The organism is Phocaeicola sp. GP0067, assembly GCF_031119655.1.
GTDB lineage: Bacteria > Bacteroidota > Bacteroidia > Bacteroidales > Bacteroidaceae > Phocaeicola > Phocaeicola vulgatus.
Genome location: NZ_JAVHZY010000002.1, coordinates 1 through 57,671 on the forward strand (window position 1 = coordinate 1; position 57,671 = coordinate 57,671).

Sequence of the window (57,671 nt, forward strand, 5' to 3'; positions counted from 1 at the left end):
CTGGCTGATTAGACTGTTTTATGAGCTTACAACTGCTGTTTTTAGATGCTGGGAACACATAAATCAAAGAAATCTTCGAATTATCGCAGCTTGAAGAAAATAAACCGATTTGTATAGTGATGAACAAAAAAGAGGTGCATCGTGCATTACGACACACCTTCAATTTTATAGATTTACTGAATGTCCCTTTTTAGATAAATGATCAAATATGACACTAATCTATTTTTAGATTTTCAATCGGATTCCCAATAGCTAAAATAATATTAGTTGAATCTAATAAGAAGACAACATCTTTTCCTAATATCGGGTTTAGATTGTGAGTTTTATAGAAATTCATTGAAGAATCTACTACTGAAACATTATCAAATCCATATATTTTAAAAAGAAATTTAGCGTCTTCTATATTTTTTGTTTCAGTAAGAAAATATAATCCTACTTTATCACCAAACATCTTCTTCATCTTTTTGTAATATACTTTCCATTCTCCCAACTTTAGTTGATATGATGTACATGGGGGATTATCAATATAGCGAAGTATTGTGAATTGTGTTGGATCTTGTTTATGTATATCCATTTCTATCTTTTGCCCTATAGTATCATATATTGCATCATTGAATTTTTTCTTTTTACATCCCGTAAGCATTAGTATAAAAGCTACGCAGATAAAAGCAGGTATAACTTTGTTCATATTGATTTAATGAATATTATATATTACCAACAATCTGTTTCCCTCGTCTAGAGCCTTGACTAAGCTGTCTGGCATCATATCAAAATCATAACATTTTTCTGCAAGCTCCCGGTCCAAATAACTAATAACTTGATTATTTCTACTTAAAGCACAAGGCACTATTACATCATATATTGACATGTGGTCTGCAAATTTTTCTGCTCTGTGCAGCTTTTTGCCAGGATTTAATGTTACTACATATGCTCCTTTATTTGAGTAATCAGTAACTTCCATAACACATATTCCGTTAGGTAGTTCAAAAGGATTATTAAGCAGATGCATCCCATTTGTAAGCTTTCCTTGTTGTTCTGCACCAACGAAATTTAACTTTGCAGATTCATCAATTGTACCATTTGCGAAACTTAGCAGCCGTTTTCCAACTAAATTTCCATCATAATCCAAACGATATATTGTATCAGCAGGAGAATTATAATAAGATATACCATTATTGTTTCTCAGAAAAACATCGTTAGTTACCCAACCACCAACATATTTATCAGGATAACACAACATATACTTTAACGGCTTTAAAGTAGAATCTGTTATACAGAGTTGATAATTGTTTGTATCTTCCGATGGTTCTAGGTTGAATAAAATCTTATTATTGTTTAAAAGAATAAATCCCCTGCTTTCAAATGGAATTTTTTTGCTGTCAATATAATCGCCTATATGATTATATCTTAGTAGCTTCCGTTGAGATACATCTAATATATATATATTCAACACTGACATCAACATCCCACGGATAAATATATTCATCTGGAGCATTCCCATGTTTGCCATAAGAAGCTAAAGGCTTGCCATTGTGATCAAATGAAACAACAGTCCGACTTCCATATGTATCGATAATGAAATATTTTCCAAATGCATCAATCACTTGATTGATGTCTGCAAACATAGTGTTATCATCTTCTTGTAATATTACAAAATCAGTTGTAGCTGTGTTATTGCTGATTTGCTTAAAATTACCATAGTCACTTGAAATCAATAGAGTATCTACAACAGGCACATCAAAAGTACAAAAACTATTTTGATGCACCTGTTTTGTATTATTAGTACATGCTATCGCTAAAATTAAATTTGCGATTATAAGAAAGTATACAATGCTTTTGTCGCGTAAAAACATAAAATTGAAACTTTAATAACACTTTGTTTCAGTACATGCAGGATAGCCTAGTTTACATAAACAAATTTTTTTGTGTAGCCCACCTGCACATTTTACTTGGTCAGCAGGACCATAGTTTGAACTCTCTTCACCAGTGGCTAATGCTTCCGCATTAGATAAAGCTAAATCTGAAACTGTTACTTCCTGTTATGAGGAATATACATTATAACTAACTAATGTAATAAAAGCTAAAACTAACATAGGTTTAAATACTTTTTTCATAGAAATATAAATTTAAAAATTACAAAGCAAAGGTAGCAATAATCGGTGAGATATGGAAAAGTAGAGCAAAGTTATTGAAAAATAGGCTTTTTGAGAAAATAGCTTCTGCTGGAAAAGCCACTCAACTTTGACCCTTTTGGCCACGCAAGATTTGCCCACCTTTTTGTACTATATGATTGACCCTTTAAAGTCCTGGTGTTGGGGGGCAATATTATTTTACCCTTTTAAAAATTCTCGTTTTTCTTAGATTTTAATTTTCGCATACTTTCACCATATAATTCTATAGTATGGGCCGTATGTATGATGCGGTCAAGGATTGCATCGGCTATTGTTGGATCACCTACCATGTCATACCAGTTGGAGGATGGATACTGCGATGTGATGATGACAGATTTCCGTTCATGCCTATCCTCAATAATTTCAAGCAGTATGGGACGCTCTTTGGCGTCAAGTGGTACAATAAACAAGTCGTCAAGAATGAGTAGCTGGCAACGCTCAATCTTCTTGAGTTCCGCTTCAAGTGTACCTTTTACTTTGGCGACTTTCAGCGCACCGAGCAGTTTCGGAGCATTGGCATAGAAGGTACGGAATCCCCTTTTGCATGCTTCGTGTCCAAGGGCACAGGCCAAATAGCTTTTTCCCGTTCCGGAAGAACCAGTAATGAAAAGGTTCTGTGCCTTATGCACAAAATCAAGGGTGGCGAGACGTTCCATCTGATTGCGGTCCAGTCCCCGGTTCGTGGCATAGTCAATCTGCTCAATATAAGCCTTGTAGCGGAATGCCGCATTTTTGGTGAGCCGTGCAATGGCAGCCTGGGAGCGATAGTCCCATTCGCGTGCAAGGAGCATGGAAAGGAACGTGTCCGCAGTCATGGATTGCGGAGTGGTGCCGGCAAGACTTTCCCTGAAAGCCTCTGCCATACCATGCAATTTCATACGGTTCATTAAATCCAGTGATATGGTATTCTGGTCTTGTTGTCCCGTAACGGGAACTGTTTTATTGTTTACTTCCATAAATAATAGTTTTATTGTTTGTCTTTTTTGTAATATTCACGTCCACGTATATTTTTGTGGGTCAATGGAATCTGGGAAGTCACGTTGGACTGTACTTTTCCGTCCTCATCAGGAAGGAAATCCACATCTTCTCCCAGTTCAAGCACCTCGCGCAAGGCTTGGTATCCGTATTGCAATTTCTGATCCGCACATGCGCAAGCCGCAACTAGACGGTCACGGCCGTATTTCTTCTCCAGTGTCATGATGCCACGGCATGACCTGAACGCTTTGGGTGGATATTGCATGACACGCTCCACTTCCCGAAGATAGTTCAATACGATGTTGTCTATTTCCGAGGCACGTTGAAAGAGTTCCTCCAAGTCCTTGTCATAGGGACCATAATGACCAGGCAGGTTGTGCTCCTTTTTCCAGGAATAAGTGTAAGGAATGTCACAGCGGTCGTGGGTGGCGACAAGGTTCATTCCACAATAGATTTACACCGTGTCGGCATCATAGAGAATCGTCATGCGCCTGCCTACATACTCTTTTGGAACACTGTAATGGTGCTTGAACAAGGAAACGTAAGAGTTCTTTCCCACGGTCATCAGTTTCCTTTCTTTCATTACGTAGCGTTTCACGGGAAGCGGACGAAGATAATCCTTCTCTCCATGAAGGAATATTTCCTTGCGTGACATCTCCCGTCCGGCCATCACCTTTTCATTGAAATCAAGCAAGGAAATATGGATAGCGGTATTGAGTTCCTCCAAACTGGAAAATGTCATTCCCTCTATATCAAGGTAAATGGAACGGTAGAGGAGCTTTACGGCATTTTCTACCAAAGCCTTGTCCTTGGGGTGACGCACACGAGCAGGATAGACCACACAGCCGTAATATTCGGCAAAAGCGGCGAAATCATCATTGATGACAGGTTCGTTGCGGTCGCTTCGTGTGACGGCAGCCTTCAGATTGTCGGGGACGATAGCCGCAGGAACACCTTCAAAATATTGAATGGCATTCTCGCATGCCTTTATCAGGTCTTCCTTGCGTTGCGACCATACGGCTTCGCAGTAGGTATAATGGCTGAACGGAAGGATGGCAACAAATACCTCGGATTTCTTCGTCTCGCCCGTCATTTCATCAACAACTTCAAGTCTGTCACCGGCAAAGTCAATATACATCTGCTCTGCAGCATAGTGCTCTACATGACCGACAACCTTAATGTGAAACCTGTATTCGCTGACAATCCGTTTGAAGGAAGACAACTGATAGCCGTCCGGATATTCGGTATGGTACTCCTTGAACAGTTTTCGGACACTCATACCTTTGCGTGACAGACGAGATACATATCCGGGAAGCAAGACCTCCAATTCAATCCTTTTGGATGAAGGCTCCCGATGCCGGGTATCCGTGCAGCCGAACAGTTCATCCAACTGTCCATTGGGCAGGGAAAGAAGCTGTTCAATACTCTTGCCGCTTGAAAGGAATAAGCGGACATATTTGCGGACTGTATTACGGGAAATATGAAACGTAGATGCCGTTTCCTTGATTCCTATGCCAGCCGCATAACATCTTAAAATGTTTTTGATTCGTTTATTCATTTGTATAGATTTTATTTTCTCCCCCGTTACACCAGGACAAGGGTACTCAAATCTACACAAAAAAACTATAATTATAGGTGAAGCAAGTGGGCAACACTATTTTAGCCAAAAGGGTCAATCATATTTTAGCCAAAAGGGATAATTCTGCGTGGCCAAAAGGGTCAAAGTTGAGTGGTTTTTCCACAATATTCGACAAATGAGCGACTTACCTATAAATTCGTTACGGTTTTTATCGTAACGGAAAACCGTAACGAATTAGTAACGATTAATCTTCACAGGGTGGCTTTTTGAGGTCTTTTTTCTGTCTTAGTTTGTCGGAGTATTTTCATTTCTCCTAAGTGATCCGCCTGGGGCTCGAACCCAGGACCCCAACATTAAAAGTGTTGTGCTCTACCTGCTGAGCTAGCGAATCAATCCTTTATTATTGCTATTCTTCCGAATTGCGAGTGCAAAGGTACAGTTTATTTTTGTATCTGCAAACATTTCTAGAACTTTTTTCTAAAAAAAATGCATTTTATCCATTATTCATTCATTGCAATTAAAACTTCCATGTACTTCCGCCAACAGTTTCCAAGCCCTTGCACTATTTCACAATAATCTCTTCTACAGGCTGTTTCAACTCCTTATCCAATGGATACGACTGATACTTCACTTTATCAAAATCAATCTTCTTCATACTAATACAACGAATATTGTTATTGTATGCTGTTTTATAATACACTTTCCTGTTTGTCAAATCAATAGCCGAAGTCCATTGTGTGGCACTAGGAATATCAGGTGCTTTCCCTAATGCATATTCTATACCGATAGGAATATCAAAATTATTCAGGATATGAAAGCTTTGTAATATAGCGTCATACGCTGTAGGACACACCGGAGCTGTTGCCTTATAAAACGCTACACGAACAAAACGGGATGGAGGAGTTACATCCCCCGGAATGCCATGAAATCCGGCACCTGCGCCAAAAGGGAAAATAGTCACCCCACCCCATTGCTGTGGAGTGACAGCTCCCGGATATAGATTTACATAATTATTCAAGTTAGTCACCTGCCATGGAAAATCGGGAGAATTGGTGAGTACTCCTACTTTATTTTCATAAAAATAAGGAACACCACCTACAAATTCCAACACCATTTGATTTCCTTTAGCATCGCCAATGCGCCAATGTACCGTAGAACTTTTACCAGGTTTATCAAGAGACACCACCTTCACCCCTTCTATAGCTTCTCTCACTTCGTCTATAGTAGCAAATTGGGAAAGCATCCAGTTCACCACCTGCAAATCCGACAAAGTAATTGCATTTTGAGCCTCATCATATTCTTCATACTTCCCATAATGGGGAAAATAAAACAATCCAGCCGAAAGCCCTACTTCATTCAGTCCTTCAGCCACAAACTCTTTCTGAATGATAGCCAGTCCTACCAGACCATATTTAGCCCGAAATCTCAAGCCATTTACACCCGTTGGAGTATAAGATACCAAATCCTGTCCTCTGGGAACAATAACATATTCACTCGGAAGATAACTGTCCCCCCACTCTATAGTACGTGCCTGCACATATCCGCCATCTTCAGCGAGGAATGAAATACCGGTACATGCCGATCCGCTTGCAATGCCTGTCAGCAATAAGGCCAAAGCTATCAAAATCTTTTTCATAACCATTTTAAATCTATTTATGATAGTAAGAACAAAGCATCGGACATTTTAGTTCTTGTTTACTCAACAAAGATAACCAAAGCCATCAAACAATGTTCCGGCACTGATTGCCATACAAATAGATAAGAATAGAAAAACAAAAGGAGTGACAAGTTCCCAATCGAGTATGTACAAAGAAGTAGGAGGTGAATTTACAAAACACACCTCCTTACCCTTAAATTATTTATTCAGCAAACAATTTACTACATCTTTCTCCCGTTCTTTAGGTAATACGGTCAAGCCAACCACCGTCCCCCCTTTTAGAACAGCCTCTACAGTAGTCTGTCCTGTAGCATGCAATTTGAAATGCACATCCCAATCTTTGGGCCAAGCAGGAAACAATAAAATCTTTCCATCGGCTTCCTGCAACAGCATTTCCTGCATACCTATCATGCCGCTGCCTCCCCAGTTATGATCAGGCGTCCAGTCATAGCCCGGTCCCCAAAAAGCAGGGAAACGATGAGGTCCGTTTGCCATTTTCTGTAAGGTAAGTTGTGCAGCCTCCTCAGTCATACCCAGACAGGCAGCCCAGATATTATCTTGTTTCCATCCGGTATGTGAACGGAATTTCTGTGCATCGGGATCATATAGATAGGTATTACGGGCTATTTCCAGACCTTCCTTCCCCACTCCATACATACGCCAGGGAAATACAGCATAAAGCTGGGGAGTTTCTATATTGTTCACCCGTTCCCAAGCCTGTGCCGGAGCAATCATTTCCTTCCCATCCACTATGCGCAAAGGGATCTCAGGAATACGTGCCAGCATGTCCGGTTTACGTCCGTAGGTTTGTAAAACAGAGCGCAGCGCGGCAATGGTTGAGGATGGATTATAAGCCATCTTATAAGTTTCACAAGCCGATCCCGGATAAATCACCAGTTTGCCGTTACCATCTAAATCCTTACGTCCACGCTGTAATGCCAGTTGACGATAATGCTCATCAAAGAAATTAAGTGAGCTTTCTATCAAAGGGATATAACGGCTGATATCAGCCTCATTATAACGTGCCGTTTCCAGTATCATCTGACAAAATTCAAGAACCGTATCCCATTCGTATTCCAGCCATGCATTATATTCCAACCCCCTGTCATAGCTTTCAGGACGTTTAAAGCCATACTCGGCAGGATTGGGCAGACCGAAGTTCTCCATTTGTTCGGTGAAACAGGCACCGGCATGTCCCCAATAGGTACGGGTACGTGCTTCGGCTGTCGGCAACAAACGCAGATAAAAGTCAAATTGTGATTTCATCAAGTCAAAGTCACCGCTTTTCAGCATGGGCCAATAAACCAGACGCTGATTCTGTGCAGTCATGGTTCCTCCTCCCCATTTCCGGAAATCAGGGGTAAATTCCATTTTCTGATCTACATACATAGGATCAAAAGTAAACAGTCCCCCGTTAAACTTGGTAGGCCACTGACTATAGGCGTTACATCCCAACATATAGCGGAACAGTGTATAGTTACGGATAGCATCTCCCGCTTCACCTTCCCCCTCAATAAAGCTACGTTTCCAAAAATCATTCCACCAACGGCGGGTAGCCTGTTTGTCTTTGGATACATTTATTTCCTTCTCAGTGCGGGCCAAGGATGCTTCCCATGCAGGAACCGTACTTTGTTCCGTATTCAGAACAATCCGTGCAGACTGCTTATAAGTAGGTTTCTTGCTTTTGTACATCCATGCCAGATACTCAGTACCTGCATAATGTCCACGGCGTGTACCGTTATAAACCAGATTATCACCTGATAAACGCCCCCCAAAAATCAAATTCTTCAAAGGATTATACAGTTGTTCCTTCACTTCATTCATTCCCTGCTGGTCCACTACCACATCAAAAATAGTACGTTCAGGATTGCGATGAAAAAAAGTAAAATTATCTTCTTCCACACAGACAGAGTCACGCCTAGTCATCAATCCATCAGGAATGGCCCATTTGTAAGAGCATTGCTGCCCTTCCCCTTTACGCACCGGACGATCTTCATAACGCCAGCTTTCAAAATTCACACGCATGGAAGTCAGTTCCTTCGTTTTCACCTCAACATGTACCACAGGATGAAACACATCCACCCAAATAATTAGAGTGGCATTATCACTACTTACGCTGACATAGCCATCATTAAGATGCAGAGTCTGCCGAAAAGAAGCCGTTCCGGCAAAAGGGTTCGGAGTGAGCCTCACACGAAACCGACCCTGCTTCAGCAGACAGTTATTCTCGTCAAAAGAACCACTACGACTAAGGTAGAACAGAACATCGTCATTCTCTACCCATACATTCATGCCAATATCACCACCCCCGCAGGGCATAGACTCCGAAGCATTCCGGCTTTGAGTATTCCAAACCAAATTGGCAGGCTGTCCCCACAGAAACTGCCCGCCAATAAACACTAATAATAAAAACGTAAAGATATTCTTCATTTTTTTCTGTTTTTACCAGTCATCGGAACGGAAAGACGATACAGGTAAATCTTCACCAAACAAATCTCCCTCCACATAATTCTCGAAGCCATAACGAACTGCCACCGGATGAGGTACTCTCTCGCTCTTTACAAGCATTTTACTTCTCTGTATCCACGCTTTAGCAGGATAAAAAACCCGATCTTTACCTGCAACCTGAAAGTTATATGATTCAAAACGGTCTTTACAATTTATCCACATCGGTGCCCGATCAAAACTGACTATTACCGTATCATTCTTTACTTCCATTCCTGTATAGTAAGGACTTTCGGCCGTAACACCTTTCATTCCGTAAGTTTTTACCAATGCCAAACGCGCCAGACGTTCTCCTGCCACCTTCTTTTTACCCGGATGAATCCCCGTTTTCATTCCTGCGTCCAACAATACAGTCATACCACTATTGCCCACCCGGTGTTCTACCATAGCTTGTTGTTCGCGAAGATAAGCAGAATTTATCACATTCTTGCCAGGCTCAGTAATAATTCCATAATCATAAGGTGCAATTTGACAATAATAGAAGGGAAATTCCCCTTGCTGCCATTCTTCGCGCCACCCGCGTATCAGTGCACTGAACATATCGGCATAAGTAGAAGCCCGGTTATAGTTATCTTCCCCCTGATACCAGATAACTCCACGCATGGCTAATCCGATGAGCGGATGAAGCATACCGTTATAGAGTACAGTCGGAGTACGGTTCTTTGACTTGATATCGGCTTCCGATTGGGGAATCTTTGCTTCGGGAAATGCCTTCAACCAATCCGGATGCATCCAGGCTTCACAGGCAGAACCTCCCCAAGAAGCCACAATCAAACCCACAGGGATATTCAACTGCTGTTGTATCATCCGACCGAAGTAATAAGCAGTAGCACTAAACTCACGCACAGTTGCCGGAACAGCTTCCTGCCAGGTTCCCACCACATCTGTTTTCGGAGTAAAAGAGGAAGAGCGCTTTACGGTGAACAGGCGGAGTTGCGGATTACGGCTGTTCATCACATCTGTATTGCTATTCTCCACCGGCTGGTTTTTAAAACCTTTCATGGGCATTTCCATATTACTCTGACCGGAGCATAACCATAATTCCCCCATCAGGATATCACGTATTTCGGTCAGCTTTCCATCATCAAAAGTGATCGTGTAAGGGCCTCCGGCAGAGGGGGTGGATAAAGCAAGTTTCCACGCGCCTTTTGCATCGGCAGTCGTTTTATAGGTTTGTTTATCCCAACTTGTTGTAATTTTCACCGGTGCATTGGGAGTAGCAGTTCCCCATAAATTGGCACGAGTCTGCTGTTGCATCACCATGCCGTCTGAAAAGAAAGCGGGCAATTTCACTTCCGCATTTGCCGACAGGCAAGTCAACCATGCCCAAGCAATGCCCAGTAGTAGTTTCTTATTTTTCATGTTATGTGTGATTAGCATTATTCTTTAGTTTTAAAAAACTCGCAAGGTCCCATCCATCCGGCAGGTAACAAACCATCTCCAGGCAGACGGAATTTTGCATTCGTCCATATCCCCTCAAAAGGCGCTTTATCCTGATCTGCTCCACGGAGCGCATTCGCCCAGGTATTCACCACCTCCACTTCCAAGACATTGGTTCCGTTACGAAGCGCATCGGTAATGTCCACTTCGTATGGAGCTGTCCAAGCCGTACCGCATGCAATGCTGTTGACACGTACAGTCGCTACATTGGCTACTTTACCCAACCGAAGAATAATTCTTCCGTCCTGTTCATTCTTCCATCTGAATAGCCCTCTGTAAGTGGCATGTCCGGAATAATATTTTATTTTTTCATCCTCTTCCTTACTCCAGTCAAATAATACCGGACGAGTGACAGTTTTGCGCACGGAAGGGAATGTTACTGTCCATTCCTTGATCGATATGGATACAGGTTCCCTTTCGATCCGTTCCGGAGAAACTTCTGAAGATTCTTTGGGGAATACGACAAATACAGAGCCATTGGCTGGCAAAGACAAAGCGACTTCGGTACGGCCGTCCGCTTCTTTCCATTGTGCCGGACGGGTAATGGTTCCTGTTACCGCATTCCACAATTCAGGCGTGCGCCCTGCAATGCGGAAAGAAGCGTTGAATGTACGCAAACTGTCCACCTGATTAGCCACAAAATAAATCTCATACTCTTCCCCGCTCCGATGAGTATATGCCACATCAGCAGGAAGAAGTACATCCCGTTCCACACCGAAAGAAGAAAAATCATCTTCCCGATAAGGCAATTGCGGAATAATGACACCTGCCGCGCGGAGTTCCTCTACTTTTGCCTGTGCCTCAGGAGACAACGGCAGGTTATCAGGATTCATAGGACGGGCTGTAGGAAGCACCAATACTTTATAAGAAGCTCCTCCCGGAAGTACCATTCTTCCATTCTCCGCTTTTGCCAAACGTAACAGAGCGTCTTTGTTAAAAGAATCGTAGGCATAACCACGCATCGGGTTCACCCAGTCTTCGGGATCGGCCATGTTTGCCGAATGGGTAACACCGACAGGACGCACACGGGTGGGTTGACCTTCATTAGCCAGCCGAATCCGTTCGCTTTCCACCCGTTCGGCTCCATAGATACCGGGAAGCATCGAAACTAACCGTTCGGGCAAAATGGAACGTCGCGGCATCTCTTCACCGGTAAAGACGGCGATATCAACCACCGGATGACCGTATTGCAACAAAGTCTGGCAACGGGTGATGTAATCTACAAAAGATTTCCCTTCCTCCCACCAGGTCTGGTCGCGCTGGAAGAAGAGTCCGATGCCGTCCAAGGTCATACCGGGACGGCGGTTCATCCAAGGATTATGGGTATAGACATGAAAGAAGAGTTTATTGATACCCAGTGCATAGTTACGGTCCAGCAAAGGTTTCAGCATGGCAGGGTCTTCATCCCATACGCCACGAATTTCAGTAAAGCCTTCGGCCTGGATAATATTCTTTCCATAAATATGCGCGCCACTGATGGCATCCAGCATATCATTGGGTTTATCGTGCGTAGGACTGTTCAGCCAAAATTCCCCCATAGGCAGATCCACTTTCTGATAATGCATCAATCCGTCACTGACCATAGTAGGAGCTACGCACTCGGCAGAGAACCGGCAATCGTATTGACGGGCACAGTCTGCCAATACAGTGTAGAACACATCAGTCACCAGTTCTCCGATGGTGGTACGGACATCCCGCAATATCTGCTCACTGCGGGCGGCACTTTCCATCGGAATACCTGCCAGCAAAGGAAGATAAGGCATCAAATCATATCCACGGCGTTTCTTAAATTCCGCCGCAAAGTTATCACTCCAGTTCTGACTGCCACACTCCCAACTGTCTACGTGCATATATTTCAATACACGGCGTGCCACGGCTTCATCCGTCTTTTTGAACATTTCCGCAAACCAGTTCGAGAACTGTTTCTGAACAGCCTTGGTGCTGAACTTGTCGCATTCCAATCCTTTACCTCCTCCGGCAGTAGCATTCACATGTCCGGTTGCCGTATGTCCCATGCGGAGAATACGCCATTTACCTTCGGGTAAACGGGCGGTCAGCCTGCCCTGATACAAAGGGAGATTGATCAATTCATCCGGTTGCACACAAGCCGCATCGGGTATTTCCGTCGAAGTAGTAGCAGTAGCCACACGCCACACCAGTCCTGCTTTTCCCTCCCACTGATGAATACGCGGAGCCGTATGAAGGACTATATCATTGATTTTCAAATTCGGTTTCCATTTAGCTGCATCCAGATCCTCACTACCCGGTTCGCTTCCCACGGGAGTCCACTCAAAACGGAAGTAACGGGCGGTAACAGGGGGGATGGCATGAGTGGACTGGAAATCCGTATTCTGCCATCCCTGCCGGGCAGGGACCAGTTGCTTCACTGTTTTGAACGTCCGTCCGTCCTCACTGGCCAATACTTTCAGGCGATGTGCCTGGTAGTTATTTCCTCCCAAAATAATTTCCACGTTGCTGCAAGTCACAGGTTCTGCATATTCATACTGAATCCAACAAGGATAAGAGGAACGGAAGACTCCTTTCTCATCCCTGTTCACAGCCTTGGATTCATCTTTGATAACGGCCTGTTTCAAATTGCCGAAAGTTACCTTCGGCTTCAATGAAGTATCCTCAGGCTGACGCTCCAATGGAATGGCGTAGGTAACGATATCTTCATAATAGCCATCCAGTGCTTCGGGCATGGGCAAAGTGAGATTCCGGATATTTCCACCGTTCACAATGGTGTCACTCCATACCACTTTTTGCATGGATTCTTCGGGAGTCATCCAAGGACCTCCCGCCAAGGCAAAGCCGTCACAGATGTGCATGCCCAGTTGCATTCCCAGCCTGTCGGCCTCTTTCATACTATGAGTGACCATACGCCACCATTCGGGGGTAAGCTGCTGGGCTTTCCCTTCGTATTGAGGTCCCTGCTCCACTCCCTTGATGGGCATCAGATAGGCTCCACCCAAACCTACACGGTGCATGGCTTCCAGATCGGCGGTAATGCCTTCGGGAGTTACAGCGCCAAACATCCAATACCAGAAAGTCCAGGGACGAGCTTCCTGTACGGATGAATTTACAAACTGTTGCCGTAAAGCGGATTGTGCTATCATCGGTTGGAATCCGGTTGCCAGCAATATGGATACAAACAGATGTTTTATCTTCATAAGCTATTTATTCTATATTTAATGATAAACGAATAAAGTTGTAATTTGTACTCAATTTTTCAAATATAGAGAGTTCAAGCCAAATAAAAAAAGAAAAGGGAAGAATAAACAAAGTTCCTCTTCCCTTTACAATCTATTTTTTCACTGTTATTCAAATTTTAACGTGATACTTCCCCCATATGCTCCATCAGCCCAAAATGCTTGTGAAGACGGACCTATCAAATCTGTCGTATTCACTTTATTACGAACCGGAGGAATTACTTTCATCAGACTGATGCCGGTAGCCGGGAAAGTATAAAGCAAGCCGTCACGACCGTCGCGAGGCTGATAAACCCCTACATAATTCTGAGGAGTACGGTTACAGATACTTATCGTTCCTTCCTGCGTTTTCAAAGTCATCCATTGCACATTAGCAAAGTACCCTTTAAATTCGGGATAAGTAAAGCTTTCGGCAGGAATGGGATCATTATACTCATTTTCCCATACGCCCAACTGCGGACCATGCAGACGGTTCTGCCATACACGGTAAGGACCGTCACCTACCCAACGCTTGCTCAACACTTTATCTTCCGGATAATCAAACATCACCCCCATCAAATCCACTACACCGCTGAAGTTGTATGTAAAGTCTATAGCAGCGGTACCGTCAGGAGCGATAGTCCATACAGCCTGATCAAAACATCCCAGTTTGTAGTTAGCGGTAACCACTACGTTATTGCCTTCTTCACGCACGGTAAAACCTGTAAAACGACCGGCATCATCAAATGTAGTGTATTGGGTTTTCTTCTTTTCAGCCTCTTTGTCATCATGGTTATAAAACTGGTCCATAGAACGGTCCGAACGCTTGGCGGCAATAAAACGAGGACCATTTGCCAGACTGATGATACGGCTTCCAACCTTTACCCCCTTCAGTTGTCCGTCTTTCTGAGAAAAAGTAAATGTACGTCCTCCGGCATCCACCGTCAATGCATCGGCAGTTTCTTTATAAGAAGGCTTGTTTCCGGCAGAAGCCTGCTGCAATCCGGCAACGTCGTCCAGTTTATAACTCCACGTAAAGAGATCATTCCCCTGCTTATCCGTTACTGTCAGCATCAAAGCATGGGCCCCCTTGACAGCCGCAGGAATAGTCAGTGTACCCGCACCGTGAGCAGGAATGTCGGGACAGTTCACCTCTCCCTGTTTCATCACTTTCATTCCCCCCTTATCGGTTACAGAAGGCAATTGCACATATTTATAAGTGAAACGGCATGTATTCGCATTCAGGAAATCGTAACGGTTCTCTATTTTCAGTTTGCCGTCAAACTGACTGTCAAGGCTATCGGTCATGATTTGAATAGGACACCACACCTGCTTGATGGTAAAGTAACTGCCCTCTTTTTCGTGATGCGGACCTACAATGCCATCGGCTCCATAATTGCCGCAGTTGTCAATGAATCCATTCATATCCACACGCTTCACGCCCTCATCGGCCAGTACCCAAAGGAAACCTCCGGCACAACGGGGATGCTTACGCATCATTTCCCAATAATCATACAGTCCGGCTCCGTGTCCTCCATCGTACAATCCATGCAGAAACTCGGTCGGCATAAATATTTCCGGCAGACGCATATAGTTCTGGCTTTCTCCGTAAGAACGATAGTGCATGGTTTCATATCCACTGAAGTTGCCTTGCGGATGAAGCACCGGACGTTTCTGAGGATCATATTTATGGAATTCACCATCCAGTTCAGTATTCCAGCCTTTTTCATTACCATTGCTCCACCAGATAATACACGGATGGTTTACATCACGGGTAATCATTTCTTTTACCAGCTTCTGCCCGTTGATGGTTTCGTGCTTGCCATGCCAGCCGCTTAACTCATCCATTACATAAAGCCCCAGCGAGTCACAAGCTTCAAAAAATTCGGGATCGGCAGGATAATGACTCAGGCGGACGGCATTCATGTTCATGCTCTTGATCAGCAATACATCTTCAATGTTCTTTGCCTTGCTCAGTGTACGTCCGCTTTCAGGACGGAAACTATGACGATTCACCCCTTTAATCATCACACGCCGACCGTTGATATACAATCCGTCACTTTCACGTGTTTCAATGGTACGGAAACCAAATTTCTGATTTTCAACATGCAATGTTTTGCCTGCTTTATCAAGCAGTGTAAAGGTAGCCTGATACATGGCCGGAGTTTCAGCCGTCCATAATTCAGGAGATTTTACTGCGAAATTAATCGAAGCATGGTCGCTGCCCGTACGGACATCCGAAGTATTTTCGGCCACTTTTTTCTCTTTAGCATCTGTTATGACAGTATGTACCCTAGCACCTTCTACTGCCATATTCAGAAAACAATCGGCATAGAAATTCCCATCCGCCTTCGCATCTATTACCAGACGATCTATATTTTGAGCCGGTTTCGCCACGATAAACACAGGACGGAAAATACCTCCGAAATTCCAATAATCAGCACGACGTTCTGCCAAATTAACCCCAGCATTCGCACTTTCCTTGCTTACAGTTACTTCAAGTACATTCTTTTTTTTCGATCCGAAAAATACCCGGTCACTCACATTATAAATAAAGCGGTAAAAAGCTCCCTGATGCATGGAGCCGGCTTTACGACCGTTTATCTTTACCTGCGTATCAGTCATAGAGCCTTCAAATACCAGCTCTATCTGTTTACCATTCCATTCGGCAGGCAACTCAAATTCATATTTATACAAACCTTGTTCGTCAGCTACTCCTTCAGGAAAAGCCTTACCATAGAATTTCATGCCATATTGATAAGTACCGAATCCTTGCAGTTCCCAACAAGAAGGTACTCCGATTTTCGTCCATTTTCCGGAATTATTACCACCGGTACACATGAAATCCCATTGTACCATATCATCACAGCCACGTCCTGACAAGTATTGGCGTTCTGTTTTTACGGAAGATTGCGCCAACAAACCTGCCGATAAAGCAAGGAGTGATAAAAAAGTTGTTGCTCTTTTCATTTTGATATTTGATTTTTAATTTAATTCTATATTTCTGTCTGCCACCGGAAAGATATGTCGCCGTCGCCTATTCAAACCTTTTGCCATACATCATTTTATAAGACTGAAGCGTACCCGCAAAGTATGAGATTTCTGCTTATCAATGGCGTATTTCTTCAGCACTCCCGGACCACAACTACTGTTTCCTAAACCTAAAACCGCAGCATCCAGGCTGAGAACAACCTCCTTTCGTGGTTTCAAGTCACAATCATGAGTTGTTTTATAAATATCATCCACGGTATAATGTAAGGCCGAAAATGAAAATGGCCGGTCTATGGCGGTCACACGGACGCCTTTACCCTGTTTATTGGTTAGAATCACCTCGGTAACATCCTCGTGATTGCCACTGTCCTGCGGACGCGGGTAATGTGTGTACTGTTCACTCACCTTGCTGTTCCATCTACCTATCAGACAGGACGTCTTACGGTCGGGATAGTTTTCCCACGGGCCACGACCGTACCAGGAAAGGTTCTCATATTCTTCTCCCAATACAAATGCACTGCCCAGACGAGGCAATTCCGGCAATTCTCCTTGTGGCAGATAAGTCTGTTCCAGATCCACCGTTCCATCCACATATATTTTATAATGGGAAGAAACACGGATGCTACCTTTGGCATAACGATATTCCACAACCGATTTCTTCGATACGGTTCCATCTGTTTCCTGAGTTTTCGTTTCGGGAGTAATTACCTCTACTTGAGGAGCATCCAATCCCTGATTCTTCCAATCCTTGGCCAACCAGTTACCGAAACTTTTATCATTATCCGTCGGAGCACGGAAAGCTTGAAAATAACTATCTTCCCATAAATCCAAAACAGAAAACTTACTTTTACGTTTACCCGGTTGTACACCGTCAGCCACCGCCATCAAATGATCATTCAAGGCAAACTGTTCCTTTAAAATCTCATGCCCGGCCTTCGCCCATAAAGCATCTTCTTTCAATACTATACTTACATTCAATCGAACATCAGCCTGTTTATTAATCTTAACATCGGGCAAAGCCATCGTTCCTGTTTCACCGGGTGCCACCGATGGAAGCGCCAGTTCCCCTTGTTTCATCTTCTTCCCGTTCTCTATCAAAGTCCACAGACAGCGATATCCTTCCAGACCAATGTGATGATTACGGTTCGTAACTCTTAATCCTTTGGGCAAAACATCTTGTTCTTTTGGAAAAACCTGAAGATCTTTTTCCATTTCCAATTTAACCGGAGCATATACTTTCTTCACCTCCCAATATTTAGGCGTAGTTTCGCGGTCACTCATCACCACACCATTAAAACAGAAAGCCTTTAAATTAGGCCGATCACCAAAGTCACCGCCATACGCCACCATCCGGCGGCCATCCGGCAATATCTTATAAATACCTTGATCCACCCAGTCCCATATAAAGCCGCCCAGCATACGTGGGTTACTATAAATCTCATCCCAATATTCCTTGAAATTACCTAAAGCATTCCCCATACAATGTGCATATTCGCTGGTCATCACAGGACGGTTATCATTCGTGCGTTCCGCTATTTCCAACAAGCGTTCCCAACGTGCGTTCTCCGCCCGTTCCTTGTCCTCCCCTTCGGGAATGCCGGGATTCAGATACTCCTGTTTCACACGGGTATAGAAACGGCTGATTACATCCACTGTTTTCGGGTCGGGTTCTCCGTTTACTCCCTGAGCTCCTTCATAGTGTACGGGACGTGTAGGATCAAAATCATGTAGCCAAGCCGAAATAGCAGCAAAATTAGGTCCGTAACCACTTTCATTTCCCATGCTCCACATCACTACCGAAGGATGATTTTTATCGCGTTCCGCCATACGTACCGCACGATCCAGAAAAGCGGCGTGCCAATCGGGTGTACTAGCCAATGTTCCACGTAATCCGTGCTCTTCTATATCCGCCTCATCCATCACATACAGTCCCAAGCTGTCGCACAGTTCATACCAACGGCTCACATTGGGATAGTGACTGGTACGGACTGCATTCACATTGGCTTGTTTCATCAGCAATATATCCTGCAACATCCTCTCCTCACTCATCACGCGTGCCGTATACGGATCGTGTTCATGACGGTTTACCCCACGAAAACGGACCGAATTACCGTTAACCAACATTTGTCCGTCCTTTATTTCAATACAACGAAAACCTACCGGCTGTTCCACTTGCTCTATGGTCTGTCCGTTTGCATTCTGTAAACGAAGTTCCAACTTATATAAATAAGGAGTTTCGGCTGTCCAACGTTGCGGAGATTTTATAACGGCGGATATACGTCCCATCTTACGTGGACCACGTTGCGGATACCATTCATTCATCCGTGCCGCCTTATGCTCCAAATCCAAGATATCTTCCACATTGCCAACCATATTCACTACTTCCCTTCCATCCGCATCCTTCAGCACCGCCTGCAACGTATAACCTTTACCGTCCATTCCCCGGTAAACGCTGAGCTGCGGATCAATCAGCAGTCGGAAATCTTGATAATTCCCCTGAACAGCAGGCAGAGTGCGCACTACATAGTCACGGATACGGATATCCGGAGTATGCACCAAATGAATACTGCGATGAACACCTCCAAAACGCCAAAAATCCTGATCTTCCAGATAAGATCCGTCACTATACCGATAAACTTCCAGAGCGATTTGGTTCTCTCCCGGTTTCAACCAGCGGGTGATATTGAACTCACTAGGTTCCATACTTCCCTGGCTATAACCTATACGTTCACCGTTTATCCACACATAAAAAGCACTCATCACTCCTTCAAAGCGAAGAAAAGTCTGCCCATTTGCCTTCCACCCGGCGGGCAGCGTGAAAGTACGCCGGTATTGCCCCACCGGATTACGCTCCTTGTAGGTGGTATACGAAGCTTTAGGCTCCCCCATCACCCGTGGAGGATCTATTTTAAACGGATATCCTGCCGATACATAAATAGGCGTTCCGTATCCGTTGATTTCCCAATTGGCAGGAACCGGAAAATCTTTCCAATCCTTGTCATTAAAGTCCGTGCGGTAAAAATCCGTTATCCGTTCGGAAGGCACAGGAGTCCACCGGAATTTCCACATCCCGTCCAGACTCATCGAACAATCCCCCTTCTGCTTGGCAAAAGGCACAAAAGCAGCCCTTGCCGGTTCCCTATTAATCTGTAATACATGATGATTCTCCCAATCATGTATTTGTTGGGCCTGTAAGGATACCGTCATCCATCCGCACAGTAACAATCCATATAATCTCATATTTTTGGTCTTTCTTTTCAAATGAAGACGGACGAAATATGATTTTGTACCATATAAATTGTAAAAAGAAAACCCTTCTCTCCGATATCATCATCGAAAAGAAGGGCAAACTTAACATGGACAAAACAATTATCTAGGATTTTGAACTATATTCGGATTAGCATCAATTTCTGTTTGTGGAATAGGAAGTGCCACCCTAGGGTCTGAAGGAGCAATGACACGGGCATCTTCAGGCATAGTCAGATGCCAGCCTCCCGAACGGTCCACCGACTTGCCATTACGCATATAATCAAAGAAAGCATGACCTTCACCTACCAGTTCTTTACGTCTTTCTTTCAGAATGCGCTCCAGGCTGAGATCAGCAGATGTTACGGATTTCGCCGGATTGGCACGGGTAACTATCGCATTCAGATATGTCAATGCTTTTTCCGTATTGCCGATTTTAAAAGCAGCTTCCGCAGCATTCAAATAGACCTCGGATAAACGGAGAATACAAAGATCATTATCCTGTGGATTGACTGTAGAAACAGCATCGGTCACACTGCCCGATTTCCCCGGATATTTAATCAGATATTTCGGTTGACCTTTGGCAGCTACAGGCAATGTATCCGCAACGGCATTTTCCGGCAAATGAGGAAATACATGGCGCACATCTTCAGGGTCTTCATTCAGCAAATCCAAATAAGCCTTTGTCAGAATCAGGTTATTCCAATCTTTCACATTATCGGCATACACCATCGGCGCCCCTTCTCCTCCCGAACCGCCTGAAGGTTCAGACATCGTAAAATAGAATTCAAACAAAGACTCAGAGTTAAAGTCTTTTCCCCATACAGAAGGATATTCGTCATGAGTAAAAAGCCGGTAAATTCCCCCATTGTCATTGATTACTTCTTCTGCACATTTCAATGCATTTTCATTGTCATTCATATACAGATACACCCGGGAAAGCAAAGCTTTCACACTCCAATAATTCATATAGGCATCATGTTTTTCCTTTGTCAGTCCTCCCAACGCATCGTTCAAGTCCTTTAGCACTTGTTCGTAACATTGTGCCACTGTGTTACGTTCCGGAGCATGATCTTCCAAGGTAGTCTGAATCTCAATAGGAACTCCTAAAGAAGCCCCATTATCCAAAGTATAAGGCATACCGAACAAACGGGTCAGATCAAATAAAGCCAGTCCTCTCATTGCCAGTGCCTCCGATTTAATCCGTGCCACTTCTTCCGGCCTGGCATTCCCCGCATTTCCGGCATCCAACTTTTCTATCAGACTGTTAGCCTGATGGATCACTTTATAGGGTTGGTTCCAGACAAGGGTTATATTAAAATTATCATCCGCCGTAACATCAAAGAAATAGTAAGGCGAAACCCTGCGGCCTGCTCCTTTATTAATACGTGCCTGCACATCTTCTCCACGACAATCAGCATAATAAAGATAATTATCACCATAATAACTATGTGCGGATGCTAATCGGTATATACCATTCAATGCCACCTGTGCATCATCTATATTTTTAATGGCATCATCACTGGGAACTGCCGTAGAAGGATCTGTATTCAGCCAATCAGCAGTACACGAAACAAACATCAATGATACAGCCGCAACAATCGATAAATATATTTTTTTCATTTCGTTCTAATTTAAAGGAGATTCATTAAAATGAGACTTCTATTCCAAAACTGTAAGTACGCATAGGAGGTGTTTCACAAAATACTTCACCGGAAACAGGTACTTCCGGATCATACTGGTCCCACTTTGCCCACGTCAACAAGTTACTGCCTGAGAAGTACAATCTTGCTTTACTGACACCCAGTTTGGTCAGCCACTGATCCGGCAATGTAAAGCCCAAAGTCAAGTTCTTTACACGTAAATGATCCGTGCTATGTACATAACGGGATGAATTCTGCGGTCCTGCCGCCTGGCCAAGTACAAATCGGGGTACATCCGTCACATCACCCGGCTTTTGCCAACGATCCAATTCATAAATGGGCAAGTTATAGTTCTGCTCTTTTGCACCGTCGGTTTCATTATAAGTTCCGGTTTTGTCAAAAGAATATCCTCCTAAAGAATAAGTCAATGTCAATGCCAGATCAAACCATTTGTAATTCACGATATTGGTAAAACCTCCTGAAATCTTCGGATCCACAGACTTATAAGGAATTGCCTGTGCTGCAGAAGCGTCAGTAGTCACTGTTCTGTCATAATTGCCATTTGCATCCTGTGTATTCATATAGTACAAAGCTTTTCCTGTCTGAGGATCAACCCCCGCATATTCTTTCACATAGAAGGTAGAATACGGCAACCCCACTTTATGGATAAACCAGCTTCCCTCGATAGACTGGTCCAATTTACCATCCAATGATACAATCTTATTTTTATTGTGGGTCATATTCAAAACAGAAGTCCAATTAAAGTTGTTACCGGCAAAGTTTATGGTACGCAGTTCCAGTTCCCAACCTCTATTATTCAGTTGTCCCAAGTTCCCCAAATAATTTTGGAAACCGGTAGTGCTACTGATAGGACGATTGTAAAGCAAATCTTTCGTATCGCGATTATAATATTCCAAGCTGACAAAAATACGATTGATAAATGCCAGGTCGAGTCCCAAATTCAAGTTATAGTTCTTTTCCCATTTAAGGTTCGGGTTCGGTAATGCCGATTCATAAGATCCACCACCTCCCATATAATTCTGCCCGTAGGAATAAAGTCCCATATATCCGTAAAGAGCACCCGGCTGATTACCATTCACACCATACGAGGCACGTATCTTTAAATCACTCAGCACACTCTTTATAGATTGCATAAATTTTTCCGCACCTACATTCCACATACCGGATACAGACCAAAAATTTCCCCAACGGTTCTCGGGTGACAGGCGTGAACTGCCGTCACGACGGAAGCTACCGGCAATATAGTAACGGTCATCATAATCATAGTTGATACGGGATACATAAGAAATCATTCTTGAATCCTGAGTAGAAGACACAAAGCTGTTCAATGATGCTGCATTATCCGGTTCCACCAAATAATCTGAAGGAAGTTTGGATTTATCCCCCATTGCTTTGTCTGTCTGATAATTTTCAATTTCATAAGCTACCAACGCATCCACATGGTGTAATTGTGCTATAGTCGTATTATATCCCAATGAAGTGGAAGAAATCAATTTACTATATTCTATAAATCCCTTTGCCGTCTGTGCATCACTACCACTTTTAGCTCCGGCTCCACTCAACGGATTCCAATAACGGGAATCTTTCTGAATATTATAATCATAGCTAAGCGTTTCTTTCAATTTCAACCCTTTGATAATATCTATCGAAGCATAGCCTGTAGAAAACATACGTGTCATGCGGGTACGGTTATAATCTGTACGGATATCACGCAACGGATTCACATTGCTACTGGGATATGATCCTACATAATTCCCTTCAGCGTCACGTACCGGAAAAGACGGAGTGGTGTTCAAAGCCACACAAAGGAAAGGATTAATAGATGATCCACGCTCCTCATTCATTTCCTGATTCAATTGAGAGAACATCACATTGGCGCCCACTTCCCCACGGGAACCTACCTTCTGGGTTACATTCAAACGAGCTGTATATCTGTCCAGATTAGAATTTTCCACCAAACCCTCCTGACGGTTAAAACCCAATGAAGAATAGAACGTAGTCTTGTCATTGCCTCCCGATACGGACGCTTCATAACTTTGATGATGTGCCGTACGCATTAATTCCTTCCTCCAGTCAGTATATCCCAGTTCCGGAATGGAGGCATAATCATTGATATGTAAATCGGCATACTCGGTGGGCGACGCCAATCCCGCCTCCGGATTCTTGGCTATTTCATCTTGTTGAAAGTTCATCAAACCTTCATAAATTAGCTCTCTACGCTGCTCCCCATTCAACGTCGGACGGAATTCCACAGCAGCATTAGAAAAGCCTCCATCCATTTTTAATGTAGCCTTAGCACGTCCTTTTGTACCTTTTTTAGTGGTTATCAGAATCACACCGTTTGCCGCACGTGAACCATATAAAGAAGCCGCTGCCGCATCTTTTATGACTGTTATATTTTCAATATCCGAAGGGTTCAGCGTACTCATTATATTCGTTTTAGAATTATTCATGTAAGCGGCATCTGCCGAGCCACCACTCAAGCTTCCGGAAGTCACCGGTACTCCGTCAATGACAAACAAAGGTTCTTTCGATGCATTGAATGACCCCATACCGCGGATACGTATACTTTGATTAGCACCCGGCTGACCGGAATTTCCCGAAATGGATACGCCCGGAGTCATACCCTGCAACTTCTGTTCTACCGATACAACCGGAACGTTCTTCAACAAGTCCCCCCGTAATGTATTTGCCGAACCGGTAAATGAAGATTTGGAAAAATTACCATAGCCTGTCACCACAACCTCATCCAATCGTTGTGTATCCGGATGCAAAGATACATTCAGCACCCCATTGGCAGGTATCTTCGCCGTTAGTGTACTCATACCTAAAAACTCAATCACTAATGTTTTGTCTTTGTCGGGAACTTCCAGAGAGAAATTGCCATCTATATCTGTCACCACACCGATAGATGTACCGGGTATTTTGACAGTAGCTCCAATTAATGGTTCTTTATCCTCCGCTGAGAGAACGCGTCCTTTCACTGTTCTATTTTGAGCTTGCACGTACAAACCGAATAAACAAGCCAAAATAAAAAAAACATACCTAGATTTATTCATGATTTATATTTATATAATTATATAATAATTTATCATGTTCCGGTCAAAAGATATGCCAACAACAAGAAGCATCCGTCAAATCACTGTATATTAACTAAATAAGAAAACAGAACGTCTGTAAAATTGTAGAATAAATCCACATGAATGTAGAATTTGTCCACACAAAAAAAGGGTGTGATACCACACCCTCTCATTTAATAATTATTTAAAATTAATTTTTAGTATATCCCGGATTCTGCTCCATATCAGGACTAAATGTAAACTGGTCTGTTGGAATCGGTAAAACACATTTATAATAATCCCAGTCTATTTCCTCCACGATACCCGGTAAATGATATCCTCCCTTACGAACAATGGTCTTTCCATTTCTCAACATATCAAAGAAACGATGCCCCTCACCTATCAATTCTTTACTTCTTTCTTCCAACACCCTATCCAATGTATATTCAGCCGCCGTTACTTCCTTTGCAGGATTAGCACGCTGCACAATTGCATTCAGATAATTCAAACCTTTTACGGCAGATGCCCCACCTATTTTCACTCCGGCTTCCGCCGCATTCAAATAGACTTCAGACAAACGGAAAATAACATAATTATTTTCAAAAGATGGAGTCGTAGCATCTGTTCCCGGCCATTTCTTCAACCACCATACATCATTTTTATTATAAACATTCTTTTCCAGCAACAGACAGCGAATATCCTCCGGGTCACTCAATAACTCATCCACAAATTTCTGAGTGGCAAAAATCTCACGATACCCATTCCAATGCATCAGATATGCCAATGAACTTCGTCCTCCATTATCATCTGTACTATTAGCAATTTCAAATAATGATTCCGTACCAAACGTATTTTTCAAATCCCATGCCGGAACATATTCATCACGTGTATAAAGACGGTACATTCCATTTCCTTCCACTTCTTCAATCAAGTTGCTTGCCATTTGAAACGCTTTCTCGTTATCATCATGATACAGATAAATACGAGACAGCAATGCTCTTGCAGCATACGCATTCATCCGGCTGTTATTTTTAGAAGTACTCATTAAAGGTATAGCCTCCTCCAATGTACTGATTATGAACTCATAATCCTTTGCAACAGTGCTGCGTGGCGGATTTTCATCTAATGTAATTGCATGATCTACAATTGGAGCTCCCCAACCGGCCCCTTTATCCTTAGTATAAGGATAACCGAAACAACGGGTCAAGTCAAACTGGCAAAGTGCCATGATAGTCATCGCCTCACCTTTCAATTCCTTTAATCTTTGCTCTGAACCTTGCACTTTTCCATCATCAATCGCATTGATCACATTCCATGCATTACGGATAATATAAAAAGGACGTCCCCATAAATATCCGGCATTTAAGCTTGTAGAGCGATGATCATATAAGTAACACCGGTTACAAGTTCTCCCGCTATTATAAGAACTCTGCATATCATCCCCTTTCATATCCCCATAAAAAAACATGGTTCCGCCATAATAGCCATAGCTGGACATCAAATCATACAATCCATTCACAGCATTATCTATATCCTGCTCTGTACTCAGTGCCAAATCCGTAGAAACGCTATCACCAGGATGAGTGGTTAAAAAATCATCCCCGCACGATACGGCCAATAAAGAAATCAAGCCTAATATAATTATATTTTTTTTCATAAACAGTTCGGTGTTAATTGATTAGAATTTAAGTTCAAGTCCAAATGCGAATGTTTTAAGAGGAGGAGTAAAATAACTTACAATTCCATTCAACTCCGGATCATATTGATCGTATGCAGCCCACGTCAACAAGTTGGTACCCGAAAAATAAATACGGGCAGAATTAATACCTATGGTTCTCAACCAAGACTGAGGAGCAGAAACGCCAACAATCAAACTTTTCAAGCGCAAATGATCTGTGCTATGAACACCACGTGACGAGTTCCACCAGCCACCATACTCTTGTCCATACACATATCGGGGAACATCTGTTATATCTCCCGGCTGTTTCCAACGGCGGCGTAACTCTGTACTCTTATTGTATTGTGCCGTATAACCGTCATCCTGCAAAGCATACATGGCACCATCGTAAGAATATCCACCTAAATGAAACGACAAATTAAAAGATAAATCAATAAACTTATAATTAAACGTATTCATCAATCCACCGGTCAATTTAGGATATATATCTTTCAACTCCACACGGTCGGCATCATTGGGGTCATACACAATATTCCTGCTTCTATTGCCATTTTCGTCTTCTTTATTGTCATAATACATCGGGCGTCCGTCATTAGGATCCACTCCGGCATACTCTCTCAAATAAATTGTCGCATACGAACAACCTTCCTTTCTGATATAATTTCCATCTATAAATTCCGGAAGATCCGCCAGTTTTACAATCTTATTTTTATTATGTGACAAGTTTAAAGAAGTTGTCCAACTAAAATCTTTGGTTTGAATATTACTTGAACGTACCTCTATTTCAAAACCGGTATTCTTCATTTCGCCCACATTCGTAAGAATACTGCCAAAACCACTGATAGAATTCAATTGCTTACTCATCAATAAATCCTTAGTCGTTCTGGTATACCAATCGAAAGTCAAATTAACCCGTCTGAACAGACTTAAATCAACCCCCAGATTCAATGCATAGTTCTTTTCCCAAGTCAAATCAGGATTAGCAATAGCATCTTCCCACGGAGCAGGTTTTCCATTATAAAATGCTCCGGTAGTATAAGTTCCATGATAACCATAATAACCGGTCGGCAGATTACCGTTCACACCATACGATGCTCTTAATTTCATATCCGACACCACATTCTCCCACGGTTTCATGAAGTTTTCCTGAGAGAGTCTCCATGAAGCGGAAACAGCCCAAAAGTTCCCCCAACGGGTATCAGGCGCCAATCGGGAAGAGCCATCACGACGGAAACTGAAACCTGCATAATATTTATCATTATATCCATAATTCAAGCTTCCTACATACGACACCATAGCATCTTCCTGCCTCGTATTAGTAAGATCAGCAGGTTTGGCGCCATTATCCAACGACGGATTAAGTGTTTGCCCGTAAACCTGTTTCTCACCATACATATCCTCATAATCGTATTTCATAACCTCATACGCTAAAACCGCATTAATGTTATGTTTGCCAAACGTTTTATTATATGCCAGATTCGTTTGTGAAGTATAACTCATTCTCTCAATCATCATCATCTGTCCGGATCCCTGTGTAGCTTCCCCATCCTTACCGTCAGGCGAGTAAAAGAAAAAGTCTTTATTTAAAGAATAGTCTACTGTAAAGATAGTAGATAACTTCAACCCGTCCAAGATATGATAGGCAGCCTTGGCGGATGCCATTGTACGTGCCAGACGTGCATAATTTGAATCTACAGAATTCTCATACAGCGGGTTAATACCTCCATTATTCTGGAAACCCGTATGATAACTGCCATCCTCATTATAAATAGGTATGGAAGGGGTCAATTGATATTTTGAAGAATAAAGCGCACTGGCATAATACTGTCCCTCCGGCGTATGTTTATTACGAGTCCATGAAAAGGTAGCATTCATTCCATACTCAAATTTATTCCATTTACTGTTTGCATCAATACGACCGGTAAAACGTTCCATTCCTGAATTTATGCTTATACCTGTCTGATTGGTGTATCCTAACGTACCAATAAAATTCGATTTTTCATTACCTCCGCTTACAGACAAACTATAGTCCTGCTGATGTCCTTTTTTCAATAAAGCATCTTCCCAATCAGCATATCCGTTGGCCGGGCGTGCAGCATAATTGTCAATTTGTCCATCCGCATAAGCCTTTGCCTCGGCTTCCGAATCCCCCTGATTCAAACGATAATTAACAAATCCTTCATAAATCAACTCCCTACGCTCTTCACCCCCCATTATCGGACGATAATTGTAAGCGATATCCGTAATACCGTAAGTAGCCTGCATACTCACCCTCATTTTACCTTCCTTCCCTTTTTTAGTAGTAATAAGGATTACACCGTTAGATCCTTTTGCTCCATATAATGAAGCAGAAGCGGCATCTTTCAATACGGTTATACTTTCAATATCCGCAGGATTTAATGTCTCGATCAAACCAAGTCCTCCCGCACTGGCATTGGCACTTAGACCACTCATATCCCTAGACGCTACCGGCACGCCGTCCAATACATAAAGAGGTTCTGTAGAAGCATTCATAGAAGCAATTCCACGCACCCGCACTGTAGCTTTAGAACCCGGCTGGGAAGAACTGGCCACTGAACTTAACCCCGGAATATTAGCCTCCATCATCTGTGCTACAGACACAACAGGCAATGACTCCAATTTATCCGTATTCAAAACAGAAGCAGACCCCGTATAAGTAGCCTTCTTAAAATCACCATAACCGGTCACTACCACTTCATCCATCAACTGCGAATCCTCTTTCAGCATCACTCTTATTTGCCCGTTAGCAGGCACTTTCACCTCCGCCGATTTCATACCGATGTAACTGATTACGATAATATCACCCTGTTTAGCATCAAGAGCGAAATTACCTTCAATATCGGTAATCATACCGGTATTGGTTCCCTTGATGATTACGGACGCCCCGATTAAAGGCATTCCGTTAGCATCCTGCACATTACCTGAAACATGTTTTTTCTGCTGTACGCTTTCCACACGATCTGAAACCGGAGAAGATAGTGCATGGTTTTCCACTGCGAGCACGGAGCTCAATCCTGTAATAGACATTGCCGAATAGGCAACTACAAACAAACATCTGCATTTGTCTGTAATTCGAGAGTGTGTGTCTTTATTCCTCATAAAATTGAGTATATTTATAAATACCATATATGAGTTCAGCTTATTCATACCATATTCCAATCGTCATTCTGTCACTGAATAAGCCTAATCTTTCTCCGTATTACATTAAGGTTGTGACAAATATATAAATTAAAATCTATAAAAGAAACAAAATGAATATTTTTTTCTCCTCATATCGATAAATAAAAATACAACATTCATCCAAATAAAAAATGTGCCAAAAGTATTTACTACCTTTGGCACATACCCACCCGGCTGTTTGATATATCAATAAACCGCCGAAGCGATCACTTGTATAAACAAAATAAGGAACACCATTGCAATCGGATACACCGTAGCATATGCAACACTCGGAATATTACTATCTACCATGGAATCGGCTGCCGCAAGACCGGGCGTACTGGTCATACCACCGGTGATGGTGCCCAGCAAATCCAACAAACTGATTTTAAAGACCAACCTGCCAACCACAACGGCAACCAGCATAGGCACGACAGTAATGGTCGCCCCCACTCCGAACAATAACAATCCGCTCTCCTGAAAAGTAGCCACCAGATTCTTACCGGCAGAAGTACCGACCTCAGCCAAAAACAGCAATAAGCCCAACTGGCGTAACAACTGATTGGCAGGACCGGACATAGACCACAATATGGGTCCTGTCTTTCCCACGGCACTCAGCAGCAATGCCACCATCAGCACTCCTCCGGTCAATCCGGGTGAAAAGGAAACACTGTCTGAAAATGAAATATTTATTTTGCCGAACAATACACCTAATACAATCCCCATAGCTATCGGGAAGAAATCAGTATCAGACAACTGTTTGGCATTATTCCCCAACAAACGGGCAACGCCTCTGAGTCCTTCCCGTTCACCGACCACCATCAGCTTATCACCGAATTTCAAGGCCAAATCCGGAGAAGGTGACAAGTCTATGCCGCTTCGACGGATACGGGTTACCGTACAACCAAAGTTACGTTGTAAATTCAGATCCCCCAATTGCTTGTTTATCATATCTTTCTTTGTCAGCAATAAAGATTCAATCTCCTGTGTCTGATCCAGAGGCAATTCACCTTCCTCCCGTTCTCCAACCAATACGGCAAACTGATTCAGCGCTTCCTCACTTCCCACCGCCTGCACATAGTCCCCTTCCAGCAACATGGTATTCGCTTTAGGCATCAATATAGAATCCCCATGCTTTACCCGTGAAATGACGGCCCCCGTCATGGCACGTGCATTTATTTGCGCCAAAGTACGTCCGAATACCGCTTGATTGGTCACTCTGAAAATGCAAGTTGTCAGTTCCGGAAAACTGCTGCGCCGTTCCAGTTCCAACCTGCGCGCTTCTTTATCCAGATCCACCCGCATAATCTTGGGTAACAGCTTCACAAACAAAATCACCCCTATCACTCCAAACGGGTAAGCAATACCGTATGCAATGGAAGCCAACGGTGAATTTGTACTGTCTATAGCTACCGCCAGACCGGGCGTACTGGTCAATGCCCCTGCTATCAATCCCACCACACTGGGCGTATCAATGTCAAAAGCATACTTCAGTCCTACCGCCGTCAGACAGGCAGAGCAAATAATAAGCATAGTGATAAGAATCAGTGTCTTTCCTTTACTTCTGAAAGAATCGAAAAATCCGGGACCGGCCTGAATACCGATGGTAAAGATAAAAAGCACCAGACCGAAGTTCCCCAATTCTTTAGGAATGATCACACCGAAATGTCCGAAAAGCAAGGCAATGAAGATAACGGCCGACACATCCAGCGACAAGCCCTTTATCTTAATCCTCCCTAGCATAAAGCCCAACGCTACAATAAGGAAGAGCGAGAAATAAGAAGAATGCAGTAAATCAATTAACATATTTTTAAGAGGTTAGTTTCAGAGCACAAAGATATGTAAAAATGCCAAATGCTGAAACTTTCCCCTTACTATTTGCAGAAACCATTCCTCCTATTGCACATCCAGCGCATCCAGTGCCAGCCCCTCCATATCCGGAGCGGAAAGCACCACCTTATAATAGCCTGCATTGATATACGTACCCGTCGTTGTACTCAGCATACGCCACTTTCCGGGAGTTTCGGCAAAAGTCAGATGATCCTCCTTCAGTACCACCCCTTTGGAGTCGATGAACTGCATACGCACCTTCATAGGCTTCCCCGTAGCGTTCATGTATTTAAAACGAAGGGCATAGACCTGTGCCAGACCGGTAGAGATATTCCAGGTAATACTGCTTTTCTCACCTTTACCAAAGAAGACACCGGTTTGTTTCTTGACCTCTTTCTTTATAAACTTGCCTTTCAACATAGCGTCCTCGGCTTGATAAGTCACATTGGCACGGGCATTTTTATCTTCAGGCAATAATTCTTTGGGAGTCTTTTCCATCACATCCTTGTCTTGGGCAGCCCAGCTGAAACTTACATTCCGGTCATCAGCCCCTTGATTAGCAACAGGCTCCACAGAAGCGGCCGAAGCTATCGCAATGCCACAAATCAGAGCTTGCCCCGCTTTCACCTCCGGAAAATCAATCTTCAAGACACCACCTTTCACAACAGCATTCACCACCTTTTTGCAAGCGCCGTCATGCCCCGCTTCAGCCCATACATCCAAGTCATCCAGAAGCACTTTATCATTTACCGCTACATCAAAAATACGCAAGCCTTCACAATCCGTCTGTACGCCGCCTCCCGTACCATGCCAGGGCTCTGTAAAATAAAGTTCCACACGATACTCGCCATCCGGAACGGGAAAGCGGAAATTCAGTTTATGGCGTCCGAAACGGAAAGTCTGGAACAGCTCCCAATCCCTAGTGCCATGAATGGGATCATTCGTGGTACGCTGGCTCGCCTGATAAGGGCTCAATAACTGCACACTGTCCGACGGATGGATAAACGATTCCGCCCACGAATGAGAATAACGGCTGTTATCCTGCGCCCAGACCTGACCATACGTATCCGTATAAGCATCTCCCCCGCAATTCAAACGATAAAGATACGTATATCCCTCAGCTCCTTTCAACAAATCAGTTCCGTTCAACCGGTCGGCAGCAACAGGCACTATAACAGAGCCACGGTAAAGAGCCTCAAAATGAGGAGCTTTCTCCAAACCGTCCAGCACCAGCACATCTTCCGCTGCCGGTTTTCCTTTAAAGTATCCCACGGCACGAAGCACATTATAACGGATATCACGGTTCTCCCACATAAAATGAGTACCTACCCCATGATTCAGTTTCCGTCCCAAGTATTCAGCATCCACCGCATCATTGTACAGCAACACACTGTCACAATTGCTGTACGCCTCAATGGTAGCCCGTCTGCGGCCTGTTGCAAAACGGTCTTCCCACGTGTGGGATGCCAGATAGACCATCGGATCTTCGGAAGCCGGCACATAGTTGGCACGATACATATAATATACATCCAGCGGTTCTTCCCACGGAGTAACCAGTCCTTTATAATTAAACGGTCCCACCTTATCTATACGGCGATACGCTTCATCCGGCTGGCGGCGTCCCGGATTATCATGACTGCTGAATATCCATTGGAATTGTCCGCACACACTGTCCTTTGCCTGTTCCGCCAATCGGATCTTGGTTTCCATCAACCGGCACATACGTTCCTCGCTCCATACGCCGTTCGCATCAAAAGCTGCCGGTTCCGTATGCAACCCGATGCTGCGCCATGCCCCATATTCACCATTCAACAACTGATTGGTCTGTGACAATTCACGGCCATACTTATTCACATCACCACCATAGGTTCCACTCCAGTTCTGAATAACATTCCAATCTGTTCCATCACCACCGTTACACGTGGTAATCACACGCATGGTACGCGCCGTAGGATCCATTTCACGGATAATCTCACTACACTCCTCGGCAAACTCCTTAGGCAGCGTGCTTTCGTTCTGCAATCCCCACATCACCACACTGGGCGAGTTGCGGCGTTCCTTCACCCACTGGCGGAGCAGTTTCTTGAAATTCTCACGAAACTCCGGAGTGTCATACCACACGTGGGCCGAAAACTGAGTCCACCACAACATACCTTCCTTATCCCAATATTTCTGATAATCCAGGTGATGGGGCTGGTGAGCGTCACGGAAAGCGTTGAAGCCCGCCGCACGGATCTGTTTCACACGGGCTGCCACCTGCTCACGGCTGAAAGCATGGCTTTGTCCGAACTGGTGTTCATATTCACATACCCCATTGATAAAGACAGGCTGTCCGTTCAGATAGAACCGTCCGTCACCGTCCTTCCGTTTCACCGGCCAACTGACGGTACGGATACCAAAGGGCGTACTAATCTCATCCGTCGTACTCTTGCCACGCTTTATCATACTGGCCAGTTTATACAAATAAGGATTCTCCGTACTCCATAAGACAGGATTCTGCACCGGCGATTGTTGCTTCACCACTTTCCTTTCACCCGGCTGCAAAGTCACCTTCTCCGTCAGGCGGAACACCTGCTTGCCATCCGCATTACTGAATTTATTAACCACTTCCACCGTTTCGGCAGTCTTCCCGTAATTTTTCACCTCCGTTTCTACAAAGACAGTTCCCGCCTTATCATCATTCCAGATATGCACTCCGAAAGGTTCGATGCGTATTTCATCCGTAGCCTCCAGCACCACGGGACGGAAAATGCCCAAAGGCTGGGAACCTTCACTGAATCCCCATTCCGAAGAACAACCACCGCATACCCAAGGCATATCGGCTATCATTTCAGGATGCTCCGCTTTCACCACCAGTCTGTTCTCTCCCGGCTTCAACGCCTCCGTCACATCCAGTGTCAACGTAGTACGCCCTACGGGATGACGGCCGAAGTCCTTTCCATTCAATGTAACAGTGGCATACGTTCCCACTCCCTCAAAACGAAGGAAATAACGTTTTCCGAATGAAGAATCGGAAATTGGAAATTGAGAATTATCCAGCATGAATATCTTTTCGTACATGGCAGTACCGTGAAGATTGCCATGAGTCAGTTGGCGGTAACCGTAATAATCGTCCCAGTTATGAGGAATATCCACCACTGTAGGGGCATTGTCCGCCTGCCCGTATGCACTTTTATCACAAAGCCATGTTTTCCATCCTTTATCCAGTTCCATCACCATCCGGCGGTTCTTCACCTCCCGTTCCGGGAAATGCACTTGCGAACGTCCCATCGGCTTGCTGGTAGCAATGGCTATACCACGTTGTTCCGCGTCATTCACGGCACAATAAAAATGATACACCACCCCATTGTGTTTCACCACATAACTTTTATGAGCGAACAATTCATCATAGTCTTTGGAAGGGATAATCAAATCCGCCCCTTTCCAATCGGTCCAGTGCACCAGGTCATAACTGGCAGCAAAGGTATTGAATGCCTTGTATTTGCGGCTCGGTTCAAAAGCCGAGAAGTAGAACATGACATACACGTCGGCCATTTTCTGGATATGCGCATCCCCCGTGATGGTTCCGTCCGCCTCGTGTGCAAAGACCGGATTGCCCGGATAGCGTTTCCACTTCTTCATATCCTTTGACAAGGCGATACCCACCCGTTCCGCTTTCAAATCCGTTTCCGGATGCCGTCCTGCCGCGTTATAGAACATGACGAAAGGAGCGCCCAGTGTTTTCTCCTTATCCCAATAGACCACACTTTTGTACTGGGTCAGCTTTTCCCACCATTGCGCGTCTTTATCATGGATACTCATCACAGGCTTGTCCTGTGCCTGCCACTCATGGGCGGAACCCAAAGGCCGGTCTGTCCAGGCCAAACCGATATACAGCGGCTTGTTCACCGATTCATATCCGGTCCCTTCCCCACCCAGATAAGTCATCCAATGCTTGCCTTTATACGTCTGCAGGGCATAGCTTCCTCCCCACTCCATATCCGGCAATGCAGGGAAACCACCACGCTGGTTGCAATCCCAGAATCCGTCACGATAAGACAAGACACGTCCCAATGTACGCCATTCCAACAGATTATCACTTTCGGCTATCCATGTCTCGTATCCACGCCCGTCCAGTCCGCTCTTACCATTATAAACCACGTAGGTCATATACCACTTATCCCCTTCGCGGAACACGGTAGGACAGTCTATTTTATGCTTGTTGTCGGCAGGAGCTACAGCCAGCCCATATTTATAAGGAGTCTTGGCTTCCTCATAAATCTGCTCCATGCGCGATTGCGGAACTTCACGTTGGGCGTATGTTCCCAATGACAACAGTAAAAATGCCAATATCAATATCTTCTTCATAATTATCTTTTTTATCTATTGGCAAGACGGATAAAAGAAGAAAATGTACCCATTCAGAGAACTTTTATCTCATTCTCTATTCTTACCATCACATAGCAGGGGTCAGCTCAACATTCAATCCCAAAGCAGAAGCAATACGATAAAAGGTAGAAACCTTAGGCTCTGTTTTTCCTGTTTCCACACGGGAAATATAAGACTTATTAGTCCCTATCTTTTCGGCAAGTTCCGCCTGTGTCATATTTGCTTTCTTCCTTGCCTCTTCAATTATTTGCCCGGTAAAGAAAGCATTAGCCCTGTCTTCGGCAGCCTTACGCTCCGGAGTCCCTTCTTTGCCAAACACAGCATCCAACTGTGCATCGACATCAAACATCTTTAGTTCTTTTTCGCTCATAATATTCTTTCTTTAGTTTTAATGCTTTATCAATTTCTCTATCTGGTGTTTTCTGCGTCTTCTTTTGAAAGCCATTGAACAATATAACAATATGCCCTTCATCATAACAGAAGAAAATCCTATAGATATTACCTTGCCACTCTATTCTTAACTCATACAGACCCTCTTTAAGAAACTTCACATACTTTGCCGGTAGTCTATCTTGAGTCTTCAATAAGAGTAATCCATATAGGACTTTTTCTTGCGTACCTTTATCCAGAGTATCAAAAAAATCTTTATAGTAGTTTTCGTATGCTATTATCTTTCTGCTCATACGACAAAAATAGAAAAAGTTTATCAGTTAAGCAACTTTTCCTTATAAAAATCTTAGAACTATGTACAAAAATGGCGTAAAATTCTCAAGATATACTTGAAAATTTTACGCCATACTGCGATTCCGGCCTCTGGAATTAAGGCTACTAATAGAACATCCAGTCCATCGTTTCCTCCGCACCTGCCAGTCCCGCATTACGCGGAGTTACCTGCGCGTCTGTAAATCCCAGCACCATCGTATATCCTTTCGGCAGCAACAAGGTATGCTTTCCGGTCTCAAAATGATAAGCATGTACATTCGCCAGCGGCATACCCGCTATGCGTATGGCATTGGTCAGTTTCGGTTCCGCCTGACCGTAATCATTGGCAGAAGCGTCCGTTTCCAGTTTCGGGGCTTTCGCATACTTCTTCTGGTCATCACGGAAATAACCTACCAACAAACTCACCGGAGCAGCCGCTTCAAACTCTATTGTCGTACCTTCCTTGCGCTGCACCTCCCCGTTCATTCTATAAGCAGTCAGCCCTTCCAGCTCGGCGGCCAACGCATCCACCTTGCCCGGTACATTGGAGAACAGGTTTGCCCCCGTCGCCAGTTTCACCGGAGCCAGTCCGTTCAGGATCTTCACATTTGCGGCGGACAAAGGTTTTATCTCAGCTGCACTTTCCGTCACCTTACCTGCCGCCCTATCTTTCAGCAACTGCAAGTTCGCCTTGAAATTAGCCAGCTCATTTTCATAATGCACCAGCATCTCTTTCCAGGTCTTGTTCTTGCCACCGTCACCACCGATAGGAATACGGCGTTGCGCGGTCTGCATACTGTTGGCATAATAATAAGTACTATCCGTCAATGCCACCAGCTTGCGGTAATGCTCCAGACTTTGTTCCATCAATGGAATAGCGGCATCCAGTTCATTCAGATCCTTTCCCCACTGATAGTTCAAGACACGCTGAGCAGCTTTCACTTTCAGGTTAAAGGCATAAGCAAATTCACGATAGCAATGCATGTCATTCCGCAAACGTCCGAACTCCTCTTTATTACGAGTCACCGCTGCGGCAGCCTTGTCAATGGCCGCCACCGCCTTGTCACCGTGTTCCACCACCTGCGCCACAATATCCAGCGGCAATTCGCCCACATGCGGCTGTTTCTTCCATTCCTTCTCCACATATTCTATCAGCTTCTCGCCCTCCGGCCCGCAACTCTCATAAAATCCCGGATAGATGGTATATTTATAAGGATTCACCAACTGGCTCATAAACATACCCAGCAACAAAGTCTGCCGGTTCCCTTCCGTGATGCCGAAACGGCGGAGCAACTTCGGAGCAATCTCTCCACTCTGCTCGTATGCCTCCAGAATATCTCCGGCTTCGGCAGGAGTCGTACCATAAAAATCGCCCAACTGCTTGTTCCAATATTCCACTTCGGATGAACGGTCCCGATGACAGTTCCATGCATAGCGTCCCCACGTCTTGTACCATATCCAGTCACGGTCCAGCTGATACTCCCGTTTGCCATCCGCCAGTTTGTCCGCCGTGTACGGCCAGTCCCAATAAGAAGCCTGCGGATACAGATGCAGGGCATTGGCTCCATGTACATTGTGCATGGCATTCACCGCCTTCTGTACAAAGTCGGGAGATCCCCAACGCCACGGTTCCAAGTTTGCCAGAATATGCACATTACTGATATGAATACTTCCCAAGGCACTCAAGTCCGAGTGTATCTTGGACCAAGGACCGCGCGGTTCGTAAGTAGTCAGTGACTCACCATTGTATTTATGCATGGTATAGAGGTTCTTGTATAACGGCAATGCCGCATCCATCACCATCTTGCAGTCCGTATCATGTGCACGCAGTAAAATGGGCGGTTCGTCCGTACGCCCCAGTGCCTTCAGTCCGTCCTTCACTCCCGGAATAATGGTTTTGGTAAACCACTCCACATCATCCTCGTAGGTATCCATCGCTTCCCCCAAGCACACCAGCAGACCTACATTGGGATATTTTTCTATAAACGCGGCCACCGACTTACGTGTATAATCACTGATCAGCGGAGTAATGGGACGGTTACGATCCTGTGTTTTCAACCCGTAATGCTCGGCAAAAGGCTTGCTTAACAATATATTATAAAACATCTGGATCACAAAGATACCGCGTTTGTCCGCTTCGGCAGTCAGGAACGAGAACATTTCCTCATTTTTCTTGAAAGTTTCCTCATCCACCTCTACGGCAAAAGGATACTCTTCCAGCTTCACCAAGGAAGCAAACGGATGCCCGTTCCACAGATACAAGGAATTCATGCGGTTCTCCACCAGCATATCCAGATACTTTATCCATTGCTCCTTGTCATAAAACCAAGGGAAGCTCTCCGGCGTATAAGGATACTCATACACCCCTCTTCCGGGCAGGTATTCCATTTTCTGAATCCCTACACAACCTCCGCGAAGCACCATTTCCGGAGCATCCGTCAGCTGTGCCGGAAACTTCAAATCCTTGTATTGCCCTACATGATCTATCAATTCCCGACAGCCGTAAATCACACCGCTTCCGTCGTTTCCTGTCACTGTAGTCATGTTTCCACGGGTAGAAATGGTAAACCCCTCCTTTTTCAGTCCGGCTGTATCAGCAGCCTGTTCCAGACGGATGCATACCTCATCTTTATCCATACCGGCAGTATCCGACAACATAACAGACGAATACCCCGCATCTTCCAGCGCTTTCTTCAAATGTTCTCCTGCAAACAGCACCCGGTTCGACGCCTCCTGCGGCATCACAATATTCACATTGGGTTTCTCGCACCCCCATAACACGCACATACATGCGACAAGTGTTCCTAGCCTGATATTTTTCATTCTTTTCATATAAATTATTTACAGTTAGACGAAAAAAACAACAAGACGTACTCACAAGACCTCCGCCAATCGTCAAAAAGCGAAGAAAAAGCACAAGCTATCACAAAAAGAAAAAAAGCTGATGAACAAACGGGGGCAAACTCAACTTTTAAAAGGAAATGTATTGTGGAACAGAATTACCTAACATTAAAAACGGAAAAAACAATGAAAAAGAAATCTAACCTGACCCTATTTATGAAACAACTTATCCGGTCGCTAAAAGAAGAAGAGCGTTTCAGTACCGCCCACATCTACCAAAGCACCCTGAACGCCTTCATGCTCTTCTGCAAGACCGATGCCATCCGGTTCAACCAGATGGAACGTTCACGCCTGAAACAATTTGAGAACCACCTGCGCAACAAGGGATGTACCTGGAACACTGTCTCCACTTATATGCGTACCTTGCGAAGCATCTACAACAAAGCCGTGGACGATGGTCTGGCGGAAGAAAAGCCCCGTCTTTTCCGTCACGTATATACCGGCGTAAAAGCCAATACCAAACGTGCCCTCGATGCCAAAGACATGAGCAAATTATTAAGCGCCTCCCTTCCACGCCCCCTGCCGCAAAGCATGAAAGAGAGCCGGGCATGGATTACCCTGATGTTCCTGTTACGCGGAATGCCCTTTGTGGATCTGGCACACCTACGCAAAACAGACCTGCAAGATTCCGTTATCTCCTACCGCCGCCACAAAACAGGAGCCCTGCTCACCGTCGAGATTCCTCCCGCTGCCATGAACCTTATCAAACGGTATCAAAATACAGACTCCGCCTCCCCCTACCTGCTTCCCATTCTCAGTGGAAACCGGAAAAGCGAAGAAGAGTATGCAGAATACCAACATGCCTTGCGGAAACTGAACTATGACCTGAAACAACTGGCGGTATACTGCGGAATCAAACTCAACGTCAGTTCCTACACCAGCCGCCACACTTGGGCCACTTTGGCTAAATACTGTCACTTTTCGGAACAATTGATTTGTGATGCCCTGGGGCACTCCTCCACAAAGGTGACCGAAACCTATTTGAAAAGCTTTAAAAACGATGAATTAGACAGAGCAAATAAAGTAATAATTAATCACATTAGTATTTCTATATAATCAATTTTAAAACTTCACATTACATTATAAAACAACAAATTAAAAGACTGTTACTTTAGAAGTAACGGAACAGATTTTGGAAGCAAAAGTATACAAACTTTAAATACAGTGCAAGATTTCTACACTTTTTTTTCGTTTTTATTTTAAAAATTTTTTTTATTCCGCATATACCTCTCCCTACCCATACTCCGATTGTCAATATGAGTGAAGCCACATTTCCGGTCTTTTATCTTCTCTAACAGCCACTAAATCTTTATCTTACTGCTGTTTTCATGTTTTTTCGCCTCCCTCCTCCCCTTCCGTTACTTCTAAAGTAACAGAAAAAAAACAAAACAAAAATATTGACAATGCGACATTCTTACTTATTTATAATAGCAATCATGCTGGCAGTTATGACTCCGCGTATAGCCCCGGCTCAAAGTATCGCTGTAAAAAGCAATGTTCTTTATGACCTTACCGGCACTCTCAACCTGGGAGGAGAAATAAGGTGTGACGACACCCATTCATTCAATCTGAGTGTCAACTATAATCCCTGGAATCTGGGAGAAAATAAAAAAATGAAGCACATTCTGATCCAGCCCGAATACCGTTGGTGGCTCAATGAAACATTCATAGGAAGTTTTTTCGGGGTGCAAGCCCATTTCGCCCAATACAATTTCGGTGGAACCACTCCTTTCACCACGGTCAAGAACAACCGTTATCAGGGTAATCTGATAGGTTGCGGCATTACCTATGGACACCAATGGCTGCTCAGCACATTCTGGAGTCTTGAAGCAAGCATATCTGTCGGATACGCCCATCTCACCTATGATAAATACGGTCCCGCCAAAGGAGACGCACTCATTGAGAAATCCCACTCCAACTATGTCGGGCCTACCCAGCTAGGCATATCATTCATTTATTTCATTCAATAAATATAAAAGCAAATATACCCTATCAGTCATGAAACTCAAGACAAACATACTATTCAGTCTTTTATTATGCGGCACCTTTGCCACTGCACAAAACCTGAAACTCGATATCCTGCCTCCCTCCGTTACTCTCGGACAGGACTCTGCCACAGTGTTCATGAAAATGACTCTCAATGTTCCCCAAATGGACACCAAAAGCCATATCCGCCTCACTCCTGTCCTCACAGACGGAACCCTCACGGCAGAACTCCCTCAAATCCTGCTCAACGGAGAACGTGCACACCGGCTATACCGCCGCACCCTGGCGCTCAACAAACGAAAAGGCAAGGCAGATGTAACTCCCGTATTTACCGCTATCCCCCTGACAGACAGCGATCAGACTATCCACTACCGTGCTTCCCTTCCGGCAGCCGACTGGATACAGTTCGCCACCCTGAACCTCAAGAAGGAAGTCATCAACGGCAGCGGAGAGAAAGTACAAAGCGAAAATATCCCCATTCCGGACACAGCACCCCATATAGCAACAGCAACAGATCATTTCGTTCCCCAACAGGACAGGAACCGGGAAGCTCCTATGGCAGCAGCCTCACCCTCTGCCCCCGTTGTTCCGGAACACCGTCCTGTTTCCCCTGCTCCGTCCGCACCCTCTGCCAAACCGTATTTCAAGGGAAGCTACGTATCTCCCGAAAGCGATGCCACCGATGAGCGCAACCAGAAAGAGCTGAACTTCAGTCTGGACGAAGCGCGTGTCATAGCCGAAATCAATCCGCAGATGCTTTCGTTACGCGAGCTTTACACCGTGGCCATCAGCTACAAGAACACTCCGGAACAGTTCTACAAAATCATAGACATCAGTGTCAAGATATATCCGGCAAGCCCCGTTGCCAACCTCAACGCCGCTGCCGCCGCCATCGAACGGGGCAACACACAGGCAGCCGGCCGCTATCTGCAAATGGCTTCCCATGAAACGCTTGCCTACAAGAACTGCCGTGGAGCCTACGAGCTGTTGTGCAACAACACCTACGAAGGCATCCGCCTGCTGAAAGCCGCCAAAGCCGAAGGCTCGGAAGAAGCCACCTATAACCTGAAAATATTCTTTGAATCTAATCAAACCAATATACAATAAAACATGAAAACCCGGTATATCCTTTCTTGTCTTCTGCTCGGCGGCGCCCTTTCCGTTTCCGCACAGAAAATGGCTGTCAAAAGCAACCTGCTTTCCGCCGCCAACGGTGCGTTGAATGCCGGTGTGGAATATGCCTTCGGCCTCAAATCCACATTCGATTTGTCCGGCAGCATACGCCCGTGGAAACGCACGGAAGGATATGTCAACAAATATTGGCTCATACAACCTGAATACCGCTACTGGACTTGCCAGAAATTCAACGGCAGTTTTTGGGGAGCCTATCTCAACGGAGCGCAGTTCAACGTAGGAGGAAAAAAGATGCCTTTCGGACTCTTCCCCTGGCTGAAAGAGCACCGGTATGCAGGCTGGCTGGCAGGTGGAGGCATAAGCTACGGATACCACATCCTGCTCAACCGCCACTGGAATATAGAAGTTTCCGTCGGTGTAGGGTATGAATATATCGACTATAAGAAATATAAATGCCCCGACGTGTGCGCCGAGCTACTGGAAAAAGGCCATTATCACTATTTCGGCCCCTCCAAAGCATCCCTGAGTATAGTTTACATATTTAACTAAAGAGCCATGAAATACTTATTCTATCTTATATCATTTATTTTTCCTGCGCTTTGCTCATCGGCGCAGCCGGCAGAACGGGACAGTTCGATTTACATCGCCTCCTCCCGGCTCTACCGGATGGGAGAAAGTCTGGTAGTGTCCATGCAGGTAGACATTACCAGACAGATTCCCTCCAACGAATCAGTCATACTGGTTCCCCGGCTCAGCGACAGCCTGGACAACTTCATCCAGCTTCCCGCCATCTATGTGAACGGTCGTAAACAGCATATTTTCTTCCAGCGTGAAACCGGCAGACAGGAAAAAGACTATGAAGAGTTACGCCGCCGCAATGACCGCAAACAAAGCGTACACTACTTGCGCAGCATCCCCTTCACCCACTGGATGAAGCATGCCTCCTTGCATCTCATCGAAAAAGAATGCGGATGCGGAGTCCCCCGCCATACAGACTCCACCTATCTGACCCGCCTGAACATCCTTCCCGATATCCATCCGCACGTAGCGTTCATCACTCCGCAGATGGAAGAAAGGAAAGTGCGCGAAGAAAGCGGACGTGCCTATCTGGACTTCCCGCTCAACGAAACAACCATCTATCCCGAATACAGAAACAATCCGGCCGAACTGGCAAAGATAAAGCGCAGTATCGACCTGATAAAAAACGATACCAATGTAGTCATTTCGCATATTGACATTCACGGATACGCCTCTCCCGAAGGCCCCTACTCCAACAACGAGCGTCTGGCGCGGGAACGGACCCGGACCTTGAAAGACTATGTATGCAGCCAATATGCTTTCAACGATACATTGTTCACCACCCATTACACCCCCGAAGACTGGGACGGATTTGTCAAGTTGCTGACCGACACCGTTATCACCCATCGCGAGGAACTGCTACATATTGCAGAAAGCAAAAGCAGCCCCGACGGGAAAGAACGGAAAATACGGAAACGTTATCCCGAAGAGTTCCGTTTCATCCTGCAACACTGGTTCCCCGGCCTCCGCCATTCAGACTACACCATCCACTATGTGGTACGTCCGTTTACGGTAGAGCAGGCCAAGCAGGTATTCCAAAGCAACCCCAAGAATCTGAGTATTGAAGAGATGTTCCGCATAGCCCGGACTTACCCTGCCGGCAGTCCGGAATACAATAAGATTTTCATGACGGCGGTTCTGCTAAATCCGGAACACCCCGTTGCCAATCTCAATGCAGCCTGCATCCTGCTCTCGCAGGGAGATACCAAAGGCGCCTCACTCTATCTGGACAAAGCCGGTGAGACTCCCGAAAAGACCCTTTTACAAGGTATCATGCAAATGCTGAACGGGAATTATACCGAAGCGGAGAACCTGCTGCGCAAAGCGGAAGAAGCAGGACTGCCCCAAGCAAGTGAAAACCTGAAGATATTACATGAGATTTACTAATCACATTTTTAACTAAAACATTTTTACATTATGAACAAAAAATTATTATTATCCTTCACTCTTGCAGCTGCAATGACAGGATGTATCAATGATTCAGATGTTCCCTCAGGAAACGGAGACAATCCGGCTACCGGAGCCAGAGGAGGAAACATGGAGATTTCATTTCTAGTTCCCAACTCTTCCAACGGCAGCCGTGCCGCTTCCGCCGAAGACTCCGGAGTTTACGAAGACGGTACCGCCGAAGAATACAAGGTGAGCAATGTAACCCTCTATCTGTTTGACTCTTCCAGCAAGAATCTGGTTACTACCATCAATGTAACTCAAAGCGATCTGGGCGCAGGCACTTCCAGCGGAGAGAGCAGCAAAGAAGGACAAACCATTGTCTATCCTTGCAACAAGGAAATCACAGTAAAACCGGGCAACTATGACATCCTTGCCGTAGCCAACGGTTCACAGACCTTCGAAATAGGTCAGGAATCCACATTATTGGGACAGATTGACGCCTCCACCTATGGAAACGGCATGATAACCAGCGTACCCGGAAGCGGTTTCATCATGTCCAACCGCGGCTCGGCCAATATGAACATCACCGTGGAGTCTCCCGAAGAAAGCGACACCAAAACACAGGTCAGAATCAATCTGGAACGTGCCGTTGCCAAACTGATGGTCAGAAATGACAGCAAGGAAATCTACACGCTGAAGAATTCTACCGGAGTGACTTACGCCACAGTCCGTCTGAACAACTACAAATTCATCAACCTGGCAAACAAGTTCTACACCTTCCGCCATGTCGCTAAACTGGATAACGCCCCTGAGACTCCGTCTGCTCCGTCATCTTACAGCGTGGAAGCAGGAAACTTCGGTAACATCGCCGACAACAACGGTTACCTTATCGACCCCTATTTCTTCGACAAGACCGTAGCAGGAGCCACTACCAATTTCACAGGCGGTTCATTCTACACCAACCACCTGTCAAAACAGACAGACAGCAACTGGTCGGGCCTGGCCGATGCAGGAAAGTACGTTTCCATGTACTGTCTTGAAAACTGTATGTTCCGTCCGGCACAGAACACAGTATACACCACCGGTATCATGCTGAAAGGTACATTTACCCCCGAAGCTTCACAGACCATCGGTAACAACGGTAATCCGGTAGAAGACCCGCTTGTATTCAACACACTGTATTATTTCAACTATAAGTTCTACACCACACTGGCAGCTGTAGGCAAATATGGCGATGCCAATATTGATGGTTTGACAGAAGAATCCAGTGATGCAGAACTGGCTGCCAAGCAGATTACCCGTTTCACCAAGAACGGAGGCAATTTCTCCACTTTCTACAATTACTGGATCAAACATCTTGACAACAACAACCCCACCGTCATGGGCGTCATGGAGTTCGGTATTGTACGTAACAACATCTACTCTGTCAACATCACCAGCATCAAGAACCTGGGTCCCGGCACTCCGGACACCAAACCCGATCCGGATGAAAACAAAGCATTCCTGGACGTAGAATTCGGAGTATATCCATGGATTGTCCGTGACCAAGATGCCGACCTTGAATAAAACAGTCTCAAAATAGAAAAACAATGAGTAAAACTGCTACTATCCTCTTCGCCCTATGTACTCTTTTCTGTAGTGCATGTTCCTGGGTAGACGATGACCGATCCGATTGTCCCACAGGCTGTTGGCTAAAGTTATCCTATACCTATAATATGCTGAATGTAGATGCCGTGACCACTCAGGTAAAAGATGTCACGCTATTTATTCTCGACCAGGAAGGAAACTATATAGTCCGGGAGGAAGTAGACAGTCTTACATTCCATCAAAATGAATGTACAATCCAAGTCCCCTCCCTGCCTCAGGGAGATTACACCTTTCTGGTCTGGGCAGGATTGGCGGACTCACTTTACCGGCATACTCCCACCTCACTGACACTGTTACGCAATGAGGCGGGAGAACAATCCGAAAAACTTTCATCTCTATTCCACGGGCGGCTGGACAATGTGCATATCAGCGGCGAATATCAGGTTTTGGCTCTCTCTCTTACTAAAAACACGAATATTCTGAGCTGCATATTGCAAAGCCAGTCGGCCGCCCCTCTGGATACAGATGATTTCCGTCTGGAGCTGACAGCCCGCAACGGATGCATGGATCACCGGAACACTCCGACAGACTCCGTTTTCACCTGCTATCTTCCCTTCATGCAGGAAAGCGCCAATCTGGAAGACATACAGGTAGTACATGCCGGAATGAATACATTGAGACTGATGGAGAATGACGACACCCGCCTACGGTTAATCTATCAACCTAGTGGAAAAGAGATTTTCGATATTCCGCTGACCCCCTATCTGCTTCTGTCGCGTAATGTCGAAACAACCTACATGCCTCCACAAGAATATCTTGACAGGCAAGACCGCTATAACCTGATATTTTTCCTGAGCCCGACAGAGGATCCGCAGAAACCTTACATATGTTTACAAATGCAAGTAAACGGCTGGATAATACGTATAAATGATGCAGAATTAGATAAATAATCTTTCTGTTTTGAACATTTCAGTCTATATTCGATTCCGTTATGAAAATTACTTATTATGTAAAATCTATAATACGGAACCTTATGAGAAATAAAAAAAAATTCAACGAGTTTATGAACAAAACGATTGAAGAACTGAAAGACGAGAAACGTTATGGCACGGCACACGTCTACCAAAGTACCTTGAACGCTTTCTGCGAATTCTGCGGATGCAAGATTGTTTACTTCCACCAGCTCAACAGAGCCACACTGAAAGAATTTGAGACCCACCTGCGCGACAAGCAGCTGAGCTGGAACACCGTTTCCACCTATATGCGGACACTGCGCGGCGCCTACAACAAAGCGGTGGACCAGAAAATAACCACCGGCAACTCCCGCCTGTTCAATCACGTCTATACCGGAGTGAAAAACGATGTCAAGCGTGCGCTGGAAGTGGAGGAGATAAACAAGCTGCTGAACGAAGTTCCTCTGAAAAGACTACCGGAAGACCTGGTACGATGCAGGGTTTGGGCAAACCTGATGTTCCAACTGCGCGGGATGCCTTTTGTTGATCTGGCCTTTCTTCACAAAAGTGACTTGAAAGGTAACACACTTTCTTACCGCCGGCATAAAACGGGCGGCCAAATGATAGTGGATATTCCGCCAACAGCAATGGAACTGATCAGACAATATCAGAATACCGACTGCAACTCTCCCTATCTTTTCCCTATCCTGAGCGGCACCAAAACCGGAGAAGATCTGTATATAGAGTATCAGCAGGCGCTACGGATCATGAATTATAATCTGGGCAGACTGGCAAGACGATGTGGAGTGATAACCAAGGTCAGTTCATACACCACGCGCCATACCTGGGCCACCCTTGCCAAATATTGTAATTTCTCTGAACAACTAATCTGTGAGGCTTTTGGACATTCGTCAGTGAAAGTTACAGAAACATATTTGAAAAACTTCAAATATGAAGAGATAAAAAAAGCTAATGATGCAATAATTCTATACGTTTCAAAAAATGGAAAGAAAAGGGCATGAATAGATAAAAAGTTGATTATCAAGCTATTTAAATTCCGTTACTTTGTAAGTAACAGAATTTATTCAGCAGCAAAAATAGACAATAAATCGATAGCAAACAAGAAACAACCCGCTTCTTTTTTTTAAAAATTAATAAAAAATACGGTCTAATAGATAAAAAGTAATAATAAAAAGAACATTTTTAATTATATAAAAAAGAGAAAATATAGTAACACACATCACGTTTTACACAGTCAACGCAATGCATTAAAATATTATATTTCAGAATATTATATCTTATCCGCTATAAAATAGTGAGATATAAATTATACAATATGTTTATTGATAAATTTTCTGTTACTTACAAAGTAACAGAAGAGCAGAAAAAAGAAAAAAAGCAACATAGTTGAAACATAGTTGAAAAAAACATCATATAGATCTGACATATAAAAAGTTTTACCTATGATACAAGTCCAGAGATTTAACAAAGTACTTAAATTAGCAGTCATTCTAGGAGATTTAGTCATTCTGAATGTACTTTTCATCTCATTTAATTCAATATGGAACGAGTTGTTTGGGGAAAGAGCCTGTAGCGGCACTTTACCCCAAATTCTAACTCTGTTCAGCGTATGTTATTTTGCATGCACTATTTCAGGAGGTGTCATACTGCATCGTCGGGGAGCCCGTGCCGACCAAATTGTATTCCGGGTACTCCGCAACGTGTTCTATTTCTCTTTTTTATCGACCGGACTGATGGTATTATCCGAACTTGAGATATATTCCAAACGCTTTTTTATCTATTATTTCATTCTGCTCATCCTCTGTATCACTGTCTATCGCCTGCTTTTCCGTTTCTGCATACAGCTATACAGAAGCCATGGAGGGAATTTCCGTACGGTCCTCTATTTGGGAAGCACCGAAAATATAGCCGAGCTGTACCATGAAATGACCTCCGATGCCACTACCGGCTACCGGGTACTGGGCTACTTCGACACCACCCCCAATGCCAAGTTCCCCGCCAGCTGTACCTATCTGGGAAAACCGGAGCAAGCCATTGACTACCTGGCACAGCACAAGGTGAACCAGCTTTACTGCTGCCTGCCCTCGGCATTGAGCGAACAGATCGTGCCGGTCATCAACTATTGCGAGAACAACCTGATACATTTCTACAGCGTGCCCAATGTGCGCAACTACCTGCGTCACCGCATGCACTTTGAAATGATAGGCAGCGTACCCATCCTCAGCATCCGCAAGGAACCCTTGGGAAAAATAGAGAACAGGCTGATAAAACGCATATTCGATGTAATCTTCTCGCTGCTCTTTTTATGCACATTATTCCCCATTATATTCCTTATTGTAGGAGTGACCATCAAAATCACTTCTTCGGGTCCCATATTCTTCCGTCAGAAACGTAACGGATTGAACAACAAGGAATTCTGGTGTTATAAATTCCGTTCCATGAAAGTAAACAAGGAATCGGACACCTTACAGGCCACCCTCAACGATCCCAGGAAAACCAAATTCGGCGATTTCATGCGCCGGACCAATATTGACGAACTTCCGCAATTCATCAATGTATTGCTGGGAGATATGTCCATTGTAGGGCCACGCCCCCACATGTTGAAACACACGGAAGAATATTCCAAGATAATCAATAAATACATGGTCCGCCATTTCATCAAGCCCGGTATCACGGGATGGGCGCAGGTGACCGGTTTCCGTGGCGAAACCCGCGAACTGGAAGACATGGAAGGACGTGTGAAAGCCGATATATGGTATATGGAACACTGGTCTTTCCTGCTCGACCTTTATATTATGTACAAAACCGTGGCAAACGTGCTGCACAAAGACAAGCAAGCTTATTAGAACAAGACCTGAAAACTGAAATTTTTTAAATAACAGAGAGCCAAAAAATGAGAAGATTGAAATTTACCCTATTCGCGCTGGCTTCCCTGCTGCTATGCAGTTGCAGCGCCTACAAAAAGGTACCCTACCTGCAAGGGTCCGAGTACCTGAACATGGCAAATGTCCAAACACCCCTGTATGATGCACACATCATGCCCAAAGATTTGCTGACCATCACGGTAAACACCAGTGACCCCGATGCCGCCATTCCTTTTAACCTGACGGTAGCCACCCCCATCACGGCAAACAGCAAAAGCCTTACCAGCCAACCATCCCTGCAACAGTATCTGGTAGACAATAACGGGAACATTGATTTCCCGGTCTTGGGCACACTACACATCGGCGGCCTCACCAAAAGCCAGGCGGAAAACATGATAAAGGAAAAACTGAAAACCTATATCAAGGAAAACCCCATTGTGAATGTACGCATGGCAAACTACAAAATCTCCGTGATGGGAGAAGTTGCCAAACCCGGCACATTCACCATCACCAATGAAAAAGTAAACATCATGGAAGCGCTCGCCATGGCGGGAGACATGACCGTATACGGACAACGCGACAAAGTGAAACTGATCCGTGAAGATGCGCAAGGCAACCGCCAGGTGATTCCGCTGAACCTGAACGATGCCGACATCATCGTATCTCCTTACTACTACCTCCAGCAGAACGATGTGGTGTATGTCACCCCCAATAAGACCAAAGCCAAGAACGCAAGTATCAGCAACAGCACCACCATCTGGTTCTCGGTAGTAGGAACTCTGGTCGCACTGGCCAGCCTGATAGTAACCATTGCCAAATAAACAGAATTATGAAAGAAGACTTATACGACGACCTTTATCTGGAAGAAAAAGAAGAAAAGACCGATTTCAAAGCGATTCTTTTCAAATACGCCATCCATTGGCCCTGGTTCGTGGCATGCACCCTGCTGTGCATAGCAGGAGCCTGGCTTTATTTACGTTACACCCCGCCGGTGTACAACATCTCGGCATCCGTCATCATCAAGGACAATGACAAGAACAGCAAAGCAAGCAGCGGCATGGCCGACCTGGAAGACCTGGGCTTCTACTCCTCCATCAATAACTTTGACAATGAAGTGGAAATCCTGCAATCACGCACGCTTATCAAAAAAGTGGTGGAAGAGCTGGATCTTTACATCAGCTATGCCACAAAGAGCAGTTTCCATGACATCGAACTTTACAAAAGTTCCCCTGTGAAAGTATGGATTACCCCCGAAGAAGCCCAGAAACTGCCCGCCCCCGCGCGTCTTCACCTGACCTTGCAGCCGGGCAACAAGCTGAATGTGAAACTCCGGATAGGAGAAGAGGAATACAACAAGCAGTTCGACAAGCTGCCCGCCTTGCTGACCACCCCGTCGGGCACGTTCAGCTTTACCCCTAAAGACTCCGCAACCGTCCAAAGCACGCAGGAAATCATGGCTACGGTTTCTTCCCCCCGCAGTGTGGCAAACGCCTACCGGGGAGCATTAAGCATAGAGCCTACTTCCAAATCCACCACTATCGCACAGATCTCTGTCAAGAGCACGCATACGCAGCGCGGCATGGATTTCATCAACAAGCTGGTGGAAGTCTACAACCGGGATGCCAACGATGACAAAAACGAAGTGGCTACCAAGACCGCGGAATTTATTGATGAACGTATCAAAATCATCAACGGCGAACTGGGAACCACGGAACAGGAACTGGAAACCTTCAAGCGCGATGCCGGGCTCACCGATTTGAAAAGCGACGCCCAACTGGCATTGAGTGAAAACTCGGAATACGAAAAGAAACGTGCCGAAAACAGCACCCAGCTCCGGCTGGTACAATTCCTGGCCGGCTATGCCAACAATCCGGATCATGCCTACGAAGTACTTCCGGTCAATGTGGGCCTGACAGATACCGGTCTTGCCGAGCTGATCAACCGCTACAACGAGATGCTGCTGGAACGCAAGCGCCTGCTCCGTTCCTCCCAGGAAAACAACCCGGTGGTAGTCAATCTGGATGCCAGCATCCGCGCCATGCGCAGCAATGTGCTGACCACCATCAACAGCGTACAAAGAGGTTTGGCCATCACCCAGGCGGATCTGGAACGTCAGGCAGGCAAATACGCCGGACGCATCACCAATGCTCCGGGACAGGAACGCCAGCTGGTCAGCATCTCGCGCCAGCAGGAAATCAAAGCCGGCCTTTACCTGATGCTGCTGCAAAAGCGTGAAGAAAACGCCATCACTCTGGCATCTACCGCCAACAACGCCCGCATGGTGGACGAAGCACTGGCAGACGCCATCCCCGTATCTCCCAAAGGAAAGATGATTTATCTGGTAGCACTGATTCTGGGAATCGCCCTGCCGGTAGTTGTCATCTATATCATCGAACTCTTAAAATACAAGATAGAGGGCCGCGCCGATGTGGAAAAAATCACCTCCCTTCCCATTGTGGGCGATGTACCCCTGTCGGAAGATAAAGGAAAAGAAGAAAGCATTGTAGTACACGAAAACCAAAACGACCTGATGGCCGAAACCTTCCGTAATGTACGCACCAATGTACTTTATATGATGAGGAGCGACGAGAAAGTCATATTGGTTACCTCCACCACCACAGGAGAAGGCAAAACCTTTATCGCTTCCAATCTGGCTGTCAGTCTGGCTTTATTAGGAAAGAAAATCGTGATCGTGGGGCTTGACATCCGCAAGCCGAGCCTGAACAAAGCTTTCAACTTATCACACAGGGAACAAGGCATCAGCCAGTTCCTCGCCAATCCGGAACATACCGACCTGATGTCGCTGGTACAAGTTTCACGCATCAATGCCAACTTGTCCATTCTGCCCGGAGGGCCTATTCCTCCCAACCCGACCGAACTGGTGGCACGTGAATCTTTGCCTCAGGCTATCGACATACTGAAAAAGCATTTTGACTATATCATTCTGGATACCGCCCCCATCGGCATGGTGACCGATACCCTGCTGATTTCGCGCGTAGCCAACGCCAGCATCTATGTGTGCCGGGCAGACTACACCCACAAGGCAGATTATACTTTAATCAACGAACTGAGCGAACAGAAAAAACTGCCCAACCTATGTACCCTTATCAACGGACTGGACATGAAGAAAAAGAAGTACGGATATTACTATGGATACGGCAAGTATGGCAAGTATTACGGATACGGTAAAAAATACGGTTACGGCTATGGATATGACACTGAAAATGTAAATAAAAAGTAATTTCAAAAGTAATTACATAATACCATAAGACTAATTCTCTTCTGAATTTGTTAAAATATTAACACAATTAGAAAGAGAATTAGTCTTATTACGTTTTAATATATAAATATTATTTACTATATTTTTCTTTCGAAACATCAAAACAGGGGCACTGTTTCACCCATTCCTCAGGCTCTATCTCGCCATTTCCGTTCAAATCCGGACTTAAATCCCGATGACCGCAAACCTTGCAACCGGGATAATCCACCAGCAACGCCCTGACCAGTACACGCAACGAATGTTTCTGCCACACCGTCCGCGTATCCGCCAGCCTGCCCCGCTCACTGATTCCCCCCTCATAGCATATCCCGATACTCTGCGCATTATGTCCACGCGCATGCGCCCCTATTTTCTCTATGGGACGAGTTGTTTTTATATCCCCGTTCTTGCGGATATAAAAATGATATCCGGGTCCGTTCATTCCACGCCTGCGGTGGCACACCTCCAAATCCTGTTCGGTAAAGTCCCTGTCCGCCTTTGTGGCGGAACAGTGGACAACAATCAGATTAATCACCCTCATCCCCCTATGCACGAGCTGATTCCTACTACACCCGCAATAGCCGTAGCTACTGCAATCACCACTTTCAAAATAGTGCTCCAAACAGATTTACCTTTCATCCTACAGTTTTTTTTAAAATTAAACACTTGTCCGCCATCTACTTAAGCAGGCTTTTGCTCTTCCTTCGTTTTCACCGGCAATTTATCCACCTTCGTATATTTCAGTGCTGCCAGAATACCGCTTAGCGCAATACCCGGACGGAAATTGATACGCGCTTTTCTAATCATCGACACATCATACGCATCCTCCGTTTCCGCACCTCTTCCGCTCAGGCCTATCTGGAAAGTGCCCAGATCGGCAAGCCTTACGATCTCGCCCCCTTCCAGAGCCTCCATAATCACATCCTCCAAGGCAACAAGCACAGCCATTACATCCGCACGCGTCACCGTACAGGTTTTCTGAATACGATCCGCCATTTCGCGAATCTCTACATGGCCATTGGCCTGAGCTTGTGCATAAAACTTAGGCACTGCATCCTGATCAAGCGGATTATTACGCTTTACCACCGAATAAGAAACTGTTCTTCCCATACTTTTTCAAATTAAAAATTAAAACTTGCAAATTAAGAAACACACTGGTAATCAAGCGTTAACCACTAAGCCGGCTATGATTGACTTTTGATTACACTACAAAGATACGATGAACCGGAAGCCCCGTGTAGACATTTGTAGAGAAGCGTAGGAGATTGTCGGGAAATGTCGAGAATAACTTACAGAGAGAGTAGGAAAACAAGGACATTTTGCGTATCTTTACCCTATAATCAAAACGATAAAAGAACATGAACCAAGAAGAAAAAGCATTCATTATCAGAGCGTATGACAAAGCGGAACTGGCAGAACTATACAGCCCGGGGCGAACTGCCGCGGCAGCCCTGCAAACCCTGTATCGCTGGATGCGGAGAAACATGCTGCTACAGGAAGAATTGAACGAAGCGGGCTACAACAAATTCCGCCACAGCTTTCTGAAGCATGAAGTGGCAATCATAGTGAGGCATCTGGGAGAACCTTAGGACATACGCTTCCCAAAGAACCTGTTGTCTACATCGAAAGACCTTGTTGTTTTTTTAAAATCCCCTGTTGTTTTACCGGAAAGGTCCTGTTGTTTTTTGAAAACAACAGGATCTTTTTCACCTGCATTTAAGGCTCACAAGGCTCAGGGCTCACTTAGGCGGTTTTCTGAGCCAAGATTTGCCGGTCTTTCTATACTTACCATCCTCTTTCTCAACGATTTGATAATACACCAAACGCAACAAATAACGTTTCACGGATGCTGTAGGCAACCCGGCTTCATTGGCAGCCGCCATCAGCTCCGAATAGGTGAACTCGCGCGGCATTTTTTTCAAAACGGGACGCAGTTTGAAAAAAGCCTTTACCGGCCTGATTCTTCCGGCAGTATCATCCATGGAAGTGGAAAGCAGCAAACTGTGTTCCAGCAACACATCCACTATCTGCATTGCCGTATGGAAATCCTCATCCGAACACTCCCACTCCGATGTATTCCATTGCGGCTCACACTTACGCAATGCAGTCAGCACCATGGCAATACGAGACATCATCAGTCCGTGGCGCAGCACAATGGCACCCGGAGAATCATCATCTTCCGCCACTACCTCACGCAGATACGTTCTGAAACGCTCCGTATGCTCTTTCCATTGTTCCTCGGTGAAAACCACCTCGGTAGGCGATCCGGAGAGAAAGATAAACATACGCAGCAGCTCCTCGCCCATCCCTTTGAAATAAGCGCGCATATCCAGCCGGGCCTTGCCGGGATTTGCCGACTTATACTCCCAGTGGGCCTGTCCCACATAGAAAGCCACACGGCTGTACATTCCATTCTCCAGCGAAGAAATAAATTTATGCAACTGGGCGGGAGTACCCGAAGCGCATAATGCCAGATGAGGGTCACTCACAACAACAAGCCGGTGATCCGTCTTGAAATAAGAAGACACCTCCTCGTGCTGGGAGGCGGCACGCATCACATCATCATGTTTTCCATACTCCTGGTGCATGGCAGAACTTATCATGTCCAGCTCGGAGGCATTCATCACCAAGCCGACCGCTCCACCCGCCTCCAAAGCCAGTATCAACTGGCTTTTTGAAATATTGGGAGCCACCTTCAGGATGCGTTCCACCGGCATCTCCGGGCATTGGTCCAAATCGGGAACCCTCTTTTCCTGAGCGGCAAGCCGTTCCTCCAGATTCCACTTCAGCAGCTTCTGCCGGTACTCACGCTCATCCTTCCTGTTCAATTCATCGTAATACTCCTGAATGGCTGCGGGCAGAATTGCCGCCAGTTGCATCACCCCCTTTCCTCTGCCCGAACCGGCCAAAGCCACCAGGTAGAGATCGGCGGAATAAACCATTCCTCCATAATTCATCCTCACCCCCGGCAGACAACCGCTGATGTTGGTAATCATGGAGAGCAACAGAATATCCCTCTCGCGCTTGTTGCGGACGTGCGTCAAACCACGCTTCAAAAAGTCGGGCAAACGGTCGAACAGTTCATCCGGAAGACACGGAACTTCACGACGCAACTTGTCAGCCTCAAGTTTCTCTAACTCAGCCTCTTCCTCCCCCTCATTGGGCTCAGAATACCGCATAGGTGAGCCCTGAGCCTTGTGAGCCCTGGAAGCAGGTGTTTCGGGCCCCTTGTTCATGTCGGCATACCGGTATCCGGAGTCTATGCGCGGAGGTATATCCCCGGCGGCACACCCCATACCCGCCAGCCTTTCCACCGCCAGCGTTTTCAGCCGTGCCAACTCTTCCTCGCCCACTCCTTTATAGCGGGCGATACGTCCCAGCTTCAACAAAAACTCATTCTTTTTGCCATCCACAAAGGGATTCTGCTCCAGGAACTCGTTGAAGAATGTGTGCAGCATGCCCGAAGCCGCAACGGGAGGCCCGGACGCACCTGCCGGGGTCTTCACTTTCAGCTCCGCCAAAATCTCCCCCACCCTGTCGGGATGCTCCGTCACAAAGCGCCGCCAGGGAAAAACTTCGGTATCCGGACGAAAAAAAGCCTCCGGATCATACGATGCAAAGCAAGGACGGGTGGGATTCTTGCAACTCATGTCACAGGGAAAGGCAAGAAGCTGCGCCACGTGCCATGCCACCAATGCGTATGCCATACGATACTCGTCCACACTCTCCGCTTCCACACGCACCACCAGTTTCAGCCCGTCGTACGAAACGCTGCGCCATGCCGCCTTCACCCAAGGAGTGTCCTTCAATACCTGCAAGAACTCAGACACACGGCCGTTACATTTATCCACATCCAGCATGGCGTCCCCGCTCCACTGCTTCAGATTGGTTTCGGCATGGCTCCCATCGCAACGCCCGGCTATCACCAGCGCGGCCAGTTTTCTCTTTAACTTCTTGGCCTCTGTCTCCCTGCCCGAAGCCTTCAGGCGCTGATACTCTTCTACTTGCACCTTCCAGCGTTCGCCACGCAGAAGTTTCACAAACTCTTTCAATGTCATATCCACGGCATGTTCATCGAACACCGAGAAATAGAAAGAGCATAAATCGGTATAAACCATTCATGTATGAATTTAAATTATCAAAAGGAGGGCATTTCCCTCCACCATGAAAGCAAAAGTATATTGCAAACCCATACAATCAAAAGTTAAAATTGTACACTTGCCCAACGTAAAGCACTGATTTACAATACCCATTTATGATACAAGTGTACAAATAACCGGGAGACTTCCTTTTAATGTCTTTTCACATTTTGCTCCTTATTTCCTTTCTTTCCTCTTTTTCTTCTCTTTCCGTTCTTTCTTCTTCTTTTCCTCCTTTTTCCGCAGAAACTCGTCTATATCAGCCAACATACTTTTGCACATGCGCTTCAGAACTCTCATTTCCTCATCAGTGTAGCCTTCACCGGACAGGCGATATCCGGCCATGATTTTTTCCAACTCTTGAAGGAAGCTCAATCTGCCACTATTTTTCTTATAAATCTTGATTTTTCCACAATGTTAATATCATTTAAAATATAAAAAGCACAAAAGTATAAATAAATACGTCATTCTTGTTAATTTTTTCATTTTTTGCGAACAAATAGCTTGTTATCGTAAAAAAATGTCTATATTTGCATCAGAATTTAACGACAAGCTTACCTGGGAATGACACAGGTAACAGCGTAGCGTGCTCAAGAGGCATCATTTCTTTCATTTTTTAGAACATC

At 45.0% G+C, this 57,671-nt stretch carries 34 protein-coding genes, 1 tRNA gene and 2 pseudogenes; 12 read left to right on the forward strand and 25 right to left on the reverse strand.

Going from position 1 to position 57,671, the window contains the following annotated elements; translation table 11 throughout:
• Positions 1-214: 214 nt before the first annotated feature.
• The 20 genes and pseudogenes from RE317_RS01845 to RE317_RS01945 form a co-directional block, all read right to left on the reverse strand.
• On the reverse strand, positions 215-688 hold the full coding sequence (locus tag RE317_RS01845; RefSeq protein WP_005848081.1) for a hypothetical protein: 474 nt from the start codon (positions 686-688) through the stop codon (positions 215-217).
• 6 nt (positions 689-694) lie between these two features.
• A pseudogene (locus tag RE317_RS01850) lies at positions 695-1,853 on the reverse strand (6-bladed beta-propeller).
• Positions 1,854-2,338: 485 nt separating this feature from the next.
• Positions 2,339-3,127, reverse strand: coding sequence for an IS21-like element helper ATPase IstB (gene istB, locus RE317_RS01860; RefSeq protein WP_005848084.1), 789 nt, complete (start codon positions 3,125-3,127; stop codon positions 2,339-2,341).
• 11 nt (positions 3,128-3,138) lie between these two features.
• Positions 3,139-4,704 (reverse strand): annotated as a pseudogene (istA, locus tag RE317_RS01865) (IS21 family transposase).
• A 339-nt stretch (positions 4,705-5,043) separates the two neighbouring features.
• Positions 5,044-5,116, reverse strand: a tRNA-Lys gene (locus RE317_RS01870).
• 171 nt (positions 5,117-5,287) lie between these two features.
• Entirely contained in the window at positions 5,288-6,367 is a 1,080-nt protein-coding gene (locus tag RE317_RS01875; protein ID WP_005848086.1) for a linear amide C-N hydrolase, read from the reverse strand.
• Positions 6,368-6,580: 213 nt separating this feature from the next.
• Positions 6,581-8,812: a DUF5703 domain-containing protein gene (locus RE317_RS01880; RefSeq protein WP_005848088.1), complete on the reverse strand. Its 2,232-nt coding sequence runs from the start codon at positions 8,810-8,812 to the stop codon at positions 6,581-6,583.
• 12 nt (positions 8,813-8,824) lie between these two features.
• The gene (locus RE317_RS01885; RefSeq protein ID WP_085930337.1) at positions 8,825-10,249 is read right to left on the reverse strand and encodes a sialate O-acetylesterase; all 1,425 of its coding nucleotides are present in this window, start codon (positions 10,247-10,249) and stop codon (positions 8,825-8,827) included.
• A gap of 17 nt (positions 10,250-10,266) precedes the next feature.
• Positions 10,267-13,497: a glycosyl hydrolase gene (locus RE317_RS01890; RefSeq protein ID WP_117889351.1), complete on the reverse strand. Its 3,231-nt coding sequence runs from the start codon at positions 13,495-13,497 to the stop codon at positions 10,267-10,269.
• Positions 13,498-13,644: 147 nt separating this feature from the next.
• A complete protein-coding gene (locus tag RE317_RS01895) occupies positions 13,645-16,485 on the reverse strand; it encodes a glycoside hydrolase family 2 (protein WP_016270248.1) in 2,841 nt (946 codons plus the stop codon).
• Positions 16,486-16,575: 90 nt separating this feature from the next.
• Positions 16,576-19,746, reverse strand: coding sequence for a glycoside hydrolase family 2 TIM barrel-domain containing protein (locus RE317_RS01900; protein WP_011965701.1), 3,171 nt, complete (start codon positions 19,744-19,746; stop codon positions 16,576-16,578).
• 129 nt (positions 19,747-19,875) lie between these two features.
• Positions 19,876-21,375 carry a RagB/SusD family nutrient uptake outer membrane protein gene (locus tag RE317_RS01905; RefSeq protein WP_011965700.1) on the reverse strand — a complete coding sequence of 500 codons (1,500 nt, stop codon included), beginning with the start codon at positions 21,373-21,375 and terminating at the stop codon, positions 19,876-19,878.
• Between the two features lie 25 nt (positions 21,376-21,400).
• Positions 21,401-24,475 (reverse strand): TonB-dependent receptor, encoded by a 3,075-nt coding sequence (locus tag RE317_RS01910; RefSeq protein WP_005848095.1) that lies wholly within the window; start codon positions 24,473-24,475, stop codon positions 21,401-21,403.
• Between the two features lie 211 nt (positions 24,476-24,686).
• On the reverse strand, positions 24,687-26,132 hold the full coding sequence (locus tag RE317_RS01915; RefSeq protein WP_005848097.1) for a RagB/SusD family nutrient uptake outer membrane protein: 1,446 nt from the start codon (positions 26,130-26,132) through the stop codon (positions 24,687-24,689).
• 21 nt (positions 26,133-26,153) lie between these two features.
• Positions 26,154-29,273: a TonB-dependent receptor gene (locus RE317_RS01920; protein ID WP_032938871.1), complete on the reverse strand. Its 3,120-nt coding sequence runs from the start codon at positions 29,271-29,273 to the stop codon at positions 26,154-26,156.
• Positions 29,274-29,540: 267 nt separating this feature from the next.
• Positions 29,541-31,139 (reverse strand): aspartate:alanine exchanger family transporter, encoded by a 1,599-nt coding sequence (locus tag RE317_RS01925; RefSeq protein WP_117695969.1) that lies wholly within the window; start codon positions 31,137-31,139, stop codon positions 29,541-29,543.
• A 90-nt stretch (positions 31,140-31,229) separates the two neighbouring features.
• Positions 31,230-35,510, reverse strand: a complete 4,281-nt coding sequence (locus tag RE317_RS01930) for a malectin domain-containing carbohydrate-binding protein (RefSeq protein ID WP_117873508.1) — start codon at positions 35,508-35,510, stop codon at positions 31,230-31,232.
• 88 nt (positions 35,511-35,598) lie between these two features.
• Positions 35,599-35,901, reverse strand: a complete 303-nt coding sequence (locus RE317_RS01935) for a helix-turn-helix domain-containing protein (protein ID WP_008668589.1) — start codon at positions 35,899-35,901, stop codon at positions 35,599-35,601.
• On the reverse strand, positions 35,873-36,214 hold the full coding sequence (locus RE317_RS01940) for a type II toxin-antitoxin system RelE/ParE family toxin (RefSeq protein WP_008668591.1): 342 nt from the start codon (positions 36,212-36,214) through the stop codon (positions 35,873-35,875). The genes RE317_RS01935 and RE317_RS01940 overlap by 29 nt, the downstream gene beginning before the upstream one ends.
• A 145-nt stretch (positions 36,215-36,359) precedes the next feature.
• The gene (locus RE317_RS01945) at positions 36,360-39,056 is read right to left on the reverse strand and encodes a glycoside hydrolase family 20 zincin-like fold domain-containing protein (protein ID WP_165859753.1); all 2,697 of its coding nucleotides are present in this window, start codon (positions 39,054-39,056) and stop codon (positions 36,360-36,362) included.
• 204 nt (positions 39,057-39,260) lie between these two features.
• On the opposite strand from RE317_RS01945, the gene RE317_RS01950 reads away from it, so the two are divergent.
• From RE317_RS01950 to RE317_RS02000, 11 genes are all read left to right on the forward strand, one after another.
• Positions 39,261-40,190, forward strand: coding sequence for a site-specific integrase (locus RE317_RS01950; protein ID WP_032944938.1), 930 nt, complete (start codon positions 39,261-39,263; stop codon positions 40,188-40,190).
• A gap of 347 nt (positions 40,191-40,537) precedes the next feature.
• Positions 40,538-41,104: a DUF3575 domain-containing protein gene (locus tag RE317_RS01955; protein ID WP_032944934.1), complete on the forward strand. Its 567-nt coding sequence runs from the start codon at positions 40,538-40,540 to the stop codon at positions 41,102-41,104.
• A gap of 28 nt (positions 41,105-41,132) precedes the next feature.
• Positions 41,133-42,227 (forward strand): DUF3868 domain-containing protein, encoded by a 1,095-nt coding sequence (locus RE317_RS01960; RefSeq protein ID WP_303266137.1) that lies wholly within the window; start codon positions 41,133-41,135, stop codon positions 42,225-42,227.
• A 3-nt stretch (positions 42,228-42,230) separates the two neighbouring features.
• Complete coding sequence (locus tag RE317_RS01965; protein ID WP_074783094.1) at positions 42,231-42,803, forward strand: DUF3575 domain-containing protein; 573 nt, start codon at positions 42,231-42,233, stop codon at positions 42,801-42,803.
• Between the two features lie 6 nt (positions 42,804-42,809).
• The gene (locus tag RE317_RS01970; RefSeq protein WP_117873506.1) at positions 42,810-44,219 is read left to right on the forward strand and encodes a DUF3868 domain-containing protein; all 1,410 of its coding nucleotides are present in this window, start codon (positions 42,810-42,812) and stop codon (positions 44,217-44,219) included.
• Between the two features lie 30 nt (positions 44,220-44,249).
• Positions 44,250-45,788: an Mfa1 family fimbria major subunit gene (locus RE317_RS01975; RefSeq protein ID WP_117889353.1), complete on the forward strand. Its 1,539-nt coding sequence runs from the start codon at positions 44,250-44,252 to the stop codon at positions 45,786-45,788.
• A gap of 23 nt (positions 45,789-45,811) precedes the next feature.
• Complete coding sequence (locus tag RE317_RS01980) at positions 45,812-46,759, forward strand: FimB/Mfa2 family fimbrial subunit (RefSeq protein ID WP_057099094.1); 948 nt, start codon at positions 45,812-45,814, stop codon at positions 46,757-46,759.
• Between the two features lie 83 nt (positions 46,760-46,842).
• Entirely contained in the window at positions 46,843-47,784 is a 942-nt protein-coding gene (locus RE317_RS01985; protein WP_165859752.1) for a site-specific integrase, read from the forward strand.
• Positions 47,785-48,225: 441 nt separating this feature from the next.
• Entirely contained in the window at positions 48,226-49,629 is a 1,404-nt protein-coding gene (locus RE317_RS01990) for an undecaprenyl-phosphate glucose phosphotransferase (protein WP_032944918.1), read from the forward strand.
• Positions 49,630-49,676: 47 nt separating this feature from the next.
• A complete protein-coding gene (locus RE317_RS01995) occupies positions 49,677-50,468 on the forward strand; it encodes a polysaccharide biosynthesis/export family protein (RefSeq protein ID WP_117874075.1) in 792 nt (263 codons plus the stop codon).
• 8 nt (positions 50,469-50,476) lie between these two features.
• Complete coding sequence (locus RE317_RS02000) at positions 50,477-52,888, forward strand: tyrosine-protein kinase (protein WP_117889354.1); 2,412 nt, start codon at positions 50,477-50,479, stop codon at positions 52,886-52,888.
• A gap of 109 nt (positions 52,889-52,997) precedes the next feature.
• On the opposite strand, the gene RE317_RS02005 is transcribed toward RE317_RS02000, so the two are convergent.
• Genes RE317_RS02005 through RE317_RS02015 form a run of 3 tightly spaced genes read right to left on the reverse strand, consistent with a single transcriptional unit; the run spans position 52,998 to position 54,016 of the window.
• The gene (locus tag RE317_RS02005) at positions 52,998-53,447 is read right to left on the reverse strand and encodes an N-acetylmuramoyl-L-alanine amidase (RefSeq protein WP_008668600.1); all 450 of its coding nucleotides are present in this window, start codon (positions 53,445-53,447) and stop codon (positions 52,998-53,000) included.
• On the reverse strand, positions 53,444-53,545 hold the full coding sequence (locus RE317_RS02010) for a smalltalk protein (protein WP_005848116.1): 102 nt from the start codon (positions 53,543-53,545) through the stop codon (positions 53,444-53,446). The genes RE317_RS02005 and RE317_RS02010 overlap by 4 nt, the downstream gene beginning before the upstream one ends.
• A 42-nt stretch (positions 53,546-53,587) precedes the next feature.
• Positions 53,588-54,016 carry an HU family DNA-binding protein gene (locus RE317_RS02015; RefSeq protein WP_008668601.1) on the reverse strand — a complete coding sequence of 143 codons (429 nt, stop codon included), beginning with the start codon at positions 54,014-54,016 and terminating at the stop codon, positions 53,588-53,590.
• A 248-nt stretch (positions 54,017-54,264) separates the two neighbouring features.
• Here RE317_RS02015 and RE317_RS02020 point away from each other — a divergent pair, with 248 nt between their 5' ends.
• Positions 54,265-54,495 (forward strand): DUF4248 domain-containing protein, encoded by a 231-nt coding sequence (locus RE317_RS02020; RefSeq protein WP_005843735.1) that lies wholly within the window; start codon positions 54,265-54,267, stop codon positions 54,493-54,495.
• A 150-nt stretch (positions 54,496-54,645) separates the two neighbouring features.
• On the opposite strand, the gene RE317_RS02025 is transcribed toward RE317_RS02020, so the two are convergent.
• Positions 54,646-57,024, reverse strand: a complete 2,379-nt coding sequence (locus RE317_RS02025; protein WP_032944912.1) for a DUF3987 domain-containing protein — start codon at positions 57,022-57,024, stop codon at positions 54,646-54,648.
• Between the two features lie 198 nt (positions 57,025-57,222).
• Entirely contained in the window at positions 57,223-57,390 is a 168-nt protein-coding gene (locus RE317_RS02030) for a hypothetical protein (RefSeq protein ID WP_227201863.1), read from the reverse strand.
• Positions 57,391-57,671: the final 281 nt, after the last annotated feature.

Excerpts from the sequence above, each read along its gene's own strand:
- RE317_RS01845 (WP_005848081.1), bottom strand. The coding sequence starts at position 688 with ATGAACAAAGTTATACCTGCTTTTATCTGCGTAGCTTTTATACTAATG.
- istB (WP_005848084.1), bottom strand. The coding sequence starts at position 3,127 with ATGGAAGTAAACAATAAAACAGTTCCCGTTACGGGACAACAAGACCAG.
- RE317_RS01875 (WP_005848086.1), bottom strand. The coding sequence starts at position 6,367 with ATGGTTATGAAAAAGATTTTGATAGCTTTGGCCTTATTGCTGACAGGC.
- RE317_RS01880 (WP_005848088.1), bottom strand. The coding sequence starts at position 8,812 with ATGAAGAATATCTTTACGTTTTTATTATTAGTGTTTATTGGCGGGCAG.
- RE317_RS01885 (WP_085930337.1), bottom strand. The coding sequence starts at position 10,249 with ATGAAAAATAAGAAACTACTACTGGGCATTGCTTGGGCATGGTTGACT.
- RE317_RS01890 (WP_117889351.1), bottom strand. The coding sequence starts at position 13,497 with ATGAAGATAAAACATCTGTTTGTATCCATATTGCTGGCAACCGGATTC.
- RE317_RS01895 (WP_016270248.1), bottom strand. The coding sequence starts at position 16,485 with ATGAAAAGAGCAACAACTTTTTTATCACTCCTTGCTTTATCGGCAGGT.
- RE317_RS01900 (WP_011965701.1), bottom strand. The coding sequence starts at position 19,746 with ATGAGATTATATGGATTGTTACTGTGCGGATGGATGACGGTATCCTTA.
- RE317_RS01905 (WP_011965700.1), bottom strand. The coding sequence starts at position 21,375 with ATGAAAAAAATATATTTATCGATTGTTGCGGCTGTATCATTGATGTTT.
- RE317_RS01910 (WP_005848095.1), bottom strand. The coding sequence starts at position 24,475 with ATGAATAAATCTAGGTATGTTTTTTTTATTTTGGCTTGTTTATTCGGT.
- RE317_RS01915 (WP_005848097.1), bottom strand. The coding sequence starts at position 26,132 with ATGAAAAAAAATATAATTATATTAGGCTTGATTTCTTTATTGGCCGTA.
- RE317_RS01920 (WP_032938871.1), bottom strand. The coding sequence starts at position 29,273 with ATGAGGAATAAAGACACACACTCTCGAATTACAGACAAATGCAGATGT.
- RE317_RS01925 (WP_117695969.1), bottom strand. The coding sequence starts at position 31,139 with ATGTTAATTGATTTACTGCATTCTTCTTATTTCTCGCTCTTCCTTATT.
- RE317_RS01930 (WP_117873508.1), bottom strand. The coding sequence starts at position 35,510 with ATGAAGAAGATATTGATATTGGCATTTTTACTGTTGTCATTGGGAACA.
- RE317_RS01935 (WP_008668589.1), bottom strand. The coding sequence starts at position 35,901 with ATGAGCGAAAAAGAACTAAAGATGTTTGATGTCGATGCACAGTTGGAT.
- RE317_RS01940 (WP_008668591.1), bottom strand. The coding sequence starts at position 36,214 with ATGAGCAGAAAGATAATAGCATACGAAAACTACTATAAAGATTTTTTT.
- RE317_RS01945 (WP_165859753.1), bottom strand. The coding sequence starts at position 39,056 with ATGAAAAATATCAGGCTAGGAACACTTGTCGCATGTATGTGCGTGTTA.
- RE317_RS01950 (WP_032944938.1), top strand. The coding sequence starts at position 39,261 with ATGAAAAAGAAATCTAACCTGACCCTATTTATGAAACAACTTATCCGG.
- RE317_RS01955 (WP_032944934.1), top strand. The coding sequence starts at position 40,538 with ATGCGACATTCTTACTTATTTATAATAGCAATCATGCTGGCAGTTATG.
- RE317_RS01960 (WP_303266137.1), top strand. The coding sequence starts at position 41,133 with ATGAAACTCAAGACAAACATACTATTCAGTCTTTTATTATGCGGCACC.
- RE317_RS01965 (WP_074783094.1), top strand. The coding sequence starts at position 42,231 with ATGAAAACCCGGTATATCCTTTCTTGTCTTCTGCTCGGCGGCGCCCTT.
- RE317_RS01970 (WP_117873506.1), top strand. The coding sequence starts at position 42,810 with ATGAAATACTTATTCTATCTTATATCATTTATTTTTCCTGCGCTTTGC.
- RE317_RS01975 (WP_117889353.1), top strand. The coding sequence starts at position 44,250 with ATGAACAAAAAATTATTATTATCCTTCACTCTTGCAGCTGCAATGACA.
- RE317_RS01980 (WP_057099094.1), top strand. The coding sequence starts at position 45,812 with ATGAGTAAAACTGCTACTATCCTCTTCGCCCTATGTACTCTTTTCTGT.
- RE317_RS01985 (WP_165859752.1), top strand. The coding sequence starts at position 46,843 with ATGAGAAATAAAAAAAAATTCAACGAGTTTATGAACAAAACGATTGAA.
- RE317_RS01990 (WP_032944918.1), top strand. The coding sequence starts at position 48,226 with ATGATACAAGTCCAGAGATTTAACAAAGTACTTAAATTAGCAGTCATT.
- RE317_RS01995 (WP_117874075.1), top strand. The coding sequence starts at position 49,677 with ATGAGAAGATTGAAATTTACCCTATTCGCGCTGGCTTCCCTGCTGCTA.
- RE317_RS02000 (WP_117889354.1), top strand. The coding sequence starts at position 50,477 with ATGAAAGAAGACTTATACGACGACCTTTATCTGGAAGAAAAAGAAGAA.
- RE317_RS02005 (WP_008668600.1), bottom strand. The coding sequence starts at position 53,447 with ATGAGGGTGATTAATCTGATTGTTGTCCACTGTTCCGCCACAAAGGCG.
- RE317_RS02010 (WP_005848116.1), bottom strand. The coding sequence starts at position 53,545 with ATGAAAGGTAAATCTGTTTGGAGCACTATTTTGAAAGTGGTGATTGCA.
- RE317_RS02015 (WP_008668601.1), bottom strand. The coding sequence starts at position 54,016 with ATGGGAAGAACAGTTTCTTATTCGGTGGTAAAGCGTAATAATCCGCTT.
- RE317_RS02020 (WP_005843735.1), top strand. The coding sequence starts at position 54,265 with ATGAACCAAGAAGAAAAAGCATTCATTATCAGAGCGTATGACAAAGCG.
- RE317_RS02025 (WP_032944912.1), bottom strand. The coding sequence starts at position 57,024 with ATGGTTTATACCGATTTATGCTCTTTCTATTTCTCGGTGTTCGATGAA.
- RE317_RS02030 (WP_227201863.1), bottom strand. The coding sequence starts at position 57,390 with ATGGCCGGATATCGCCTGTCCGGTGAAGGCTACACTGATGAGGAAATG.